This window comes from Streptomyces sp. L500 (assembly GCF_054551825.1).
On record NZ_JBTOLC010000024.1, the window covers coordinates 56,083 to 97,248 of the forward strand.

A 41,166-nucleotide genomic window follows, 5' to 3' on the forward strand; every position below is an offset into this window, starting at 1 on the left:
GGACCCCGCCCTTTTTTCCTGGGCGCAGGGCGTCCTCTGTCACGATCCGGCGCCCGGACGGCTCACGCCCCGATGTCCTCGCCGAACTCGGCCACGGGCTCCTCGGGCACGACGTGCATCGCCGCCTCCTCGGCGGAGGCCGCGCCCCCGTCGATGCCCACGTCCCGGGCGAAGACGTCGTTGCGCCGGGGCGGCATGGCGTCGATGGTGGCGGTGAGCCGGCCGGCCCGTACGTCGCCGACCTCCTCGTCGATCGGCTCGCCGTCGCCGCCGGGCTGGTCGCCGATGCCGTCGCCGTCGGGCACCGGGAGGTCGGGGACCTCCTCGGCGAGCCGCTGGTCGAGGCTCTCGCGCTCCCGCTGCTCCCGGGCCGTGGTGCCGTGGTGGCCCACGCCGAGCGGCTTCTCCGGGGGCGAGTAGCCCTCGTCGAGCACCTCGTCGAGAAGGTCACCGTCCAGGGCGTTCTCCAGGTCCAGGTCACCGGGGTTGTCCCGGCGGTCCGAACGGGCCGGCTGATAGACCTCGTCACCCATCACGTCGTCGGACATGGTCCCCTACCCTTCCTCCTCCCGCGCGCTCCCGGGACTACGGCACACCTCCAGTCTCCCCTGTCCGGCGGCCCCGCGCTCTTCGGAGGGCGACGCCAAGTAAGTACTGCTTTCAACCACCGGTTGTTCCGTCACGGAAGGTGCGGCGATAGGTGTCCGGGGGCACGCCGACCGTCCGGTTGAAGTGCCGGCGCAGGGAAGCGGCCGTACCCATGCCGGTGGCCTCGGCGATGGCCTCGACGCTGTCGTCGGTGGTCTCCAGGAGCTCCTGGGCCCGGCGGATCCGGTGGGCGCGCAGCCAGCGCAGCGGGGTGGTGCCGGTGACGGCGTTGAAGTGGCGGGCCAGGTTCCGGGAGCTCATGTTGGCCTGGCGGGCGAGGTCCTCGACCGTCAGCGGCCGGTCGAGCCGCCGCAGCGCCCAGGTGAACAGGCCGGAGAGCGCGTGGGAGCGCGGGTCGGGCGCCGGGGTGGCGACGAACTGGGCCTGTCCGCCCTCGCGCTGCGGAGGCACGACCAGGCGGCGGGCCAGCGCGTTGGCGACGGCCGAGCCGTGGTCGAGCCGGACCAGATGGAGGCACAGGTCCATGGCCGCCGCCTTGCCCGCCGAGGTGAGGACGCTGCCGTCGTCGACGTAGAGCACGTCCGCGTCGACCCGCACCCCGGGGTATCTGGCGGCCAGGGCGGGGGCGTGCAACCAGTGGGTGGTGGCCCGCCGGCCGTCCAGCAGGCCGGCGGCGGCCAGGACGAACGCCCCCGTGCACAGCGAGACGATCCGCGCGCCGGCGCGGTGTGCCGCGCGCACGGCGTCGACGAGCTCGGCGGGCGGGTCCGCGTCGAGGTCCGCGCAGGCCGGGACGATCACCGTGTGCGCCCGCACGAGCCGGTCGAGCCCCTCGTCGGGTTCGAGCCGGAACCGGCCGCCGACCCGGGCTCCGGCGGGTCCGCAGACGGTGAGCTCGTACCACGGGTCGGCGAGGTTGGACCAGTCAGCGCCGAACACCTCGCAGGGCGCGGCCAGTTCGAAGTGGCTCACCCCTTCGGTGACGGCCAGGGCGACGGTAGTCATGTCCGAAACTGTACGAGGCGTGGCACTTCCGACACTCGTCGGCCCCGCCCTCCTCGGGGGAGCCTGTCCCGGTCGATGAATCGAACACGACATGGATCGGGGAGCACTCATGGGAACGAGCGGACAGGTGGCCGTCGTCGGCGCCTACGGACACACCGGGCGCTTCGTGGTGGCCGAACTCCTGGAGCGCGGCCTGCGGCCGGTCCTCTGCGGCCGCGACACCGGGCGGCTCGACGCGCTGGCCGGCCGGCATTCCGGGGTCCGACCCGGGCTCGGCGTCCGGCCGGCGACGGTCGGCGATCCCGCCTCGCTCGACCGCGCGCTGGCCGGCGCGGACGCCGTGATCAACTGCGCGGGCCCCTTCGCCGGGACGGCATCCCCCGTGATCGAGGCGGCGCTGCGCGCCCGGATCCCCTATGTGGACGTCGCGGGCGAGGTGGAGGCCGTCGCCGACACGTTCACGCACTTCGCGGAACGGGCGGAGGCCGCGGGGGTGGCGGTCGTCCCGGCGATGGCGTTCTTCGGCGGGCTGGGCGATCTTCTGGTGACCGCCGCGCTGGGCGACCGGCGGTCGGCCGACGAGGTGTCCCTCGCCTACGCGCTGAGCAGCTGGCACCCCACCGCCGGGACCCGGGCCTCGTCGGCGGTCTCCAGGGAACGCCGCGAGGGCCGTCGTCTCGTGCACGCGGACGGCCGGCTGGAACTGCGGACCGACAAGGCGCCGACCGGCCGGTGGTCCTTCCCGGCGCCGGTGGGCGACCAGGACGTGGTGCGGGAGTTCACCACGGCGGACAGCGTGACGATCTCACGGCACGTCAGCGTGCCGGTCATCGACACCTGTATGACGTCCGGCGCCGTCCAGGACGTGCTGGCCCCCGGCGCCCCGGCCCCGGCGCCGGTCGACGGCCTCGGGCGGTCGGCCCAGACCTTCCTGGTCGAGGCGGTCGTCCGCTCCGGTGGTACCGAACGCCGGGCCGTGGCCCGGGGCCGGGACATCTACGCCGTCAGCGCGCCCCTGGCGGTGGAGGCGGTCCGCCGTGTCCTCGACGGGCGGGCGAGGAGAGCCGGTGTCGCCGCCCCCGGGGAGCTGTTCGACGCGGGGGACTTCCTGGCGTCGCTCGCCCCGCACGTCTCGGTCGAGTTCGCTCACTGACCGGTGGCCGCCGGCAGCATGCCGGCGGCCACCATGCCTCAGCAGGCGCGGGCGATCTGCGAGCGCGCGAAGACCGCGGGACCGTCGTCCGGGTGCGTGTGGGGGTCGTTCTGCGGGACGGTGAACTCGTCGACGACGCCCTGCTCGAAGACCAGGGCCATGCTGGAGCCCCCGTAGCTGAAGTACCCGAGCTCCTGGCCCCTGTGCACCGTGTCGCCCACGGCGACCGACCAGGTGACCGACGAGACCTCCTCCATGCCGATCACCACGGCGCACACCATGCGCCGGCCGAGCTCCTCGCCGCACTCGATGAACGCCAGCCCGCGGGTGTTCACATGCGCCTGGTAGCTCTGCGAGTGGGTCCACGTCGTCGGGTCGGGCGACTCCCGCCAGGCGGCGCTGAACATCAGGCCGGGCACGATCTCCAGGTGCTTGACCGTCCCGTCCACGGGCACGGTCCACCGGTGGAAGCTGTTCACGGACAGGAACGACTGGTACACGTCACCGCCGACGAAGGCGCTGACGTATTCGTCCCCGCACTCCGGCCCGCGCAGCATGTCGCCGAGCGAGTACTGCTCCTTGAGCCAGAAGTCCGTCTCCCTGGCCGCTCCGCGCTGGATGTTGTAGACGGTGCCGTCGTTCGGGGCGACGATGACGCCAGGGTCGCCGTTCCCGGCCAGCGGCCGGAGTTCGTCCTTGATGCGGCGGTGGAAGAAGTCGTTGAAGGACGTGAAGCCCCAGTGCTTCTCGTCGCGCCGCTCCCAGCATTCGTACTCGTAGAGCTTGTTCATCTCGACGGCGGGCTGGGAGAACCAGCCGCTCTCGCGGGTGTTCAGCACATGGGCGCTCTCTTCGCTGTTCAGATAGGCGCACCACTTCTGCAGGACCGGCCGGAGCTTGTCGTTGAACTGCGGCATGCGGAACACGACGGAGCCCGACGGCGTCAGCCGCATGTAGCCGAACAGCGCCGACATCGGCAGGAATATCTGGTGGAGCGGGTTGCGGTTGTACGCGGGCGCCCACCTGACGACGACGTTGAGGTGCTCGATGAGGTCGTCCACGGTGTGGATGTGGCGGTGCGCCTCCGGAACCTCCAGGAGCATGTTCGTCACGTACATCCGGACGGTGAGGTCGGAGTGGATGAAGTCCGCCAGGTCCTGCACGGTGGGGTCGAGGTCCTTCCTGAGGTCCGCCGCCCGCGGGGCGATGCCCCGGTGGAACTCGTCGACCGCCAGCGGGTTTCTCGGCAGGTAGCCGCCTGCCCGCCCGAAGGTCTTCTGGTAGCGCGCGTGGAGTTCCTGCGGGGTGATGACAGCGGTCATGGCCGCACTCCCTTGTGCTCCTGGGGACTTGGGACGGGCGGGACACATCATCCAGGCGCCGGGAATCGTCTGCGAACCAGTAATCAAGCCATCTCGGCGGCGGCGCCCGCCGCGCCGGATCGCGACGCGGCGGGCGTCTCCCGGCCGCCGTCAGCCGCTGAGGTCTCCGGCGGCGGGCAGGATCCGGGTGACCGGGGTGGGATCGCCCATCAGGCCGGTGACCGTCCGCGTGAGCCCGGCGAGCACGCGGTCCCCGGGGTTGACCTCACGTGTCTTGCCGGCGCCGTCGGTGGCCGTAGAGGACCCTCCGGCCGCGCTCGCGCTCGTCGTCATGCCGCCGCACAGCAGACCGGCCGTGAGCGCGGTGAGAGCCAGCGCGCGGATGCGGCTCGCGCGCCTGGAGCTGAACATAGGAACCTCCGTGACATGCCGGTGAATTCTTGGCATGCGAGAGTTCCACGGGCCCGTCCGGCCGTGTGCGGGCTTTCCCGGAAACCACCCTCAACGGCGAACGGGCGGACAGATGAGCTCCGCGGCCCCCGGGCTCTCCGGCTCCGGCCGGGCACCGGTGCGTTTGCGACCTTTCCGTACGCGTCCCAGCCTGGTGTCTGTGACCGCGTTCGGGTGACCGGCCGCCTCCTCCGCGCCGGCGACCGCCGAAGGCGACCGCGCAGGAGGGAGAGCGCCCATGCGCGTCGACGTGCACGCCCACGCGTGGACCGACGAGTACCTCGACCTGCTCGAGGGCTACGGGAAGACCGACACGGCGGACCAGCGCGGCATGGGCGCGGGGCTGGGCGAACAGGAGCTCGAGGCGCGCCTGGAGCTGATGGACTCGGCGGGCGTCGCCTGCCAGGTGCTCTCCGCCCCGCCCCAGTCGCCCCACTTCGCCGACCCCGCCCACGCGGTGCGCGCGGCGCGGTTCGTCAACGACCAGTACGCCGAGGTCGTGGCGCGCCGGCCGCGGCGGTTCCTGGCCTTCGCCTCCCTGCCCTTCCCCCACACCGACCTCGCGCTGGCGGAGCTCGCCCGGGCCCTGGACGAGCTGGGCATGGCCGGGGTCTGCGTGACCACCTCGGTCCTGGGCCGTTCGCTCGCCGACCCGGCGTTCGAGCCGGTCTTCGCCGAACTCGACCACCGCGGCGCCGTCCTCTTCGTCCACCCGGCGGGGTGCGGCGCGGGCAGCGCGCAGATCACGGACTTCCGTCTGACCTGGTCCGTCGGCGCTCCCGTCGAGGACACCGTGGCGGTCATGCACCTGATCCGCGCAGGCGTTCCCGGCCGCTTCCCCCGCATGAGGATCCTCTCCACCCACCTCGGCGGGGCGCTGCCCATGCTGCTCCAGCGCGTCGACAACCAGTACTCCTGGGAATGGCGGACCCCGGACCTCCCCGAGAAGCCCGGCGCGACCGCGCGCCGGCTCTGGTACGACAGCGTCGGCCACGGACACGGGCCCGCGCTGTGGGCCGCCGTGGAGACCCTCGGCGCCGACCGGATCGTCCTGGGGACCGACTTCCCCTACGAGGACGGCGACCTCTTCCGCACCGCCGTCGCCTACATCGAGAGCTCCGGGCTCCCGCCCCAGCAGGCGAAGCGCGTCCTCGACACCAACGCGACCGCTCTCCTCGGCCTGCCGACGGCAACCACTATGTGACCACCACCCCCATCACCTTCGACATCGAGCCCCTCACCGCAGCGGGGCGCGCACCCATACGGCCGCCCCACCGCTGGCACCCATGATCGGACCCGGGGATGCTGGAGTGACGTAGGGCTCGTACTCGCGGGAGAGCGGAGCGGCCACGTGAAGGCACCGAGCGCGGGGCTCGCGGAGGCGGCGCGGTGGTTCCTGCGCCACCTCCAGTCGCTGCCCCTCCTCCTGCTGATCGGTGGTGCCCTGCTCGACTACAACACCCCTCCCCGGTTCAGCGCCGAGGCCTTCTACACCGCCGCGCCGATGTCGGCCGCCGCGCTGCTGTCGCTGCGGGCGACGATCCTGGCGGGCATCGGCGCCCTCGCCGCCGACTTCGCCCTGCTCGCCCATTTCGGCTTCATCGGCGACGCGAGCGGGCTGAGCGAGCTGGCCACGGTGGCGACCGTGTCGGCGTTCGCCGTCGTCGTCAACCGCCTCATGCACTACCGCAACGTACGGCTGGAGTCGGCGCGGGAGGTCGCTCTCGCCGTGCAGCGTGCCGTGCTCCCCCACCCGCCGACCTCCATCGGCTCGCTGCGGATCGCCGTGCGCTACCAGTCGGCCGCGAAGGAGGCGCAGATCGGTGGCGATCTGTACGGCGTGCAGGACACCCCGTACGGCGTGCGCTGCCTGGTCGGCGACGTGCGGGGCAAGGGCATGGGCGCGGTCAAGGCGGTGGACGTGGCGCTGGGGGTGTTCCGGGAGGCGGCCGAGGACGAGCCCACGCTCGCCGACATCGCGGCCAGGCTCGAGAAAGGGCTGGTCCGGGAGGCGGAGCGGCGGGCGGGGCTCGAGCGCGCGGAGGGGTTCGTCACCGGCGTGCTCGCGGAGATCCCCCACTCCGGTGACGAACTGCGCGTCTTCAACCGCGGCCATCCGCCGCCCTTGGTGCTGCGCCCCACGGGTGAGGTGTGCAGCGCCGAGCCTTCCGTGCCGGCTCTTCCGCTGTGCCTGGCGGAGCTGGGCCCCGGCGACGGCGTGACCGATACGGTGCCGTTCCCGCCCGGGTCCTGTCTGCTGCTGTACACGGACGGCCTCACCGAGGCCAAGGACCGTTCGGGGGCCTTCTACGACCCCGTCGCGGCCCTGACCGGGCGCGCCTTCGCGGGGCCGGAGGAGCTGCTGGACACCCTGCTGGCCGATGTCGGCCACCACACGGGCGGCCGTATCACCGACGACATGGCGCTGCTGGCGATCGCCCGGGCCTACGACCGGTGCGCGAAGACGTAGTGCCCGTCCCGTTCGGCGAACTTGGGTGATAGCGGGCGCCCGTACTCCGTCGCCGCCCGCGTGGCGGGTACGTCGTGCACGTTCCACCCCAGGCCGGTCAGGCGGGCCGTCGGCTTGGGGCGTCGTCCGGTGTGGATCAGGTCGAGGACGTTGACGCCCAGGGTGCGGACGCTGTCGTCCGCGGCGTTGTCCGCCGAAGCCGCCGACATGTTGCCGAAGTCCTCCACCGCGAGCCGACTTCCGGGGGCGGAGAGCCGGTGGATCTCCTGGAAGAGCCTTTCCTCGGCCTCCGCGGGGAGGTAGGGCAGCAGGCCCTCGGCGAGCCAGGCGGTGGGGCGCGCGCGGTCGAAGCCCGCCGCTTCCAGCGCCGCCGGCCAGTCCTCGCGGAGGTCCGCGCCCACCGGGCGGTGGAGACCGCCGACGGTCGCGCCGTGCTCGCGCAGGACGCGCAGTTTGAAGTCCAGGACGAGGGGCTGGTCGATCTCGTACACGACCGCGTCCTCGGGCCAGGGGAGCCGGAACGCCCGGGTGTCCAGCCCCGACGCCAGCAACACGACCTGGGTGACGCCGACTTCGGCGGCCCGCCGGAAGTGGTCGTCGAAGGCCCTGGTGCGCACGGCGACGTAGGTGGCCGCCTCCGACCAGTACTCCTGTCCGTCGGACGCCGCCGCTTCGGCTTCGGTCGTGGGCAGTCGCACCGGCGCCCGTGCCGCCTCGACGAAGCCGAGCGCGTACGGGTCCGCTATCAGGGCGTCGGGACGGCTGGTCTCGACGGCCCGGGCGGCCGCCACCGCCAGCGCGGTGATGCCGACTCCGGACACCACGTCCCACTGCTTTTCCATGCTCACGACCTTAACCAAGCCCCCAGCCGCCCCGCCAGATCCGTTCGGCACCCAACCATTATTCTGGTACAACGTACGGGAAACAATCGCAGGGACTCATTCCCAGGGGGATCGATGACAACACCCGCGCACACCACCGTTTCCGGACCCGCCTGGTCGCCGCCCGCCGGACGGCCTCCGCTCGCGTCACGGATGATGCGAGCGACCTGGCGGAGCCTCCCTGCCGGGCGGTACCGGGCCGGATGGGAGCCGGGGCTGGTGGTCCCGGCCGCCGACGGCAGCCCGTTGCTCACGGACCACTACTTCCCGCGCGCCGAGGGCGACTTCCCGACCCTGCTCGTGCGCTCCCCCTACGGCAGGGGCCTGCCGTGGTCGCCCATGTACGGCGTCCTCTTCGCCGAACAGGGCTTCCACGTCGTCGTCCAGAGCTGTCGCGGCACCGGCGGCTCGGGCGGCCGGTTCCACCTGTGGCGCAACGAGGCGGCCGACGGCCTGGCCACGGTGGAGTGGCTGCGGGAGCGGCCCTGGTTCGACGGAACACTGGGCACGGTCGGCGCCAGCTACCTGGGGTACACGCAGTGGGCCCTCGCCCTGGACCCGCCGCCGGAGCTCAAGGCGATGGTGGTGCAGGCGGGCCTCCACGACCCCCACGCCTACTTCCACGCCCACGGCGCGCTCCACCTGGAGAACGCCCTCATCACCTGTCTCGGCCTGACCCACCAGCACCGGGGCCTCGCCCCCTTCCTCAAGGCCACGCTGCGGCTCCATCGCCATATGCGCCGCGTCACCACCGCTCAGCCGCTGCGCGGCGCGTACACATCCGCCCTCGGCGACGAAGCGTCGTGGCTGGACGACGTGTTGGCGCACCCGGACGCCGACGACCCCTACTGGTCGGGCGCCCGCCTCGCAAAGGTCCCTGACCGGCTGAAGGTGCCCACCGCCCTGATCACCGGGTGGCACGACGTCCTGGCCGACCAGACCCTCGATCAGTACGCGCGGCTGCGCCGGGCCGGCGGCGAGGTGTCCCTGCTCGTCGGCCCCTGGACGCACAACTCCGCGCTCCAGAAGGGCTGGCCGGAGACGTTCGCCGAGACCCTGGCCTGGTTGCGGGCCCACCTGTGCGCCGACCCCTCCGGCCCGCGCACCTCGCCCGTGCGCGTGCACGTCGGCGGAGAGGACGCCTGGCGCGAGCTCGACGCCTGGCCGCCGCCCCGGGCCACCGCGTCATGGTTCCCCGCACCGGGCGGCCATCTCGTGCGACAGGCCCCCACCGACCGTGCCCCGCTGGCGTCCTTCCGGTACGACCCGGCCGCGCCCACCCCGTCCCTCGGCGGCCGTCTCCTCTCCCCCACCGCCGGACCGCGGGACAACGGCGCCCTTGAGGCCCGGGACGACGTCCTGACCTTCACCGGCCCACCGCTGACCGAGTCCGTGGACGTCCTCGGCCCGGTCTCCGCACGGCTGACCGTCTCCTCGGACACCGGTCACGCCGTCGTCTTCACCCGCCTGTGCGACGTGGACGCACAGGGCCGTTCCGTCAACGTCTGCGACGGGGTCGCGCGGATACGGACCGCCGGGCACACGCCCACCGAGGTCACCGTGCCGATGAGCGCCACCGCCCACCACTTCCGCGCCGGGCACCGCCTGCGCTGGCAGATCAGCGCGGGCGCCCATCCCCGCTACGCCCGGGACCCGGGCACGGGTGAATCGCCGCTCGACGCCACCGCGTTCGTACCGGTCGTCGTCACGCTGCACGCGGACTCGGCGCTGACACTCCCCGTGTGATCAGTTCCCGTGCGGGAGACGGTCGTGCGCGGCGAACCGGTCGAGGGCCGCGAGCACGTGGTCGCGTGTCGTGGCGCCGCCCACGTGGCCCTCGTCGTCGACGACGATCAGCTCCGCGTCGGGCCAGACCCGGGCGAGTTCCCAGGCCGTACCGAGGGGGCCGGCCAGGTCGAGCCGGCCGTGGACCAGGACGCCCGGGATGCCGGCCAGCCGGTGGGCGTCGCGCAGCAGCGCGCTCTCCTCCAGCCACGCGCCGTGGGAGAAGTAGTGGGAGCAGATACGCGCCAGGGCGATCCGCGCCCTCGGCGGGCGGTCGCCGTACGGGCGGGTGGCGCTGCCCCGTGTCTCCCCCGACAGGACCGCGTCCTCCCACGCGCACCATTCGGCCGCCGCCTTCTCGCGCACCTCGGCGGCGGGGTGCTCCAGCAGCCGCGCGTACGCCCCGACGACGTCCCCGTCGGCCGGGGTGCCCGGGGCGCCGGCGAGGAAGCGTTCCCACTCCTCGGGGAAGAACCGGCCGGCTCCCCGGTAGAGCCAGTCGATCTCCGAGCGCCGGGTGGTGGTGACGCCGGAGATGACGATCTCCGAGACGCGTTCGGGGTGTCGCTCGGCGTAGGCCAGGATGAGCGTCGATCCCCATGAACCGCCGTACAGCAGCCAGCGGTCGATCCCGAGGTGCCGGCGGAGCCGCTCCATGTCGGCGACGAGGTGCTCGGTGGTGTTGTGGCGCATGTCGGTCGTGGGGTCGGCGGCGTGCGGGGTGCTGCGGCCGCACCCCCGCTGGTCGAACAGCACGACGCGGTACCGGTCCGGATCGAAGTACCGGCGCGCCCCCGGGCCGCATCCGGAGCCCGGTCCGCCGTGGACGACGAGGGCGGGCCTGCCTTCGGGGTCGCCACAGGTCTCCCAGTACAGGACGTTGCCGTCACCGACGTCGAGCATGCCCTTGTCGTACGGCTCGTTCGGCGGGTACGGCTCCCTCATGGCGGGGCTCCCTCGGATCCGGCGTCAACGACGGGTAGACGTTACGGCATCCCCGGCACACCACCGGGCCCGTGAGCGACGCGGAGGCGCAGCGGGGACGGCGGGCCGGGCGGCCGGCAGGGTACGGGCACGGGTCGCCCGTGGGTGGAGGGCCTTCTGTGGAGTCGCGTCCGTATCCGGAGAGGCCCGGGCCGAGCCCTTCCCCGGGGAGGTAGCGGCCGGGGAGGTGGAGGGGCTCGTTCGCGACGTCCGGGGAACCGGCCGGGCGGTGCACGACGCTGCGGCGTTGCTGACGCTGGTTCATACGGCGGTCGATGCTGTCGGCGGGCCAGTCGCGACTGACCTTGTCGGCGGAGATGTTGCGGGCCGCGGCGATGTCGGCGACCTTGACGCCCCGGTCGCGGGCCTGCTGGACGATGGCGGCGTCCAGGTCCTGGAGGTCCTTGCATGCCTCCGCGCTGCCCTTGAGGAGGGCGAGGGCCTGGGAGCGCGGGGAGTCGGCTCCGGTGAGCCCGGTGCGGTCGGCGTGGGCGAGGTCGCGCAGCCGGTCGACGCGCTGCCAGAGCTCGTCGAGGATCTGCTGGACGTACCGGTCGTGGCGCTCGGTGTCGGGCGAGCCCCGGCGGGCGGTTCCGGCGCGGTAGTACGCCCGGCGGCAGGCGTCGCTGCAATATATCCGGGGCCTGCCGTGCCGGGTGGGGGGTACGGGGTCGGAGCACGCCGGATTGCGGCAGATCACCGTACTGCCCGCGCCGTTGGTCATCTCGGGGGTAGCCCTTTCGGGGTGCTGTCCTGTGGAGTTCTGTGCCGGCCGTCGCCGGTGGCGGTGCGCGCGGTGCCGCCCGGGCCGTGCGTCCCCTCCCGCCGGCCCGGGCGACTTGACGGGGTCTCACATACCGCTCAGGCGCCGGTAGCGCAGGAGGGAGCGGCCCGTGCACGAGAGCGTGGTCAGCACGGCCGCCGCGGCGGCGGGCAGGGCGCCGGGCGAGAAGATGAGCACCAGTCCGGTCACCACCAACGCCACGAACGCGCTTGCCTGGAGGTCCACCGTCAGGTCACGGACCATCCGGACTCCGGCGACGCCGGAGCGCGGGATGTTACCGTCGGTCGGGTGCCGCGCCGGGCCGGGAACGGCTCGTCGTGGCATGTGGTCAGGAGGCATGACGCCCTCCGGGATCGAAGCGAACAAGAAGAGGGGCTCTGGCACTTGGTTGACGGCCAGCCAGGGCTCCCTCGTTTCCACGGACGCTACCGGGCCATCACTTCGAAACGCCAACATTACGAAGCGTAATGGGCAGCGTTGCCCGAACGAGCGAAAAATTCCCAAAACAGGGCGCGGTCAAGGTCCGTTTCGATCTCCGGCTCACCACTTCACGCCAATAGTGGCCATTCCCCCTCGATCCGGCGACGATTCCGAGCACCCCCCAAGGGAGCCACCATGACCGACTGGATCTCCACTCCCCTCGACGCCCGCCTCCTGCGCGGCGCCCTCGACCTGGAGCGCACCGCGTCCGGCGTCCGGCCGCACCGGCTGCCCGCCTGGGCGCGCGAGCAGTTCCCCGATCCGTTCCTGTCGCTGGTCGAGGCCCAGCCCTCCGGGGTGCGGCTGGTCTTCCGGACCGCCGCCACGGCCGTCGAACTGGACGTCCTGCCCACGAGAACCGTCTTCCAGGGCACCCCGCCCCTCCCGGCCGGGGTGTACGACCTGCTCGTCGACGGCCGGCTCGCCGGGCGGGCCGGCGTCCCGGGCGGCAACGTCCTCAGCGTCGACACGACCACCTGGTCCACGGCGCTCCGGACCGGGCCGGCCGGCACCGTGCGGTTCGCCGGCCTGCCCTCCGGCGTCAAGGACGTCGAGATCTGGCTGCCGCAGGCGGAGGCGACCGAGCTGATCGCCCTGCGCACCGACGCCCCGGTCGAGGCCGCGCCGGACCGGGGCCGCAGGGTATGGCTGCACCACGGCAGTTCGATCAGCCACGGCCCCAACGCCGAGGGCCCCACGGCGACATGGCCGGCGCTGGCCGCCTCCGCCGGCGGCGTGGAGCTCGTCAACCTCGGCCTGAGCGGCAACGCCCTGCTCGACCCGTTCACCGCGCGGACGATGCGCGACACCCCCGCCGATCTGATCAGCGTCAAGGTCGGCATCAATCCGGTCAACTCCGACGCGATGCGTCTGCGCGCCTTCGGCCCGGCGGTGCACGGATTCCTCGACACCATCCGCGAGGGGCACCCCGGCACCCCGTTGCTGGTCGTCTCCCCCGTCCTCTGCCCCCTCCAGGAGGACACCCCCGGTCCCGTCGTACCGGAAACCGACGACGGGAAGGTGACCTTCCGGGCGCTCGGCGATCCCGGGGACCTCGCTTCCGGGCGGCTGACACTCAACGTCGTCCGCGCCGAGCTCGCCCGCGTCACCGCGTGCCGGGCGGCGGACGACCCGAATCTCCACTACCTCGACGGCCGCGCCCTCTACGGGGAAGCGGACTTCGCCGAGCTCCCGCTGCCCGACCGGCTCCACCCCGACTCCGCCGGCCATCGCCGCATCGGCGAACGCTTCGCGGAGCTGGTCTTCGGCGCCGACGGCCCGTTCGCCGCAGGACACCGAAGCAGAAACTTAGGTTAGCCTAAGTTCCCCTTCGGTCGAACAGCTCGCCGGATCCGCTGACGAGGACGGACGGACACCATGCAGCGACAGCACAGCCAGGGCACACCCGGCACCGCACGCACCCGCGACGGCCGCGAACTCTTCCTCATGGAGCTCGCGGGCCCCGCCGACGCCGGCCCGGTGACGGTGGTGTTCGAAGGCGGTCTGGCGGCGACCCGCTCGTACTGGGCGCTCGTCCAGCGGGACGTGGCCCGCTCGGCGCGCACGGTGGTCTACGACCGGAGCGGCCTCGGCCGCAGCGCCCCCGACCCGTCGGGGACCCGCGACCTGCGGCGGCTCGCCGACGACCTGGGCGATCTCCTCGACCACCTCGGCCCGGGGCCCTTCGTGCTCGTCGGGCACAGCTGGGGCGGGCCGGTCGTCCGCCTCGCCGCCGCGGACCGGCCGGGGCGGATCGCCGGGCTGGTGCTCGTCGACCCCACCGACGAGGCGTGCGAGCTGCTCTTCGACCCGTCCCTCCGCAAACTGGAGAAGAGCCGTCTCCGGATGGCCCTGCTGCTGGCCCGCGTCAAGGTGTTCGGGCTGCTGTTCCGCAAGGTGACCGCCGCCCTGCCGGCGGACGCCGCCGCCGACATGCGCGCGGAGGCCTTCACCGTCGCGGCCGTACGCGCCATGGGTGCCGAACAGGCGTGCGTCGAGCCCGACTTGCGGTACCTGCTGGAGCACCCGCCGGCCCTCGGCGACATTCCGCTCACGGTCGTCTCCGCCACTCGGCGCACCGTCGGCATGAGCGCGAAGGCCCGCGCGTCCGTCAACGCCTCGCACGCCCACCGGGCCGCGCGGTCGCCGCGCGGACGGCACGTCCTCGCCGGGCGGGCCGACCACATGGTCCCGACGACCGAGCCCGAGGTGATCGTCGCCGAGGTGCGGCGTCTGCTCGCCGCATGGGAATCCGCCGCCGAATCCACCGTCGAGACCGCTCCCGAGAGCGCCCCCGAGGCCGCCCCGGAGCGCTGAGCCCGCCACGGCGTGTCCTATCGTCGGACCGCAGACTGCCGCGTTCCGGGGGGCTCCTATGACGTTTCCGTCGCGCTCCACCGTGGCCCGGGCGTCGTCGAGGCCGTCCTGGGCGGACGTCGCGGTGGCCGCGGCGGTGCTGGTGGGGATGTACCTGCTGCTGCGCGTCGGCGAGGAGGCCACCGTCTCCTTCGACCCGGCCCATGTGACGAAGGTGGACACCTCCCCGGCGGAGCTGCCGTACTACGCGGCGCGGAGCCTGCTGCGGATGTTCGCCGCGCTGGCGGTCTCCGTGACCTTCGCCGTGGGCTGCGCGTACGCGGCGGCGCACAGCCGTCGGCTGGAGCGGGTGCTGATCCCGGCGCTGGACATCCTCCAGTCCGTGCCGGTGCTGGGCTTCCTGACGGTGGCGGTGGCCGGCTTCGTCTCGCTCTTCCCCGGTTCCACGCCCGCCCTGGAGTGCGCGTCGATCTTCGCGATCTTCACCTCGCAGGCGTGGAACATGGCCTTCGGCTTCTACCACTCGCTCATCACGCTCCCCCGCGAGCTCGACGAGGTGTCCCGGTCGTTCCGGTTCACCCGCTGGATGCGGTTCTGGAAGGTGGAGCTGCCTGCCGGGGCGATCGGGCTGGTGTGGAACGGGATGATGAGCTTCGGGGGCGGCTGGTTCTTCCTCGTGGCGTCCGAGGCCATCAGCGTCCCCGGCCACAAGCACGCCCTGCCGGGGGTGGGTTCGTTCGCGGGCACGGCCATCGCCGACGGCGACCTGGGCAAGGTCGGGTGGGCGGTGGTCACCATGGCCGTCATGGTCGTCGGGGTGAACTTCTTCTTCTGGCGACCGCTGACCGCGTGGACGGAGCGGTTCAAGAACGAGCAGTCAGGGGCGGCCGACGTCCAGCGGTCGCTCGTGCTGGACCTCGTGCGCCGCTCGTCCTGGCCTGCCCTGCTGGGGCGGCTGCTCCGGCCGGTTGCCGAACTGCTGGGGCGGGCCGGGCGGGTCCTCGGCGTCGACGACCGGCCGCTGACGGCCCGCCGCCGGCGCGGGCGCGCCGGTGACCTGGTCCTCGCCGTGGTGGCGGGCGGGCTGCTCGCCTGGGGGCTGGCCGATCTCCTCGGCTACCTCCGGCACCGCACCGGTCTGGGAGCCCTCGGGGAGCCGTTCCTGCTCGGCCTGGCGACGCTCGCCCGCGTGCTGGTGCTGGTGGCGGTGGCGATGCTCGTCTGGGTGCCCGTCGGCGTACGGATCGGCTTCTCGCCGCGGCTGGCCCGGATCGCCCAGCCGGTGGTGCAGGTCCTGGCGAGCTTCCCCGCCAACTTCCTCTTCCCGCTGGCGACCTGGCTCTTCCTCAGGACGGGGGTGTCGCTGAACGTCGGCGGCATGCTGCTGATGGCGCTGGGCGCCCAGTGGTACATCCTGTTCAACACCATCGCCGGCGCGTCCGCCATTCCCACCGATCTGCGCGAGGCCATGGACGACCTGGGCGTCCGCGGCCGGCAGCGGTGGCGGCGCCTGATCATCCCGGCCGTCTTCCCCTACTGCGTCACCGGTGGGATCACCGCCTCCGGCGGCGCCTGGAACGCCTCGATCGTCTCCGAGACCGTCACCTTCGGGGGCACCACGCTGTCCGCCGACGGTCTGGGCGCCTACATCTCCCGGGCCACGGCGGAGGGCGACCACCCGCGGCTGATCGCGGGCGTCGCGGTGATGGCCGTGTACGTCGTCGGCCTCAACCGGCTGTTGTGGCGCAGGCTCCACCGCCTCGCCCGGACCCGCTACTCCCTCTGACGTCACTCCGACGTCACTCCAGGAATCCAGGAAGGAGCCTCGCCATGGCATCCGACGCCGGACCCGCCCCGGCCCACCACCGGCCCCGACCCCGGCCCGCCGGCGGCGAGGTGCTGCTCGCCGCCCACGGCCTGACCAAGTCCTACGCCGGGGCCGACGGGGAGCTGCCCGTCCTGGCCGGCATCGACCTGGAGGTGCGGGCCGGGGAGATCGTCGCCCTGCTGGGGCGCTCCGGCTCCGGGAAGTCCACCCTGCTGCGCTGTCTGGCCGGGCTGATACCCGCCAGTTCGGGCACCGTCACCTATCGCGGCAGGCCCCTGGACGGCGCCAACCCCGGCACGGCCATGGTCTTCCAGACGTTCGCGCTGCTGCCCTGGCTCACCGTCCAGCAGAACGTCGAACTCGGCCTGGAGGCCCGCGGGGTGCCCGCCCGCGCCCGGGCGGCCGCCGCGCTCCAGGCCATCGACCTCATCGGGCTCGACGGCTTCGAGTCGGCCTACCCCAAGGAGCTGTCGGGCGGGATGCGGCAGCGCGTCGGCTTCGCCCGCGCCCTGGTCGTCGAGCCGGACGTCCTGATGATGGACGAGCCGTTCTCCGCCCTGGACGTGCTCACCGCCGAGAACCTGCGCGGCGAGCTGATGGAGCTGTGGACCTCGGGCCAGTTCCCCACCCGCGCCTTCCTCCTGGTCACCCACGACATCGAGGAGGCCGTGCTGATGGCGGACCGGATCGTGGTGCTCGGCTCCCGCCCCGGCTCCCTCAAGGCCGCCTTCGACGTGCCCATGGCACACCCCCGGGACCGTGGCGCGCCCGAGTTCGAGGCCCTCGTCGACGCCGTCTACCGCGTCATGACGGGGCGTGAGAAGACAGCGGCCCCCGCCCTGCCCGGGCGGCCCGGGCACGAGGCGGGCGGACCCGTGAGGCGCACGGTCGCCACCACCCCGCTGCCGAGGGCCGGGGTCGACGGGCTCTCCGGCCTCGCCGGGATCCTGGCCCGGCACGGCGACCGCTGCGACCTCGCCGACCTGGCCGAGGACCTCGGCCTGGCGACGGACGACCTGCTGCCGCTGGTCGACGCCCTGGACCTGCTCGGCTTCGCCGTCGTCCACGACAGCGACCTGCTGCTCACCCCGATGGGCCGGGGCTTCGCGGAGGCGGACGTCCAGGAGGCCAAGAAGATCTTCGCCCTGGCCGTCCTGGACACCGCGCCGCTGGTCCGGCTGATCCTGACGAGCCTTCAGCGCGGCGACGGCAGGCTGCGCGCCGGTTTCTTCCGTGACCTGCTCGCCCACCACTACACCGGCGAGGAGGTCGTGCGGCAGCTGGAGACGGCCACCGACTGGGGCCGTTACGCCGAGCTGTACTCCTATGACGCCGGCCCCGAGCAGTACGCGCTCGACAAAGGCGCCGCCGGCTGAGCACCGTCGCGCGGGAGTACGGCCGGGCCGCGCTCAGCCGCCCGTCGCCCGCGGCCGCAGGCGGCGCACCGCGCGCCCGGCCATGGCGGTCCCGGCCGCCGGGGCGGCCTCCACCGGGGCGGGGCCGTCCTCGGCTCCGGTCACCGGCTCGGCCCGGGCGACCAGCACCGCGCCCTCCAGCAGCGTCCGTACGTGGTCCCCGGCGGCGCGGTAGAAGATGCGCGTGCCCTCGCGGCGCGAGACGACCAGGCCCGCGCTCCTCAGCCGGGCCAGGTGCTGCGAGACCGCGGCCACGTGGGCGCCCGCCAGCTCGGCCAGCTGCCCCACGGAGTGCTCCCGCTGGGCCAACGCCCACAGCACATGGAAACGCGTCGGATCGGCCACGGCCTTCAGCACGGCGACCGCCTGCTCGAACACCGGGCCGACGTCGGGTGAACCCTGCGCGTCCATGCGAGGAGTCTAGAGGCCCTCGTGTTCACCGGCGAGGGGGAAGATCACCGCTTCCGCGCGGGGTGTCGAGGCGCCAGTGGAGGTCGCGCACACCGGGTTCCCGCGACAGTTGCCCCACCAGTCGTTCCAGGGCGACGAGCGCCGGGCCGCCCTCCGCGAAGGTCAGCCGGACGGTCACGACGACGTCGGCGGCGTCGTCCGGGTCGACGATGTGGAGGCTGCTCAGGCGGGCGCCGGGGCCCGAGAGCCCGATGACGCACAGGGCGCGGACCTTGTTCTCCACGCGCCGGTCGCACCGGGCGTGGAGGGTGGCGGTGGTCGGCGCCGGTCGCGGCGGCAGGGGGCGGCGGGAGGGGGAACGGGGCAGCAGTCTCATGACGCACCTTCTCGACGGTGAGCGGGGGCCGGGGTCTCCGGGGCGGCGGACGGGGGCGCGCCGCCCCGGAGACGTAGGGGGCCTCAGTGGCCGAGGGCGAGCTGCGCGATGCGGACGACCACCAGGATCGTCGCGGCGAGCAGGTAGACGCGCAGGGCGGTGAGGCCGATCTTGCGGCCGGTGGAGACGATGGGCTCGGGCAGTTCGCCGAGCGGCGGCATCCGCCAGTTCTCCTTGCCCGCGCGGTCGACGGGCCCGGCCAGGGCCCAGCCCTTGCGGCGGCGGCGCGTCTCGGCGTAGCCGAGGGCGAGGATGCCGGCGACGCCGCAGATCCCCATGATGTCGAGGATCGCCTGCGAGGTGATGCCGGGGAAGACGACGGCGGCGGTCAGGATGACGGAGAGGGTGACGAGGACGGCGACGACGACGGACGTGAAGATGTTCATCGCGCGCCCGTTGACCCAGGGGCCCAGGACGGACTTGTCGTTGCAGAGCAGGAGCAGGAAGACCGAGGCGGAGGGGAGCAGGACGCCCGCGAGGGTCTGGACCCCCTCGGTGAGCAGGCCGAGCGGTGAGCCGGGGACGACCACGACGACGGCCGCGGTGAGGATGAGGCCGGCGAAGACCGCGTAGAACCCCTTGGCGCCCCTGATGCCGCGGTGCAGCGAGTGCTTGAGGCCCATGACGTCGCCGATGGCGTAGGCCGTGGACAGGGAGACGGCGCAGGCGCCGATGACCGAGGCGTCGAGCAGCGCGACGGCGAACAGTACTCCCGCCGTCCTGCCCGCGTACTTCTCCAGTCCGGCGGCGACACCGGCGGCGTCGGTGAAGCCGCCGGATTCGGCGTGGCCGGCGAACGCGGCGGCGCAGAAGCCCGTCATGGCGGCGGCTCCGATGACGACGATGCCGATGCCGAGCCACAGGTCGGCCTTCTCGTAGCGCATGAAACGGGGGGTGATGCGCTTGTCGATGACGTAGGACTGCTGGAAGAACAGCTGCCAGGGAGCGACGGTGGTGCCGACGATGGCGATGATCAGCAGCATGACGTCGGCGAGTTGGGCATGGTGGGGCATGCCCGGTACGAGGAAGTCGTGTGTCATGCGCCCGGCGGGCGGATGGACGATGAGGTAGATGGGGATCAGCAGCAGCGAGCCGGCGCACAGGAGGATCGCGGTGCGTTCGAAGCGGCGGAACGAGCCGGTCGACGCGGCGGCGACGACGATCGCGGCGGCGAGCAGGACGCTCGGCACCTTCGGCAGCCCGAGGTAGCCGACGGCCAGGGTGATGCCGATGAACTCGGTGACGATCGTCAGCGCGTTGAGGAGGAAGAGGTCGATGACGGAGAACGCGCCCCAGAACTTTCCGAACCTCTCCAGGATCAGCCGCGCGTGCCCGACGCCGGTCACCGCGCCCAGGCGCAGCACCATTTCCTGGTTGACGTAGAGGACGGGTATGAGCAGGAGGAGGGTCCACAGCAGGCTGGTGCCGTAGTTCTGGCCGGCCTGGCTGTAGGTGCCGAAGGCGCCGGCGTCGTTGTCGCCGACCATCACGATGAGGCCCGGCCCGACGATCGCGAGGAGCGTTTTGAACTTGGCGGGCAGGCCGCGGCGGGGTGCGGTGTCGTCGCTCCTGATGGTGCCCAGGGCGCCGCGGATGTCGCCGGTGTGGGCGTCGTCGAGCACGGCGGTGCGGGGTGCGGGAACAGGTGGTGCGGTCCCGGTGGGCGCGGTGGTGGTCAGGTCGGTCATGACAGCCTCCCGGTCCCCCGTCGGGGGAGGTTTGGGGCGCGCGGCAGCGATCCCCCCTGCGAGCGGGCAGCACGAGGGCCCGAGGCGGCGGATCGCCGCACGGGTACCGGCTGCGGGGCTGTGGCGTGGCGCGGAGCGCGCAGGGAAGGTGGTTACCGCGTACCGGAGGTGGACGAGGACACGCGGATACGGGGCCTACTGTGACCCGGACTGTGACTACTGCCGTCCATGTCTCCCGCCTCCTCCCGGCCGGGGCGCGCGCGGGCGCGGTGACCATGACGAACGTGGAGAGCATAGCGCGCTACTTGCGTATCGACGCAAGTACTTGACGCAAGCTTGACGCCCACGCGCGGCGGGCCGCCTCCCCGTAATTCCGTTGACGGATCCGCCGACAGCGGAGGAGATACAGGTGGAGACGGCCGGCGCCTGACCCGGCGTCCGGCCGCCGCGCCCGCTCCTCGCGGAGTCCCTCCCTCACCACACACGATCGGAACCTCATGACCGAAGACACCTTCCTCGACCACGTCGCCGACCGGCTCGCCGCCCTGCCCTCCGTACGCGCCGTCACTCTCGGCGGCTCGCGGGCCCAGGGCACCGCGACCCCGGACAGCGACTGGGACCTGGCCCTGTACTACCGGGGCGCCTTCGACCCGGCCGGCCTGCGTGACCTCGCCGACGCCCACGGATGGGACGGCGAGGTGTCCGGCATCGGCGACTGGGGCGGCGGCGTCTTCAACGGAGGGGCATGGCTCACGGTCGACGGCCGGCGCGTCGACGTCCACTACCGCGACCTCGACGTGGTGGAACACCAACTCGCCGAGTCACGGCGGGGCCGCTTCCACTGGGAGCCGCTGATGTTCCACCTCGCGGGCATCCCCAGCTACCTCGTGGTCGCCGAGCTCGCCCTCAACCGCGTGCTGCGGGGCACGCTGCCCCGGCCCGCGTACCCGGAGGCGCTGCGCGAGGCCGCCCCGCCCGTGTGGCGCGGCCGGGCGGCCCTGACACTCCGCTACGCCACGGGCGCGTACGTGCCGCGCGGCCAGGTCACGGAGGTCGCGGGCGCGGTGGCCACCGCCGCCCTGGAGACGGCGCACGCGGTGCTGGCGGCGCGCGGCGAGTGGGTCACCAACGAGAAGCGCCTCCTTCAGCGGGCGGGGCTGCGCGGCGTCGACGCGATCGTCGCGGGGCTGCGGCCGGATCCCGGGGCCTTGGCAGGGGCGGTGGCGGAGGCGGAAAGGCTGTTCGAGAGCGCTGTCTGACGCGGGCTCACCGTGGCCGGATGCGGATCCCGGGCCCGTCGCCGGGTGGCCCGCCCGCACCGCTCTGGGTAGCGTCCGGCCCACCCGTACGGAAAGGTGCGCCATGAACGAAGGCCGGACCCGCGAGAAGCCCGCCCTGCGGCCCGTCGTCTGGCGGCCTCCGCGCCGCCCCGCGCGGGCCCGGGCCGCGTACAGCCGCGTGCCCCTGCCGCCCGTCCGCCGCGTGCCGCTCGACGGTACGGGGCCGGAGGACGTGCGGGTCGACGCCGAGGGGCGGATCCTGACGGGTGTCGCGGACGGGCGGATCCTGCGGCTGGACCCGGCCGGGCGGCGTGCGAGCGCCGTCGCCGACACCGGCGGGCGGCCGCTGGGCCTGTGCCCGCTGCCGGACGGGCGGCTGCTGGTGTGCGACGCCGAGCGCGGGCTGCTGCGGGTGGAGCCCGGCTCCGGGCGCGTCGAGACGCTCCTCCGGGAGGCGGCGGGCCGTCCCCTCGGGGTGTGCAGCAACGCGGTCGTGGCGCCGGACGGCGCCGTGTACGTCACCGACGCCAGCGGACGCTTCCCGCTGCGCCACTGGATGGGCGACCTGCTGGAGCACTCCGGCACCGGCCGGCTCATCCGGTACGAGCCGGACGCGGGCACGGCGGAAGTGGTGCTCGACGGGCTCCAGTTCGCCAACGGTGTGGCTCTCGCGCCCGACGGCTCGTTCCTCGTGGTCGCCGAGACCGGCGCCTACCGGCTGACGCGGCTGTGGCTCACCGGCCCCCGGGCGGGCGAGCGCGATGTCTTCGCCGACGGTCTGCCCGGCTTTCCGGACAACCTCTCCACCGGTCCCGGCGGGCTGATCTGGGTGGCCATGGCCGCTCCGCGGCAACCGGCGCTCGATCTGCTGCACCGCACCCATCCCGCGCTGCGCCGGGCGGCGTGGGCCCTGCCGGACGCGCTCCGGCCGGGCCCGAAAGCCACCGCCTGGGTGATCGCCCTGGACTCCTCCGGCCGCCTGGCGCACGACCTGCAACGCCCCGGCGGGGACTTCCGCATGGTGACGAGCGTGTGCGAGCACGACGGCCGCCTGTATCTGGGCAGCCTGACGGAAAGCGCGGTGGGCGTCGTCCCGTCGGTCCCGGAGCCGTCGGTACGGCTCAGCCGTGGTCGCTGACCACGCAGAAGACGCCGCCCTCCGGGTCGCGCAGCGTGGCCGTGCGGCCGAAGTGGGTCGGGCTGGGCTCACCGATGGTCTGCCCGCCCAGCTTCCGCGTCGTCTCCATCGTGGCGTCGACGTCGGCTACGGAGAAGAACACGTGCCACCGGGGCCGCAGCCGCGGATCGACCGTTCCCTCCACGGCTCCGCCGTACAACGTCGCCACCGTCCGCTTGTCGATGTCGAGGATGACGCGGTCCTCCTCCCAGCGGACGGTGTAGGGCGGGGAGGGCCTGCGGTCCCAGTCGAAGACGCCGCCGTAGAACAGCGCCGCCTCGAACGCGTCCCGGGTGCGCAGCTCCACCCATACCGCGTTGCCTCCCACGCCGGGCGACCGGGGCTCCCCGGGCTCGGCCCCGCACTCCCACAGGCCGAAGGAGGCCCCGGCCGGATCGGCCGCGAGCGCGAGGCGCCCCTCGTCGGACGACAGCGGCCCGACGGCGACGGTGCCACCGCGTTCCTGGACGCGGCCGACGGCGGCGTCGGCGCTCTCCGTACCGAAGTAGGTGGTCCAGGTGACGGGGAGCTCCCACTCGTGGGCCGTCGCGTTGATACCGGCGACCGCCGTCCTGCCCGCCATCGCGTGGATGTAGGAGCCCCGCCGGCCGGGCATGGTCTCGAACCGCCACCCCAGCAGCGGCCCGTAGAAGTCCTTGGCCCCGTCCAGGTTCCGCGTGGCCAGGCTCACCCAGCAGGGGACACCTGGCAGGCACGCGCATCTCGTGCCGGTCATGTCCTCAGCTCACTCCCCGTTCACGGCATCTGCAACCGGGACCCGGAACGCCTTTCCTTCACTATTGTCCATTTTGTAAAAATTCCACCTGTTAGTATTTTCGATCGCCTTAAATACAGGTATGTTCATGTCTCCACTCGACTGAGGAGACGTTGCGGCTGTGAGTGAAGAGAAAGCTCTGAATGTCGGCCCGTCAGCCATCGAAGTGGCCTACGAGCGCTTCGGCGACCCCAAGGCGCCGCCCGTGCTGCTGGTGATGGGCGGCGGCGCGCAAATGATCCACTGGCCGGAGGGATTCTGCGCCGAACTCGTCGACCGTGGCGTGCAAGTGATCCGGTTCGACAATCGGGACGCCGGCCGGTCGTCGCATTTCCCTCACGTGCCACCGCCGGACCTCCAGGCCGCGATGGCCGGTGATTTCTCATCGGCCTCCTACACGCTGTCGGACATGGCGGCCGACGCCGTCGGGCTGCTCGACGTCCTCGGATTCGACAGCGTCCACGTCGTCGGCGCTTCCCTGGGCGGCATGATCGCCCAGATGATCGCCATCGAGCACCCGACCCGGATCCGGTCGCTCACGTCGATGATGTCCACCACCGGCGACCGGGCCGTGGGCCAGCCCGACTTCACCGTCCTGGCCGGGCTGGGGGCGCCGCCGGACGACCGGCGGTCCTTCATCGGCTGGCAGGTGCGGGCCATGAGGGCGATCGGGTCCCCCGGGTTCAAGCCCGACGACAACGGGGTGGCCGAACGGGCCGGCCGCGCCTACGACCGGGGCTACGACCGCGTGGGCATGCTGCGCCAGGCCATCGCCGTCCTGGCCTCCGGAGACCGCACCGAGCGGCTGCGGACGCTCTCGCTCCCGACCCTGGTGATCCACGGCGCGGACGACCCCATGTGCGACGTCAGCGGTGGGCGGGCCACCGCGGCGGCCGTCCCCGGCGCCACGCTCGAGATCTTCGACGGCCTGGGCCACAACTTCCCCCGCGAGCTGTGGCCGGGCATCGCGACGCTGATCGCCGATCTCGTCCACCGCGCCGAGGCGAGCCCGTCCGGCGACTGACCGGCTATCCCCTGTCGGCGGCACCGCTGCCGGCGGCGAGGCGGTCGTACTCGGGCAGGGCGATGTTCCCGGCCTTGGCGAACTGCGCGGCGAGCATGTTCTTCATCGGCCAGTGGTTCATCGCCCGCATCGACAGGTTCCGCAAGCCGATGGCCAGCGAGCTGGAGGGCGCGTATCCCCAAGCGCCGCCGGGGGGCAGTTCCTGGGCCTGGTCGACGTACGGGCGCATGACCTCGTCGTACTTCCGGAAGGCGATCCGGTGGTCGCCGCCCGCGGAGGCGAGTTCGCCCGCCAGGACATAGGCGCCGACCAGGGCCAGGCTGGTGCCCAGGCCCGTGAGCGGCGTCGCGCAGTAGCCGGCGTCCCCGACGAGCGCCGCCCGGCCCCGGGACCAGCTGTCGAGCCGGACCTGCCCCATGGAGTCGAGGAAGAAGTCGGGCGCGGCGCGCATCGCCCGCAGCAGGCGCGGCACTTCCCATCCGGCGCCGGCGAAGCGCCGGGCCACCAGGTCCTGTTGCGCGGCGAGGTCGCGCCGGTCGTAGTCGAGGGGGGCCGAGCGGAAGCTGAGGCCCGCCTTGATCTCACCGGGGAGCCGGCCCGGGCGGGCCGAGGCGACGAGTCCGCCGGGCTCGTTGTACATCAGCATCCAGCCGTCGAGCTCCAGGTCCTCGGCGGCCGTGAACCAGGCGGTGTACACGTTCAGCGGCAGGACGCGGTCCCGCTCCGGCCCGAAGGCCAGGGCGCGGACGGCGGAGTGGAGTCCGTCCGCGCCGACGACCAGCCCGAACCGGCGGGGGGCGGCCTTCTCGAAGGTGACGGTGACCCCGTCGTCGTCCTCGTCGAGGCGGGTGACGGTGTCGTCGAAGAGGTACTCGGTGTCCGGCAGGGTGGCGTCGTACAGCAGGCGGGCGAGGTCGCCGCGGAGGATCTCGATCTCCGAGATGATCCCCTCGCCGCCGAAGCTGTCCGCCGGCATCCGGGCGGTGATACGGCCGGACCCGTTGACGTACGCGAAGCCGCGCTGGTCGACGGCGAGCTCCCGCGCCCGGTCCATCAGGCCCATCCGCGAGACCACGGTGCGGCCCGCGCCCCGCAGGTCCACGGTCTGGCCGCCCGGCCGGGGTTCCGGCGCCCGCTCGACGACGGTGACGGCGAAGCCCGCCACGCTCAGCCAGTACGCCAGGGCGGTGCCGCCGATACCGGCACCGGAGATGAGTATGTCGGTGTTCCGCATGACACCGACTGTACGCCGTACACAGTGCACTAGGCAAGGCCAATCGGCGCTCTGAACAGGTAGTTTGATAGACCAGTGCACTAGTGCGCCACCCGGCGATTAGGATGATGTGCGGTCAGGTGCACTAGTGCGGAGGAAACAGTGAACGGGCAGGCAGCACCCCGCTACACGCGGATCGTCGCCGAACTGCGGCAGCGGATCGAGACGGGCGAGCTGGCGCCGGGCGACCAGGTGCCCTCGACCCGGGAGATCACCCGGCAGTGGGGCGTCGCGATGGCGACCGCGACCAAGGTGCTCACCGAGCTCCGCAACCAGGGCCTGGTCCGCGCCGTCCCGGGCGTCGGGACGGTCGTCGAGCCCGGCGTACGACGACCGGAACAGCCGGCCCCCCAGCGCCGCAAGGGCGGCGCGGACCAGGGGCTCACCCTGGAGCGGATCGTCGAGGCGGCCGTCGCGGTGGCCGACGCGGAGGGACTGGCGGCCGCCTCGATGCGCCGGGTCGCCGCCGAGCTGGAGGTGGCGACCATGTCGCTGTACCGGCACGTGGCCGACAAGGACGCCCTGGTGCTGGAGATGATGGACGCGGCGTTCCGCCGGTGGTCGTTGCCCGAGAACCCCCCGGAGGGCTGGCGGGAGCGGCTGGAGCTCGTCGCCCGGACGCTGTGGGAGATGTTCCGCCGCCACCCCTGGCTCGCACCGGCGCTCTCGTTCACCCGGCCGCAGATGGTCGTCAGTGCGCTGCCGTTCAGCGAATGGGTGCTCGACGCCCTGGACAGGCGCGGTCTCGACCCCTCGACCGCGTTCACCGCCCACCTCACGCTGTTCAACTATGTGCGCGGCACCGCCGTCAACGTCGAGATGGAAGCGGAAGCGGAGGCGCTCAGCGGCCTGGACAGCGAGGAGTGGATGGCCGGTCAGGAGCCCGCGCTGCTCGCCGTACTGGCCGGCGACCGGTTCCCGAGGATGCGGCGCCTCGCCACGACCGGGTACGACTTCGACCTCGACGACCTGTTCGAGTTCGGCCTGCAGCGGCTCCTGGACGGCCTGGCCGTACTCTTCGGCGAGGCACCCTGAGCCGTCGGCCCCTCGGGACCCGTACGGGTGAGGTGGGGTGTGCCCGGGCCGGTTCCCGGAAACGGTGCCAGTGTCCGTGCCCGCGCCCGTTTCCGAGAGGTCGCTTCATGCGTACGCGCGCCGTCGTCGCCACCATGGCACTCGCCCTCGCCGGTGGTGGGTTCCTCGGAACCCCCGCCTCCGCCATCGCCGCGTCCCCGGCCCAGGAGTGGGTGGTGAACAACCCGCGCGCCGTCATCGTCCAACGGACCAGCGGGCTCTGCCTGACGGCCATGGGTGGTGCCGACAGTGCCGTGACCACCCGGGGTTGCCGGGACGCGCCGGAGCAGCGGTTCATGTCGCAGGGAGGGGACATCCGCAACCAGTCCAGCGGTATGTGCCTCACGGCCACCGGCCTGGACAGACCCACGGTGATGCGGCCTTGCAACGGGTCCGCCGGCCAGCGGTTCTTCGTGCAGGGCCCGGACATCCGCAGCCAGGCCAGCGGGCGGTGCCTGACGGCCACCGCCCCGGAGAGGCCCGTGCTGCTGACCCCTTGCCGGGCCTGACGCCCGGGTCCCGCGTCCTGCCACCGGCCCGTGCGCCGTGCCACCGGCCGTACGGCGTGCTACCGGTCGAACGTGCCGGGCACGGGCAGGGTGGCCCACCGGGAGACGGGCCAGGCGACGACGACGGCCCGGCCGATCACGTTGTCGACGGGCACGAATCCGCCGCCCGGCTCGTGGACATGGGCGCGGGAGTCGCGTGAGTCGTCGCGATGGTCGCCCATGACCCACAGGTGGTCCTCGGGTACCTTCACCGTGCCGACGGGCATGTCGTCGCACGGGGTGGCGCCCGGGTGGATGTACGGCTCGTCCAGGGGCTTGCCGTTGACCTTCACGGGCTCGCCGCGCTTGCACTCCACGGTGTCACCGCCGACCCCGATCACCCGCTTGATCAGGTCCTTCTCGTCCGCCGAGGGCATCAGGCCGACGAAGGCGAGGGACTTTCGCACCCCCCGCTGAAAGGCGTTGCTCCGCTCCGGGGGTTGGCCGGACAGCCAGCCGCCCGGGTCCTTGAAGACCACGACCTCGCCCCGGTGCGGCGCTCCCCCGAACCAGGGCGTGAGCTTGTCGACCAGCACCCGGTCGTCCGTCCGGAGGGTGTTCTCCATCGAGCCGGAGGGGATGGAGAACGGCTGCACGAGGAAGGTTTTGATCGCCAGCGCGAGCACGAGGGCCAGGCCGATCAGGAGGGGTATCTCCCGCCACCCCGAGCGCTTCCTCCGCTTGGCGCGCGCGGTGTTCCCCTCGGTGTTCCCGGTGTTCTCCTCGTTCTCCTCGGTGGTCATCGTTCGCCTCTCCCCTTGGTCGTACCGGGGCGGTGATCGGCACCCGGCAGTGACTCAACGAACAGGGGTTCCCACTGTCGTGGTGGTCGGCGCGAGCGCGTTCGCGGTGGCGCGGGCGAATGCCTCGGGGTTGTCGAGCATGATGTTGTGCCCGCAGTCGGGTATCGGGACCACGGCGACCCCGGCCTCGGCGAGCGCGTCGGCGCCGGGGAGCGGACCGTCCGCCTCCGGCAGCAGATACGTGCGCGGAATGGTGAGCTCCATGAGGAGTTCGCGCATGATGGGCACGCTCCCCCGGGTGAGGTGGACCGCGCTGCGGTGCAGCGCTTCGAGGCCGGCCAGCCGCATGGTGGACCACCAGTGCGCACCGGCCCGGTCGCGGACCTCCCGCCAGCCGCCGGCCAGGAATTCCTCCTCCGTATGGGCGGCGATGCCGCTGCTGCCTCCGGAGCCGGGCGTGGCCGGGATCGGGTCGAGGTTCGCGTCGACGAGCACCAGCCGGGAGACCAGGCGCGGGTGGCGGGCGGCCAGGACGACGGCGACCGCGCCGCCCATGCTGTGCGCGATCACCTCCGCGCCGTCGGCGCCGGCGGCGGTCAGCGCGGCGGCGAGCGCGTCGGCGTGCCCCTCCAACGTGTAGTCGAAGGTGACGGGCCGGTCGCTGATGCCGTGCCCGAGCAGGTCGACGAGCAGGGACCGGTGACCGGCCAGCAGCGGGTGGGCCGCGACGCCCGCGAAGTAGGCGGGCGACGTGGCCCCCAGGCCGTGCACGTAGACGCGCGTGGGTTCCCGTCCCGGCAGTTCGGCCCAGCGGATCCGGTCGCCTTCGGTCGTCACGACGGCGTCGCGCACGGCTCTTCCCCCTGGCTCGATTTCATGATCGTCAGGGGGAAGAGCGTAACCGCCCGCGCTCGCGGCGCGTCAGGCGAGGGAGACCAGGTCCCGGTAGTCCTCGCTCCACAGATCCTCGTCGGCGTCCGGCAGCAGCAGGACGCGGTCGGGGCGCAGGGCGTCGATGGCGCCCTCGTCGTGCGTGACCATCACGATCGCGCCGGGGTACGAGCCGACGGCGGCCAGCACCTCGTCGCGGGAGGCGGGGTCGAGGTTGTTGGTGGGTTCGTCCAGCAGCAGGACGTTCGCGCCGGAGTGGACGAGCCCGGCCAGGGCGAGGCGGGTCTTCTCCCCGCCCGAGAGGACCCCGGCGGGTTTGTCGGCGTCGTCCCCGGAGAAGAGGAACGCGCCGAGGACGCGTCGTATCTCACCGTCCGTCAGGTGGGGTGCGGCGTCGGCGAGGTTCTCGCGGACGGTGCGGTCCCGGGCGAGGGTGTCGTGCTCCTGGGCGAAGTAGCCCAGCCGCAGCCCGTGTCCGTGCGTCACCCGGCCGCTGTCCGGGAGTTCCGTTCCGGCGAGGACGCGCAGCAAGGTGGTCTTGCCCGCGCCGTTGAGGCCGAGGACGACGAGGCGGCTGCCACGGTCGACGGCGAGGTCGACGCCGGTGAGCACGGGGTGGTCGCCGTAGGACTTGGTCAGGCTGATCGCGCCGAGGGGCGTGCGTCCGCAGGGTTCCGGTTCGGGCAGGCGGATCCTGGCGACCTTCTCCGTGTGCCGGGCCGGTTCGAGGCCGGCGAGCATGCGGTCGGCCCGGCGCGTCATGCTCCTGGCCATGACGGCGGTGGCGGAGCGCGCCTTCATCTTGTCGGCCTGGGCGTGGAGGGCGGCGGCCTTGCGTTCGGCGTTGGCGCGCTCGCGTGCCCGGCGGCGCTCGTCGGTCTCCCGCTGGGTCAGGTAGGTGGCCCAGCCGGTGTTGTGGATGTCGATGGTGGCGCGTCGGGGGTCGAGGTGGAAGACGCGGTTGACGACGTCGGCGAGCAGGGAGGTGTCGTGGCTGATCACGATCAGGCCGCCGCGGTGTCCTTGGAGGAAGGCGCGCAGCCAGGCGACGGAGTCGGCGTCGAGGTGGTTGGTGGGCTCGTCCAGCAGGAGGGTGCCGTCGTCGTGTCCGGCGAAGAGGATGCGGGCGAGTTCCACCCGGCGTCGTTGCCCGCCGGAGAGGACGCCGACCGGTTCGCCCATGACACGGTCGGGCAGTCCGAGTCCGGCGGCGACGCGCGCGGCCTCGGCTTCGGCCGCGTAGCCGCCCGCCGCCTGGAAGGCGGCTTCGGCGCGGGCGTAGGCGTTCATCGCCCGGTCCAGCGCGCCGGGGCCGTCGGCCTCGGCCATGGCGGTCCCGGCCGCGCGCAGCCGGCGCAGGGCCCGGTCGAGGCCGCGCGCGGAGAGGATGCGGTCGGTGACGGTGACGGCGGGGTCGGCGGCACGGGAGTCCTGGGCCAGGTGGCCGACGGGGCCGGTGCGGGTGACGGTGCCGGCGGCGGGGCGGGCCAGCCCGGCGAGGGCGGTCATGAGGGTGGTCTTGCCCGCGCCGTTGCGGCCGACGAGGCCGACGCGGTCGCCGGGCGAGACGGTGAAGGAAATGCCGGACAGCAGGAGGCGCGCGCCCGCGCGCAGCTCGGCATCACGAACGGTGATCATGGGATGACGCTCCGAAAAAGCAAAAGGACACACTTCTGGCGTGGAAGCGGGTCCTTCGCTAGGAAATTCGGGGCGTAGACATGGACTCACCGTAACCGGCCACGCGCGAGCGGCGCACCCGGTTTTCCCCTCCGCACATGCCACAGAGGTGGCCGGTTCCGTCCGGGTGGGACGGTGCCGGCCACCTCTGCTCGGGTGGGGGGACGTGCTGGGCCGTGACCGGGAGGTCAGGGCCGCTTACTTGTTGATGAGCGCGTTGCCGTGGGAGCTGTTGAGGACGCCGACGACCGAGATGACGTTGCCGCCGACGTTCGGGGAGACGCGGGGCGCGACCTGGGCGACGTTCCCGGCGGCGACGCCCGGGGACTTGCAGGCCGAGCCGTGCGCCTGGTCGGCGGTGGCGGCGGTGGCGCCGGCGCCGATGGCGGCGGCGGCCATCACCGTGACGGCGGCGGCGTTGCGGATGCTCATGTGCTCTCCTTGATTTGTGGGGGGAGACAGTGCAAAAGCTCTGGCAAGAGAGAGTCTTGCGTATGAAAAACCGCTGACGTGACAGATGGCGATATGTTCATCCGCTCTGATGATCACGTGCTCGCCCTTGACCCCTTGTGGGTGTCTCCCGCCTCAACGACGACGCGTATCAGGGGAGTTGACCCACCGGAGCCAGGTTCCTCGCCCAGTCCTGTATGTCGGGTGCGGTCAGGCCGGTGCCCAGCCAGTCGTGGTCGAGGTCCGTTCCCGGGAGGGACGGCACGACCGCGACGTAGAGCCCGGCGGCACGCGCCGCGGCGATGCCCGTCGCCGAGTCCTCGAAGGCGACGGAACGCGCGGGAGCCGCGCCGAGTGTCGCGCACGCCGTCAGATAGAGCTCCGGCGCGGGCTTGGGATGACGCACCTCGTCGGCGGCGAACGAGTGGGTGAAGTACTCGGCGAGGCCGGCCGATCCCAGCGCCGCGTCCAGCAGTTCCCGGGGGCTGTTGCTGGCCACGGCGACGGGGACGGCCGCCCGGCAGGCACGCACCAGTTCCGCCGCCCCGGGGAGCGCCGCGGCGCCCTGGGCGAGCTCCTTGCGGACCCTGCGCAGGAGTTCGTCGGCGATCTCGGCGCCGGCGCCGGGGCGCCCGAAGTACCCGGCCATGGCCTCGCCCGCGGCTTCCAGGGTCCGGCCGATGACCAGCGCCTTCTGTTCGGGACCGAAGGGGTGGCCGTGCGCCGCGAAGACGGCCGTCTCCGCGACGGTCCAGCAGGGCTCGGTGTCGACCAGCAGGCCGTCACAGTCGAAGACCACGGCCTCGACGCCGGTGGGGAGCGAACGCATGCGGCTGTCCTTTCGCTTGGGCTCGAACACAAGCGATCACCCTAGGCACGGGACCATGAAACATCCACGCTCCTGCCCGAAATCGGGCAGAAAATTGGCGAATGAAGGGCGTCTCGCGGCGTTCATCCACTTGGACGCCTCCGGGAGCCGACTCGGCACGGACGCTGTCCACTGTGAGGAAGAGCGTTCCGGCCGGATCGAGGGAGGTCCCGTGGCCAAGGACAAAGACATGGACGACAAGCGTCAGCAGCTCTCCGACGACGCCAGGTTCTTCCTGAGCGGACTGCCGAGAGCCGACCGTGAGAAGGCGCTGCGCGAGAGGTCCCCCAAGCAGCTCGACGAGGCCGGCAAGGAGGTGCGGAGCGCCCTCACGGAGGAGTAGACCCGAGTGGACCCGGCGCGCGTCAGACGCGGTCGGCGGCGATGAGCAGGTAGTGGAAGCTGCCTTCCTTGTACGCGGTGAGGAACGCCTCCTCGATGCCCGTGGCCACCTCGGACTTCGCGCGCAGCTCCCAGTAGGGGATGGTGGCGGGGGTGAGGTCCACGACGCTGATCGGCGTCAGGCCGTTCGCGGCCAGGGCCTTGAAGTACGTGCTGCGCGGGTGGATGTTGCAGGTGTAGTGCTCGTCGATGCGGCTGACCGCCTTGGAGCGCAGGCCCTTGACGTCGTTGGAGCAGCCGGTGATGCACACGTACCGGCCGCCGAACTCCAGGAGCCGGGAGAACTCGCCGAACAGCTCGAAGAGGTCCACGTACATGGTGGTCTCGTTGGTCCAGATCGCCCGGCGGGAGGCGGTCTCGAAGCCGGTGTCGAGCATGTTGCGGAAGTGGAACTTCACGCTCTCGTCGATACCGCGCTTGCGCGCCTGCTCGTTGGCGAAGCCGACCTGGTACTCCGAGATCGACACGCCGTCCACCGCGCAGCCGAAGCGCTGGTGCGCCATGACGCTCGTGCCGCCGCGGCCGGAACCGCCGTCCAGGAGGCGGTCCTGAGGGGTGATGGCGCCCAGGTGGTCGAGGAGGACATCGGCCTGGGCGGTCTCCAGGCGGTGCATCTCCTCGATGATCCGCTGCTCCCGGGTCGCCGCGGGCCCCTCCAGGACCGAGGGGTCGTAGTCGCCGAGCCCGTAGTGGTGGTGGTACAGGTCGTCGACCTCGCCCAGGCGCAGGTTGACCGGGTCCTGCTGGTTGGTGTTCCAGTACGCGGCCACCGCCTTCTGGAACTCGGTGCGCAGGACTGCCGCGGGGGCGGAGGGCGTGGTGGTCAACTCGTTCTCCTTAACGGTGTACAACTTACGACGTGCCGTAGCGGGCGCTGCCGGCGTGCCAGGCCTTGTTGCCGCCGAGCCAGGCCCACACGCCGGCCAGGAAGCGGCGCAGGGCCGGGGAGCCGGTGAGGCTGAGGGCGGCCGCCTCCCTCTCGAAGGAGCGCACGAGCTCGTCGTGGATCGCGGCGCTTCGCTCGACGGCCTCCCGGAGCGAGCACTTCTCCTCCGCGACGATCGCCGCGGGCAGGTTGAAGTGGAGGCCGGTGGCGTCCTTCTCCTTGGCCATCGAGTAGAGGTCGTTCACGAGCGTGCTCGCGGTGCCCGCCATGGTGACGACGCGGCGCACGCGCGGTTCGGCGTACTCGGCGGCGGACAGCGGGTGTCCGTCCATCACGTCGACGAGGGCGATGCAGGGCAGGAAGCTGTTGAAGCGCCGGTGGGCGAGGTACTCCCAGACGGCGGGCATCTTCCCCGTGCTGCGCCAGGAGCCCTCCTGCCCGTATCCGACGAACAGTCCGCCGATCTCCTGGCGCACCCGGGCCAGCTGGCTCGGGTCGGCGTAGCGGGCGAGGTGCTCGAAGCCGGACCGGAGGGCGGCGCGGACGGGGTCCGCGCGCAGGGCCTCGTCGAGCTCCGAGGCGTGGGGCTCGGGGAGGTGGGCGGGGTCGACGGCCGCGAGGGCGGTCCCGAGGTGGGCGCCTAGGTGGGCCGGGGAGGAGCCCATGGTCTCGTCGTCGCAGTAGTAGTCGTCCGTGGCCCACTCGGCGAGCGCGCACCGGGCGGCCGCCAGCAGCCGGTCCGGGTCGTCGGTCTGGGGGTGGACGAGCATCATCATGCGCCCGAGGTCGGTGCTCCGGACGCGGTCGAGCCGCTCCGGGTAGATGCCGATCTTCTCGGCCCAGGCGACGAGCCGGTCGTTGACCTCCTCGCCGAGGGCCCGATCGTCGCGGAGTGGCGGCGGGCAGTACAGCTCGGGGACGACGGCGTTCGACATACCGGACGCGCTCGTCGCCGCGGTCGGCGCCCCGGTCGGCGTCCCGGTGGCGGGCCGGGCGGGCGGGATCCGGAGGCCGGAGGTGCCGAGGCCGGTCGGCCCGGTGGGCACGGCCCGGAGCGCCTCCGGCACGGACGCCGCGCGCCGGTGGACGTCGCCGTGCGCGGCGCGGGCGCCGGGCACGAGGGGTGCCGCCCCGCTCCGGTGGGACAGCAGTGTGGCCACCAGCCTCGCCACGTCGTGGGTGGCCGAGGGCGCGGACATGCGGGACAGCAGCGACACCGGTTCTCTCCGTTCCTCTCCGTTCTCGGGTGCGGCGGTGTCAGGAAGGCGCGCCGGCGATCTGGACGTTCTCGAGCACGCCGAGGGCGTCCGGCACGAGCACGGCGGCGGAGTAGTAGGTGCTGACCAGGTAGGAGATGACGGCCTGGTCGTTGATGCCCATGAAGCGGACGTTCAGGCCGGGCTCGTACTCGTCGGGGATGCCGGTCTGCCACAGGCCGACCACGCCGCCGGCGGACTCGCCGGTGCGCATGGCGAGGATCGAGGAGGTGCCCTCGTCCGTGACGGGGATCTTGCCGCAGGGCAGGATCGGCACGCCGCGCCAGGCGGGCATGCCGTGGCCGTTGACGTCGGCGGTGTCGAAGGCGAGCCCGCGCTTGTTGCACTCGCGGCCGAGGGCGGCGATGGCCTTCGGGTGGGCGAGGAAGAACTTGGTGCTGCGGCGCATGCTCAGCAGCTCGTCCATGTCGTCCGGGGTGGGCGGGCCGGAGTGGGTCTGGACGCGCTGGCTGTAGTCGACGTTGTGCAGCAGACCGAACTCGCGGTTGTTGACGAGCTCGTGCTCCTGGCGTTCGCGCAGCGCCTCGACGGTCAGGCGCAGTTGCTGCTCGACCTGGTTCATGGGGTCGTTGTAGAGGTCGGCGACCCGGCTGTGGACCCGCAGGACGGTCTGGGCGACGCTCAGCTCGTACTCGCGCGGTTCGAGCTCGTAGTCGACGAAGGTGCCCGGGAGGACCGGCTCGCCGGTGTGCCCGGCGGCGAGGGCGATGTCGGCCTCGCCGCGCTTGTTGCGGGGGCGCTCGCCCTCGGCGCGGCGCCGCTGGACGTGGGCGCGCAGCGCCTCGCTGCGGCCGGCCACCTCCTCGTACGCGTGGCGCGGCAGGGCGAGTACGGTGCAGGCGGTCAGGGCGCGGGCCGTCACGTCCCAGTCGCCGGGCTCGGGGTCCAGGGTCCGCCCGCCGAAGAAGCCGCCGTCGGCCAGCACGCCCCGGCGGGTGTCCTCGCCGTAGTGGCCGGTGCCGAGCTTCTCCACCTTGCCGTGGGCGATCAGGTACACGTGGTCGGTGGGCCGGCCGGCCTCGGTGATGACCTGGCCGGGCTCGTACTCCCGCTGCTCGAAGCGGTCGGCCAGGGCGCGCAGGACGCCCATGTCGGCGAAGCCGCGCAGCAGGGGCAGCTCGCCGAGCTCGGCGGGGACGACCCTGACGCTCGCGCCCTCCTGGACGAAGGTCACGCGGCCGTCCCCGACCTCGTAGACGAGCCGCCGGTTGACCCGGTAGGTGCCGCCGCTGACCTGGACCCACGGCAGCATGCGGATCAGCCAGCGCGAGCTGATGCCCTGCATCTGCGGCAGGGACTTGGTGGTGGTCGCGAGGTTCCGCGCCGCCGCGATGCCCAGGCTGAGCTGTGCCTGGGCACCGGAGTACTCCTGCTGCTCCGGCTGGTCCGGCAGCGCTGAGGTCGACATCCCAGGTCCTTCCGTCTCGGGGCCCGTAACGGCCTGCGGAGCGCGGCTGCCCACGGCGGTGACCTGCGGTGACGGCGCTCCGGCGGGAGTGAATCAGGCCGGGATGGCACCGGTCGAAAGCGGGCGGCCGGGTGGGTCGGATTCACGCCACATACGGATCGGAGGACCCTCTGGCCACTTGAGTCACTCCGGTCGGCGTGTCAAGGGCCTTTGGGGGAAGATCGATTGGGCCGTTCGGGCCCGGTGGTTCACCGCCGGCGTCGGGGTCGACATGTCCGGGTCGGCGGCGGGGAGGCCGTGCGGGGACCGGGGTGTGCGGTGTCCGAGGATGACGAGAACTCTTCGTTCGGCGGCCGGCGGGCCCCGTCGAGGGCCCGCTTCGGCCGCGTGGCGTCACTCGACGACGAGCTCGACCGGGATGTTGCCGCGGGTGGCGTTGGAGTAGGGGCAGACCTGGTGGGCCTGCTCGACCAGCTTGCGGCCCGTCGCGGCGTCGACCGCGTCGGGCAGCTCCACGCGCAGCGTGACCGCCAGCGCGAAGCCCTCGCCCTCCTTGCCGATGCCGACCTCGGCGGTCACCGCGGCGTCGCCGAGGTCGACCTTCGCCTGCCGGCCGACCAGGCCCAGGGCGCTGGCGAAGCACGCCGCGTACCCGGCGGCGAACAGCTGCTCCGGGTTCGTGCCGGCGCCGTTGCCGCCCAGCTGCGCGGGGAGGGCCAGCTGGACGTCGAGGAGGCCGTCGGAGCTGACGGCGCGGCCCTCACGGCCGTGGGTGGCGGTGGCGACGGCGGTGTACAGGGCTTCCATGGGAACCATCCCTCTCGGAGATCGCGGCGAGGGCCTCTCCGGCCCGCCTGACACCCATCAAAGTAGTGCACGATTGAGTTGTGCGCAATTAAATGTCCGGCGAGATACCCTGGGCGCATGACGAAGCCGCCGACCGCCCCCTCCGAGCGCGCGCCCCGCGAGGACCTCCTCCGCCTGGACCGGCAGCTCTGCTTCTCCCTGAACGCCGCCTCCCGCGCGTTCGGCGCCGTCTATCGCACGCTGCTCAAGGACCTGGGCCTCACCTACCCGCAGTACCTGGTGATGATGGTCCTCTGGGAGCACACCGAGCTGCCCGTGAAGCGGCTGGGCGAGCTCCTGCGCCTGGACTCCGGGACGCTCTCCCCGCTCCTCAAGCGCCTGGAGGCGGCCGGGCTCGTGCACCGCGAGCGCAGCGCGCGGGACGAGCGGTCCGTGCTCGTCCGCCTCACCCCGGCGGGCACGGCCCTGCGCGAGGAGGCGGCCCTCGTGCCGGTCCGGATCGCGACGGCCACGGGCTTCACCGCCCAGGAGGCCGGGGAACTGCGCGCGCTCCTCGAGAAGTTGACGCTCGCGCTCGACGGCGCGGCCTTCGACGACGGGTCCCTCTGCGACTGACCCGCCGCCGCGCCGTCCGGGCCCGTACCCGGCCGGAGCCGGGTACGGGCAGCGCGGATCAGTCCCGCGATGTGGTGATGCTCAGGGTGGCGAAGAGGCCCTGGACGCGGGTGCCGTCCTGGAGGTTCCACCAGCCCAGGACGTGACCGGCCGTGCCCTCGGGTGCGGTGTCCGGGCCGGGGCGCAGGACCCGGTTCAGGCGGAGCGCGGCGCCGTGCGGCGCCCCCGTCAGCTCGGTGGCCTCCGTGCCGTCGGTGACGGAGGTGAAGGCCGCCGGCACGGGGCCCTGCCCGGTGAAGGAGCGGCCGATCCCGTCGTCGGGGGTGTCGCTGACGCTCTGGGCCTGGGCCTGGGCCCGGCCCTCGATCAGGGCGAGGATCGCCGTGGTGAACACCGGGTCGTGGCAGCCGTCGTAGACCCAGCGCTTGCCCAGCACACCGTGGTCCATGGTCCCGACGAGGGCGTCCTCCGCGCCCTCCAGCGGGGCGCCCCGGTAGGTGAGCGGCACCAGGTAGCTGACCGGCTCCGGGCCCGCCGCGTCGGTCGTCACCATGAACTCGATCCCGACCTCCCCGGCCGGGTCGTCCAGCCGGAACCCACCCGCCTTGGTCAGCTGCGGCGCGCCCGTTCCGGGGCGGTACCACGGCCGGGAGGGCAGCCAGGAGGCGAGCAGCTCGTCCTTGGTGGGCGTGAGGGTGGTGCGGTGGATGACGGACATACCCCTGGCTTCTCTTTCGTTGAGCGTTGTATGACGCCTCATCATGTGCGAGGTCAGTCGTCGACGGGAAGACCTCGCGGCTCCTTGACCCGCTTCATGATGATCTGCGAGTTGACCTCGGTGATGCCCGACAGCGTGGTGAGGCGCTCGATCCACAGCCGCTCGTAGGCCGTGAGGTCGGCGACCGCGATGCGCAGCAGACAGCCCGGGCTGCCGAAGAGCCGGTACGCCTCGATCACGTCCGGGATGCCCTGGAGCGCGGCCTCGAACGCCTCGACCGCCTCCCGGTCGCGCTTGACCTCGATGGAGACGAGCACCTCGAAGCCCCGCCCGACGGCCTCCGGGTTGATCACCGCCCGGTAGCCCTGGATCACGCCGTCCTGTTCCAGCTGGCGGACGCGGCGCATACAGGGGGACGAGGTGAGGCCCACGCGCTGGGCGAGGTCCTGGATGGTCAGTCGGCCGTCCTTCTGGAGCTCGCGCAAGATATTCCTGTCGATCTGGTCCATCACGCGATTATCCACCACGCTACGCGCGTCACCGCGCCCGACATGGCAAACCGATTGCGCCCGATTCGTCATATCGTTGCCCCGAACAAACCGGCGTGCGCCCCCGGCGCGCACAACGGTCATGAACTACGAGCAGAAGTGAGCCGACGTGGGACAGGTCGTCGTCATCAGCACCGGCGGAACGATCGCCAGCCGCTGGCAGGGGTCCGGCTTCGCCGCCGACGCCCGCGGCGGGGACGTCCTGGCGACGGCCGCCGTGCCCGACGGCGTGAGCGTGCGGGTCGTGGACCTGATGAGCGTCAACAGCGCCCGGCTGACCACCGCCGACCAGCTCGCGCTGCTGCGCACGGTGCACGAGGTGCTGGCCGACCCCGACGTGGCCGGCATCGTCGTCACCCACGGCACGGACACCCTGGAGGAGTCCGCCTTCTTCGTGGACCTCCACCACGCCGACCCCCGCCCGGTGGTCTTCACCGGCGCCCAGCTGCCGCTGGAGGACCCCAACGGCGACGGGCCGCGCAACCTCCACGACGCCCTCCTGACCGCCGCCTCGGTGCGCGACCTCGGCGTGCTCGTCGTCTTCGACGGCCAGGTGCACGCCGCGCGCGGCACGATCAAGGTCCAGACCCTGGCCGCCGACGCCTTCGCCGACCCCTCCGGGAGCCGCGTCGCCGACGTGGGCCCCAGCGGCGTCGTCATCCACCGGCGGCCCGAGCGGCCCGAGCCCCTCCCGCTGCCGGCGGCGGACGGCCCGCTGCCCCGGGTCGACGTCGTCATGCACCACTGCGACGCGGACACCCTCCTGTTCGACGCCGCCGTCGGCGCGGGCGCCCAGGGCGTCGTCCTGGTGGCGACCGGCGCGGGCAACGCCACCCCGGAGATCGCCGCCGCCGTCGCCGGCGCGGCCTCGCGCGGTGTGCTCGTCGCCGTGACCACGCGCGTGCCCAGCGGCTCCGTCGCCGAGATCTACACCCACGGCGGCGCCGTGGACCTCGTCGCCGGCGGAGCCGTGCTCACCGGCACGCTGCGCGCCGGCCAGGCACGCATAGCCGTCCTCGCCGCGACGCTCGCCGCCACCGACCCGGCCGCGCGCGCCGAGGCGCTGCGCCGGGCCCTCGGGGCCCCCGCGCCGGCCGCCGACGCGCACGCTGCGGCCTGATCACCCCGCAGCGCGAACGCCTGATCCCCCACCACCGTCTCCCCCCACCACCACCGCACCCGATCGGACCCCCGATGACGGCCACCGTCCCCCACCCCGCCACCGCACCCGACAGCACCCTGTTCCGCAGCGAGCACGACCTCCTCGGCGACCGGGACGTCCCCGCCCACGCGTACTACGGCGTCCACACGCTGCGGGCCGTGGAGAACTTCCCCATCACGGGCACCCCGATCGCCGCGTACCCCGACCTCGTCACCGCGCTGGCCGCCGTCAAGCAGGCCGCCGCGCAGGCCAACCGCGACCTGGGCCTGCTGCCCGGCGACAAGGCGGACGCCATCGTGCGGGCCTGCGAGGAGATCCGCGCCGGCCGCCTCCACGACCACTTCGTCGTCGACGTGATCCAGGGCGGCGCCGGCACCTCCACCAACATGAACGCCAACGAGGTCATCGCCAACCGGGCGCTGGAGCACCTCGGTCACGCCAAGGGCGACTACCGCCGCCTCCACCCCCTGGAGGACGTCAACGCCGGGCAGAGCACCAACGACGTCTACCCCACCGCCGTCCGGCTCTCCCTCCAGCTCGCCGCCGACGGGCTGCTGGAGGCCATGGAGGTCCTCCGGCTGGCCTTCGCCGCCAAGGCGGAGGAGTTCGCGGACGTCCTCAAGATGGGCCGCACCCAGCTCCAGGACGCGGTGCCCATGACGCTGGGCCAGGAGTTCGCCGCGTACGCCGTCATGCTGGCCGAGGACCGGGCCCGCCTGGAGGAGGCCCGCGCCCTGCTCCGGGAGATCAACCTCGGTGGCACCGCCATCGGCACCGGCCTCAACGCCCACCCCGAGTACCCCGAGCTCGCCTGCCGCCACCTCGGCGCGATCACGGGCATCCCGCTGAGCGTCGCCGGTGACCTCGTCGAGGCCACCCAGGACATGGGCGCGTTCGTCCAGCTGTCCGGTGTGCTCAAGCGGATCGCCGTCAAGCTCTCCAAGACCTGCAACGACCTGCGGCTGCTCTCCTGCGGCCCGCGCGCCGGTCTCGCCGAGATCAACCTGCCGGCCGTGCAGGCGGGTTCGAGCATCATGCCCGGCAAGGTCAACCCGGTGATCCCGGAGGTCGTCAACCAGGTCGCCTTCGAGGTCATCGGCAACGACGTGACCGTCACCATGGCCGCCGAGTCCGGCCAGCTCCAGCTCAACGCCTTCGAGCCGGTCATCGCGCACAGCCTCCTCAAGAGCATCGCCCACCTGCGGTCCGGCTGCCTGACGCTGGCCGAGCGGTGCGTCACCGGCATCACCGCCAACCGCGAGCACCTGGCCCAGCTGGTCGGGCAGTCCATCGGCCTGGCCACCGCCCTCAACCCGCACATCGGCTACGAGAAGGCCACCGCCGTCGCCCAGGAGGCCCTGACCACCGGCGCCTCCGTCCGCGACCTCGTCCTGGCCAAGGGCCTGCTCACCCCGGAGCGGCTCGAGGAGATCCTCCACCCGGACAACCTCGCCCGCCCCCACTCCGCGGCGGTCCACGGCTGACCGCCGGACCCCTCCGCACCCCTCTCCTCCCACGTCCCGAGAAACAGAAAGAAGAAGTACCC

40 protein-coding genes and 1 pseudogene are annotated in these 41,166 nt (G+C 72.7%); 17 read left to right on the top strand and 24 right to left on the bottom strand.

Translation table 11 applies throughout. The annotated features are described in order from the left end of the window. Positions 1 to 62: 62 nt before the first annotated feature. Positions 63 to 548, bottom strand: a complete 486-nt coding sequence (locus tag ACX9I7_RS21500) for a DUF5709 domain-containing protein (RefSeq protein WP_358633731.1) — start codon at positions 546 to 548, stop codon at positions 63 to 65. A gap of 112 nt (positions 549 to 660) precedes the next feature. Further along, on the bottom strand, positions 661 to 1,614 hold the full coding sequence (locus tag ACX9I7_RS21505) for a GlxA family transcriptional regulator (protein ID WP_387570203.1): 954 nt from the start codon (positions 1,612 to 1,614) through the stop codon (positions 661 to 663). Positions 1,615 to 1,723: 109 nt separating this feature from the next. Between ACX9I7_RS21505 and ACX9I7_RS21510 the strand changes: the two genes are divergently transcribed. After that, entirely contained in the window at positions 1,724 to 2,767 is a 1,044-nt protein-coding gene (locus ACX9I7_RS21510) for a saccharopine dehydrogenase family protein (RefSeq protein ID WP_459388226.1), read from the top strand. A gap of 38 nt (positions 2,768 to 2,805) precedes the next feature. On the opposite strand, the gene ACX9I7_RS21515 is transcribed toward ACX9I7_RS21510, so the two are convergent. After that, entirely contained in the window at positions 2,806 to 4,089 is a 1,284-nt protein-coding gene (locus ACX9I7_RS21515; protein WP_459388227.1) for a phophatidylserine decarboxylase associated domain-containing protein, read from the bottom strand. A 150-nt stretch (positions 4,090 to 4,239) separates the two neighbouring features. Continuing rightward, on the bottom strand, positions 4,240 to 4,500 hold the full coding sequence (locus ACX9I7_RS21520; protein WP_459388228.1) for a hypothetical protein: 261 nt from the start codon (positions 4,498 to 4,500) through the stop codon (positions 4,240 to 4,242). Between the two features lie 277 nt (positions 4,501 to 4,777). Here ACX9I7_RS21520 and ACX9I7_RS21525 point away from each other — a divergent pair, with 277 nt between their 5' ends. Both ACX9I7_RS21525 and ACX9I7_RS21530 read left to right on the top strand, forming a co-directional pair. After that, positions 4,778 to 5,743 carry an amidohydrolase family protein gene (locus ACX9I7_RS21525; RefSeq protein ID WP_459388229.1) on the top strand — a complete coding sequence of 322 codons (966 nt, stop codon included), beginning with the start codon at positions 4,778 to 4,780 and terminating at the stop codon, positions 5,741 to 5,743. A gap of 147 nt (positions 5,744 to 5,890) precedes the next feature. Continuing rightward, positions 5,891 to 7,009, top strand: coding sequence for a PP2C family protein-serine/threonine phosphatase (locus ACX9I7_RS21530; RefSeq protein WP_387570189.1), 1,119 nt, complete (start codon positions 5,891 to 5,893; stop codon positions 7,007 to 7,009). Here the strand turns inward: ACX9I7_RS21530 and ACX9I7_RS21535 are convergent. Further along, positions 6,985 to 7,851 (bottom strand): SAM-dependent methyltransferase, encoded by an 867-nt coding sequence (locus ACX9I7_RS21535; RefSeq protein WP_459388230.1) that lies wholly within the window; start codon positions 7,849 to 7,851, stop codon positions 6,985 to 6,987. The two genes, ACX9I7_RS21530 and ACX9I7_RS21535, sit on opposite strands and share 25 nt — an antisense overlap. Before the next feature lie 195 nt (positions 7,852 to 8,046). On the opposite strand from ACX9I7_RS21535, the gene ACX9I7_RS21540 reads away from it, so the two are divergent. Next, entirely contained in the window at positions 8,047 to 9,636 is a 1,590-nt protein-coding gene (locus ACX9I7_RS21540; protein ID WP_459388254.1) for a CocE/NonD family hydrolase, read from the top strand. Here ACX9I7_RS21540 and pip read toward each other — a convergent pair whose 3' ends face one another. The 3 genes from pip to ACX9I7_RS21555 form a co-directional block, all read right to left on the bottom strand. Further along, on the bottom strand, positions 9,637 to 10,620 hold the full coding sequence (pip, locus tag ACX9I7_RS21545) for a prolyl aminopeptidase (RefSeq protein ID WP_459388231.1): 984 nt from the start codon (positions 10,618 to 10,620) through the stop codon (positions 9,637 to 9,639). Beyond that, positions 10,562 to 11,383, bottom strand: a complete 822-nt coding sequence (locus tag ACX9I7_RS21550) for a hypothetical protein (protein ID WP_387570179.1) — start codon at positions 11,381 to 11,383, stop codon at positions 10,562 to 10,564. Before ACX9I7_RS21550 ends, pip begins: the two co-directional genes overlap by 59 nt. 126 nt (positions 11,384 to 11,509) lie before the next feature. Next, on the bottom strand, positions 11,510 to 11,686 hold the full coding sequence (locus ACX9I7_RS21555; protein ID WP_459388232.1) for a hypothetical protein: 177 nt from the start codon (positions 11,684 to 11,686) through the stop codon (positions 11,510 to 11,512). Between the two features lie 372 nt (positions 11,687 to 12,058). On the opposite strand from ACX9I7_RS21555, the gene ACX9I7_RS21560 reads away from it, so the two are divergent. From ACX9I7_RS21560 to ACX9I7_RS21575, 4 genes are read left to right on the top strand one after another with little or no spacing between them, the layout of a single operon-like run. Further along, complete coding sequence (locus tag ACX9I7_RS21560; protein ID WP_459388233.1) at positions 12,059 to 13,240, top strand: GDSL-type esterase/lipase family protein; 1,182 nt, start codon at positions 12,059 to 12,061, stop codon at positions 13,238 to 13,240. Between the two features lie 60 nt (positions 13,241 to 13,300). Further along, positions 13,301 to 14,239, top strand: coding sequence for an alpha/beta fold hydrolase (locus ACX9I7_RS21565; RefSeq protein ID WP_459388234.1), 939 nt, complete (start codon positions 13,301 to 13,303; stop codon positions 14,237 to 14,239). Positions 14,240 to 14,297: 58 nt separating this feature from the next. Continuing rightward, positions 14,298 to 16,025: an ABC transporter permease gene (locus ACX9I7_RS21570; protein ID WP_459388235.1), complete on the top strand. Its 1,728-nt coding sequence runs from the start codon at positions 14,298 to 14,300 to the stop codon at positions 16,023 to 16,025. Between the two features lie 44 nt (positions 16,026 to 16,069). Then, on the top strand, positions 16,070 to 17,443 hold the full coding sequence (locus ACX9I7_RS21575; RefSeq protein WP_459388236.1) for an ABC transporter ATP-binding protein: 1,374 nt from the start codon (positions 16,070 to 16,072) through the stop codon (positions 17,441 to 17,443). Between the two features lie 33 nt (positions 17,444 to 17,476). Here ACX9I7_RS21575 and ACX9I7_RS21580 read toward each other — a convergent pair whose 3' ends face one another. The 3 genes from ACX9I7_RS21580 to ACX9I7_RS21590 form a co-directional block, all read right to left on the bottom strand. Next, entirely contained in the window at positions 17,477 to 17,893 is a 417-nt protein-coding gene (locus ACX9I7_RS21580) for an ArsR/SmtB family transcription factor (RefSeq protein ID WP_459388237.1), read from the bottom strand. 25 nt (positions 17,894 to 17,918) lie between these two features. Next, positions 17,919 to 18,269 (bottom strand): hypothetical protein, encoded by a 351-nt coding sequence (locus tag ACX9I7_RS21585; protein WP_459388238.1) that lies wholly within the window; start codon positions 18,267 to 18,269, stop codon positions 17,919 to 17,921. Positions 18,270 to 18,352: 83 nt separating this feature from the next. Next, positions 18,353 to 20,017, bottom strand: coding sequence for an NRAMP family divalent metal transporter (locus tag ACX9I7_RS21590; protein WP_459388239.1), 1,665 nt, complete (start codon positions 20,015 to 20,017; stop codon positions 18,353 to 18,355). Between the two features lie 497 nt (positions 20,018 to 20,514). Here ACX9I7_RS21590 and ACX9I7_RS21595 point away from each other — a divergent pair, with 497 nt between their 5' ends. Both ACX9I7_RS21595 and ACX9I7_RS21600 read left to right on the top strand, forming a co-directional pair. Continuing rightward, positions 20,515 to 21,276 carry a nucleotidyltransferase domain-containing protein gene (locus tag ACX9I7_RS21595; protein ID WP_459388240.1) on the top strand — a complete coding sequence of 254 codons (762 nt, stop codon included), beginning with the start codon at positions 20,515 to 20,517 and terminating at the stop codon, positions 21,274 to 21,276. A gap of 103 nt (positions 21,277 to 21,379) precedes the next feature. Beyond that, positions 21,380 to 22,435 (top strand): SMP-30/gluconolactonase/LRE family protein, encoded by a 1,056-nt coding sequence (locus ACX9I7_RS21600; protein ID WP_387570152.1) that lies wholly within the window; start codon positions 21,380 to 21,382, stop codon positions 22,433 to 22,435. On the opposite strand, the gene ACX9I7_RS21605 is transcribed toward ACX9I7_RS21600, so the two are convergent. After that, positions 22,419 to 23,165, bottom strand: a complete 747-nt coding sequence (locus ACX9I7_RS21605) for a VOC family protein (RefSeq protein WP_387570149.1) — start codon at positions 23,163 to 23,165, stop codon at positions 22,419 to 22,421. The two genes, ACX9I7_RS21600 and ACX9I7_RS21605, sit on opposite strands and share 17 nt — an antisense overlap. A gap of 205 nt (positions 23,166 to 23,370) precedes the next feature. Between ACX9I7_RS21605 and ACX9I7_RS21610 the strand changes: the two genes are divergently transcribed. Next, the gene (locus tag ACX9I7_RS21610) at positions 23,371 to 24,273 is read left to right on the top strand and encodes an alpha/beta fold hydrolase (RefSeq protein ID WP_387570146.1); all 903 of its coding nucleotides are present in this window, start codon (positions 23,371 to 23,373) and stop codon (positions 24,271 to 24,273) included. Positions 24,274 to 24,277: 4 nt separating this feature from the next. Here ACX9I7_RS21610 and ACX9I7_RS21615 read toward each other — a convergent pair whose 3' ends face one another. After that, positions 24,278 to 25,507, bottom strand: coding sequence for an FAD-dependent monooxygenase (locus tag ACX9I7_RS21615; RefSeq protein ID WP_459388241.1), 1,230 nt, complete (start codon positions 25,505 to 25,507; stop codon positions 24,278 to 24,280). A 141-nt stretch (positions 25,508 to 25,648) separates the two neighbouring features. Between ACX9I7_RS21615 and ACX9I7_RS21620 the strand changes: the two genes are divergently transcribed. Together ACX9I7_RS21620 and ACX9I7_RS21625 are read left to right on the top strand one after the other, a co-directional pair. After that, positions 25,649 to 26,581, top strand: coding sequence for a TetR/AcrR family transcriptional regulator C-terminal domain-containing protein (locus ACX9I7_RS21620; protein ID WP_459388242.1), 933 nt, complete (start codon positions 25,649 to 25,651; stop codon positions 26,579 to 26,581). Positions 26,582 to 26,688: 107 nt separating this feature from the next. After that, positions 26,689 to 27,129 (top strand): RICIN domain-containing protein, encoded by a 441-nt coding sequence (locus tag ACX9I7_RS21625; RefSeq protein ID WP_459388243.1) that lies wholly within the window; start codon positions 26,689 to 26,691, stop codon positions 27,127 to 27,129. A 62-nt stretch (positions 27,130 to 27,191) separates the two neighbouring features. Here the strand turns inward: ACX9I7_RS21625 and lepB are convergent. From lepB to ACX9I7_RS21650, 5 genes and pseudogenes are all read right to left on the bottom strand, one after another. Next, positions 27,192 to 27,911 (bottom strand): annotated as a pseudogene (gene lepB, locus ACX9I7_RS21630) (signal peptidase I); the annotation flags it as partial. Positions 27,912 to 27,965: 54 nt separating this feature from the next. Further along, positions 27,966 to 28,763 carry an alpha/beta fold hydrolase gene (locus ACX9I7_RS21635; protein WP_459388244.1) on the bottom strand — a complete coding sequence of 266 codons (798 nt, stop codon included), beginning with the start codon at positions 28,761 to 28,763 and terminating at the stop codon, positions 27,966 to 27,968. Positions 28,764 to 28,832: 69 nt separating this feature from the next. Next, positions 28,833 to 30,440, bottom strand: a complete 1,608-nt coding sequence (locus ACX9I7_RS21640; RefSeq protein ID WP_459388245.1) for an ABC-F family ATP-binding cassette domain-containing protein — start codon at positions 30,438 to 30,440, stop codon at positions 28,833 to 28,835. A gap of 237 nt (positions 30,441 to 30,677) precedes the next feature. Continuing rightward, positions 30,678 to 30,911: a chaplin family protein gene (locus ACX9I7_RS21645; RefSeq protein WP_387570128.1), complete on the bottom strand. Its 234-nt coding sequence runs from the start codon at positions 30,909 to 30,911 to the stop codon at positions 30,678 to 30,680. Between the two features lie 169 nt (positions 30,912 to 31,080). Further along, complete coding sequence (locus ACX9I7_RS21650; protein WP_459388246.1) at positions 31,081 to 31,758, bottom strand: HAD family hydrolase; 678 nt, start codon at positions 31,756 to 31,758, stop codon at positions 31,081 to 31,083. 211 nt (positions 31,759 to 31,969) lie between these two features. Here ACX9I7_RS21650 and ACX9I7_RS21655 point away from each other — a divergent pair, with 211 nt between their 5' ends. Continuing rightward, complete coding sequence (locus tag ACX9I7_RS21655; RefSeq protein WP_459388247.1) at positions 31,970 to 32,140, top strand: hypothetical protein; 171 nt, start codon at positions 31,970 to 31,972, stop codon at positions 32,138 to 32,140. Positions 32,141 to 32,162: 22 nt separating this feature from the next. Here the strand turns inward: ACX9I7_RS21655 and ACX9I7_RS21660 are convergent, their stop codons facing one another. The 4 genes from ACX9I7_RS21660 to ACX9I7_RS21675 form a co-directional block, all read right to left on the bottom strand. Continuing rightward, on the bottom strand, positions 32,163 to 33,026 hold the full coding sequence (locus ACX9I7_RS21660; RefSeq protein ID WP_392756514.1) for a geranyl diphosphate 2-C-methyltransferase: 864 nt from the start codon (positions 33,024 to 33,026) through the stop codon (positions 32,163 to 32,165). Between the two features lie 25 nt (positions 33,027 to 33,051). Beyond that, positions 33,052 to 34,302: a family 2 encapsulin nanocompartment cargo protein terpene cyclase gene (locus ACX9I7_RS21665; RefSeq protein ID WP_459388248.1), complete on the bottom strand. Its 1,251-nt coding sequence runs from the start codon at positions 34,300 to 34,302 to the stop codon at positions 33,052 to 33,054. Between the two features lie 40 nt (positions 34,303 to 34,342). Beyond that, positions 34,343 to 35,770 carry a family 2B encapsulin nanocompartment shell protein gene (locus ACX9I7_RS21670; RefSeq protein WP_459388249.1) on the bottom strand — a complete coding sequence of 476 codons (1,428 nt, stop codon included), beginning with the start codon at positions 35,768 to 35,770 and terminating at the stop codon, positions 34,343 to 34,345. Between the two features lie 393 nt (positions 35,771 to 36,163). Beyond that, positions 36,164 to 36,577, bottom strand: coding sequence for an organic hydroperoxide resistance protein (locus ACX9I7_RS21675; RefSeq protein ID WP_189456210.1), 414 nt, complete (start codon positions 36,575 to 36,577; stop codon positions 36,164 to 36,166). A 117-nt stretch (positions 36,578 to 36,694) separates the two neighbouring features. Here ACX9I7_RS21675 and ACX9I7_RS21680 point away from each other — a divergent pair, with 117 nt between their 5' ends. Continuing rightward, positions 36,695 to 37,192 carry a MarR family winged helix-turn-helix transcriptional regulator gene (locus ACX9I7_RS21680; RefSeq protein ID WP_387570116.1) on the top strand — a complete coding sequence of 166 codons (498 nt, stop codon included), beginning with the start codon at positions 36,695 to 36,697 and terminating at the stop codon, positions 37,190 to 37,192. 58 nt (positions 37,193 to 37,250) lie between these two features. Here ACX9I7_RS21680 and ACX9I7_RS21685 read toward each other — a convergent pair whose 3' ends face one another. Both ACX9I7_RS21685 and ACX9I7_RS21690 read right to left on the bottom strand, forming a co-directional pair. Next, a complete protein-coding gene (locus ACX9I7_RS21685; protein ID WP_459388250.1) occupies positions 37,251 to 37,910 on the bottom strand; it encodes a maltokinase N-terminal cap-like domain-containing protein in 660 nt (219 codons plus the stop codon). Positions 37,911 to 37,963: 53 nt separating this feature from the next. Continuing rightward, positions 37,964 to 38,419 (bottom strand): Lrp/AsnC family transcriptional regulator, encoded by a 456-nt coding sequence (locus ACX9I7_RS21690; protein WP_387570111.1) that lies wholly within the window; start codon positions 38,417 to 38,419, stop codon positions 37,964 to 37,966. 148 nt (positions 38,420 to 38,567) lie between these two features. Here ACX9I7_RS21690 and ACX9I7_RS21695 point away from each other — a divergent pair, with 148 nt between their 5' ends. Then, a complete protein-coding gene (locus ACX9I7_RS21695; protein ID WP_459388251.1) occupies positions 38,568 to 39,578 on the top strand; it encodes an asparaginase in 1,011 nt (336 codons plus the stop codon). 74 nt (positions 39,579 to 39,652) lie between these two features. Next, positions 39,653 to 41,104 (top strand): aspartate ammonia-lyase, encoded by a 1,452-nt coding sequence (gene aspA, locus ACX9I7_RS21700; RefSeq protein ID WP_459388252.1) that lies wholly within the window; start codon positions 39,653 to 39,655, stop codon positions 41,102 to 41,104. Positions 41,105 to 41,166 lie beyond the last annotated feature (62 nt).

What these genes read in the sequence shown, in the direction of transcription:
- ACX9I7_RS21500 (WP_358633731.1), bottom strand. Translation starts at nt 548, where the DNA reads ATGTCCGACGACGTGATGGGTGACGAGGTCTATCAGCCGGCCCGTTCG.
- ACX9I7_RS21505 (WP_387570203.1), bottom strand. Translation starts at nt 1,614, where the DNA reads ATGACTACCGTCGCCCTGGCCGTCACCGAAGGGGTGAGCCACTTCGAA.
- ACX9I7_RS21510 (WP_459388226.1), top strand. Translation starts at nt 1,724, where the DNA reads ATGGGAACGAGCGGACAGGTGGCCGTCGTCGGCGCCTACGGACACACC.
- ACX9I7_RS21515 (WP_459388227.1), bottom strand. Translation starts at nt 4,089, where the DNA reads ATGACCGCTGTCATCACCCCGCAGGAACTCCACGCGCGCTACCAGAAG.
- ACX9I7_RS21520 (WP_459388228.1), bottom strand. Translation starts at nt 4,500, where the DNA reads ATGTTCAGCTCCAGGCGCGCGAGCCGCATCCGCGCGCTGGCTCTCACC.
- ACX9I7_RS21525 (WP_459388229.1), top strand. Translation starts at nt 4,778, where the DNA reads ATGCGCGTCGACGTGCACGCCCACGCGTGGACCGACGAGTACCTCGAC.
- ACX9I7_RS21535 (WP_459388230.1), bottom strand. Translation starts at nt 7,851, where the DNA reads ATGGAAAAGCAGTGGGACGTGGTGTCCGGAGTCGGCATCACCGCGCTG.
- ACX9I7_RS21540 (WP_459388254.1), top strand. Translation starts at nt 8,047, where the DNA reads ATGCGAGCGACCTGGCGGAGCCTCCCTGCCGGGCGGTACCGGGCCGGA.
- pip (WP_459388231.1), bottom strand. Translation starts at nt 10,620, where the DNA reads ATGAGGGAGCCGTACCCGCCGAACGAGCCGTACGACAAGGGCATGCTC.
- ACX9I7_RS21550 (WP_387570179.1), bottom strand. Translation starts at nt 11,383, where the DNA reads ATGACCAACGGCGCGGGCAGTACGGTGATCTGCCGCAATCCGGCGTGC.
- ACX9I7_RS21555 (WP_459388232.1), bottom strand. Translation starts at nt 11,686, where the DNA reads ATGGTCCGTGACCTGACGGTGGACCTCCAGGCAAGCGCGTTCGTGGCG.
- ACX9I7_RS21560 (WP_459388233.1), top strand. Translation starts at nt 12,059, where the DNA reads ATGACCGACTGGATCTCCACTCCCCTCGACGCCCGCCTCCTGCGCGGC.
- ACX9I7_RS21565 (WP_459388234.1), top strand. Translation starts at nt 13,301, where the DNA reads ATGCAGCGACAGCACAGCCAGGGCACACCCGGCACCGCACGCACCCGC.
- ACX9I7_RS21570 (WP_459388235.1), top strand. Translation starts at nt 14,298, where the DNA reads ATGACGTTTCCGTCGCGCTCCACCGTGGCCCGGGCGTCGTCGAGGCCG.
- ACX9I7_RS21575 (WP_459388236.1), top strand. Translation starts at nt 16,070, where the DNA reads ATGGCATCCGACGCCGGACCCGCCCCGGCCCACCACCGGCCCCGACCC.
- ACX9I7_RS21580 (WP_459388237.1), bottom strand. Translation starts at nt 17,893, where the DNA reads ATGGACGCGCAGGGTTCACCCGACGTCGGCCCGGTGTTCGAGCAGGCG.
- ACX9I7_RS21585 (WP_459388238.1), bottom strand. Translation starts at nt 18,269, where the DNA reads ATGAGACTGCTGCCCCGTTCCCCCTCCCGCCGCCCCCTGCCGCCGCGA.
- ACX9I7_RS21590 (WP_459388239.1), bottom strand. Translation starts at nt 20,017, where the DNA reads ATGACCGACCTGACCACCACCGCGCCCACCGGGACCGCACCACCTGTT.
- ACX9I7_RS21595 (WP_459388240.1), top strand. Translation starts at nt 20,515, where the DNA reads ATGACCGAAGACACCTTCCTCGACCACGTCGCCGACCGGCTCGCCGCC.
- ACX9I7_RS21600 (WP_387570152.1), top strand. Translation starts at nt 21,380, where the DNA reads ATGAACGAAGGCCGGACCCGCGAGAAGCCCGCCCTGCGGCCCGTCGTC.
- ACX9I7_RS21615 (WP_459388241.1), bottom strand. Translation starts at nt 25,507, where the DNA reads ATGCGGAACACCGACATACTCATCTCCGGTGCCGGTATCGGCGGCACC.
- ACX9I7_RS21625 (WP_459388243.1), top strand. Translation starts at nt 26,689, where the DNA reads ATGCGTACGCGCGCCGTCGTCGCCACCATGGCACTCGCCCTCGCCGGT.
- ACX9I7_RS21640 (WP_459388245.1), bottom strand. Translation starts at nt 30,440, where the DNA reads ATGATCACCGTTCGTGATGCCGAGCTGCGCGCGGGCGCGCGCCTCCTG.
- ACX9I7_RS21645 (WP_387570128.1), bottom strand. Translation starts at nt 30,911, where the DNA reads ATGAGCATCCGCAACGCCGCCGCCGTCACGGTGATGGCCGCCGCCGCC.
- ACX9I7_RS21650 (WP_459388246.1), bottom strand. Translation starts at nt 31,758, where the DNA reads ATGCGTTCGCTCCCCACCGGCGTCGAGGCCGTGGTCTTCGACTGTGAC.
- ACX9I7_RS21670 (WP_459388249.1), bottom strand. Translation starts at nt 35,770, where the DNA reads ATGTCGACCTCAGCGCTGCCGGACCAGCCGGAGCAGCAGGAGTACTCC.
- ACX9I7_RS21675 (WP_189456210.1), bottom strand. Translation starts at nt 36,577, where the DNA reads ATGGAAGCCCTGTACACCGCCGTCGCCACCGCCACCCACGGCCGTGAG.
- ACX9I7_RS21680 (WP_387570116.1), top strand. Translation starts at nt 36,695, where the DNA reads ATGACGAAGCCGCCGACCGCCCCCTCCGAGCGCGCGCCCCGCGAGGAC.
- ACX9I7_RS21685 (WP_459388250.1), bottom strand. Translation starts at nt 37,910, where the DNA reads ATGTCCGTCATCCACCGCACCACCCTCACGCCCACCAAGGACGAGCTG.
- ACX9I7_RS21690 (WP_387570111.1), bottom strand. Translation starts at nt 38,419, where the DNA reads ATGGACCAGATCGACAGGAATATCTTGCGCGAGCTCCAGAAGGACGGC.
- aspA (WP_459388252.1), top strand. Translation starts at nt 39,653, where the DNA reads ATGACGGCCACCGTCCCCCACCCCGCCACCGCACCCGACAGCACCCTG.